52 protein-coding genes and 1 pseudogene (1 of these 53 only partly in view) are annotated in these 57,450 nt (G+C 70.0%); 36 read left to right on the top strand and 17 right to left on the bottom strand.

The genetic code is table 11. The annotated features are described in order from the left end of the window. The 10 genes in view from IEZ27_RS23105 to IEZ27_RS23060 are tightly spaced (at most 46 nt apart) and all read left to right on the top strand, a layout consistent with a single transcriptional unit that may run on beyond the window. Positions 1–1,870: the 3' portion of a hypothetical protein gene (locus IEZ27_RS23105; RefSeq protein WP_229824252.1), read on the top strand. 80 nt of this gene lie to the left of the window's left edge; only the last 1,870 of its 1,950 coding nucleotides appear in the window; its start codon lies beyond the left edge, outside the window; its stop codon occupies positions 1,868–1,870. A 12-nt stretch (positions 1,871–1,882) separates the two neighbouring features. Next, on the top strand, positions 1,883–3,949 hold the full coding sequence (locus IEZ27_RS23100) for a peptidase C14 (protein ID WP_189649145.1): 2,067 nt from the start codon (positions 1,883–1,885) through the stop codon (positions 3,947–3,949). Further along, on the top strand, positions 3,950–5,170 hold the full coding sequence (locus IEZ27_RS23095; protein ID WP_189649144.1) for a Gfo/Idh/MocA family protein: 1,221 nt from the start codon (positions 3,950–3,952) through the stop codon (positions 5,168–5,170). Positions 5,171–5,182: 12 nt separating this feature from the next. Next, positions 5,183–6,406, top strand: a complete 1,224-nt coding sequence (locus IEZ27_RS23090; RefSeq protein WP_125636080.1) for an ABC transporter substrate-binding protein — start codon at positions 5,183–5,185, stop codon at positions 6,404–6,406. After that, a complete protein-coding gene (locus IEZ27_RS23085) occupies positions 6,406–7,260 on the top strand; it encodes a carbohydrate ABC transporter permease (protein WP_125636079.1) in 855 nt (284 codons plus the stop codon). The genes IEZ27_RS23090 and IEZ27_RS23085 overlap by 1 nt, the downstream gene beginning before the upstream one ends. Further along, positions 7,257–8,102: a carbohydrate ABC transporter permease gene (locus tag IEZ27_RS23080; protein ID WP_229824251.1), complete on the top strand. Its 846-nt coding sequence runs from the start codon at positions 7,257–7,259 to the stop codon at positions 8,100–8,102. Before IEZ27_RS23085 ends, IEZ27_RS23080 begins: the two co-directional genes overlap by 4 nt. After that, positions 8,102–9,124: an NAD-dependent epimerase/dehydratase family protein gene (locus IEZ27_RS23075; RefSeq protein ID WP_189649143.1), complete on the top strand. Its 1,023-nt coding sequence runs from the start codon at positions 8,102–8,104 to the stop codon at positions 9,122–9,124. Before IEZ27_RS23080 ends, IEZ27_RS23075 begins: the two co-directional genes overlap by 1 nt. Next, positions 9,124–10,128, top strand: coding sequence for a dihydrodipicolinate synthase family protein (locus IEZ27_RS23070; RefSeq protein ID WP_189649142.1), 1,005 nt, complete (start codon positions 9,124–9,126; stop codon positions 10,126–10,128). The genes IEZ27_RS23075 and IEZ27_RS23070 overlap by 1 nt, the downstream gene beginning before the upstream one ends. After that, complete coding sequence (locus IEZ27_RS23065) at positions 10,112–11,086, top strand: hydroxyacid dehydrogenase (protein ID WP_189649141.1); 975 nt, start codon at positions 10,112–10,114, stop codon at positions 11,084–11,086. The genes IEZ27_RS23070 and IEZ27_RS23065 overlap by 17 nt, the downstream gene beginning before the upstream one ends. 46 nt (positions 11,087–11,132) lie before the next feature. Continuing rightward, on the top strand, positions 11,133–11,990 hold the full coding sequence (locus tag IEZ27_RS23060) for a GNAT family N-acetyltransferase (protein ID WP_189649140.1): 858 nt from the start codon (positions 11,133–11,135) through the stop codon (positions 11,988–11,990). Between the two features lie 8 nt (positions 11,991–11,998). Here IEZ27_RS23060 and IEZ27_RS23055 read toward each other — a convergent pair whose 3' ends face one another. Then, positions 11,999–12,964, bottom strand: a complete 966-nt coding sequence (locus tag IEZ27_RS23055) for an inositol-3-phosphate synthase (protein ID WP_189649139.1) — start codon at positions 12,962–12,964, stop codon at positions 11,999–12,001. Positions 12,965–13,056: 92 nt separating this feature from the next. On the opposite strand from IEZ27_RS23055, the gene IEZ27_RS23050 reads away from it, so the two are divergent. Next, entirely contained in the window at positions 13,057–13,656 is a 600-nt protein-coding gene (locus IEZ27_RS23050; RefSeq protein WP_189649138.1) for a PadR family transcriptional regulator, read from the top strand. Positions 13,657–13,798: 142 nt separating this feature from the next. Continuing rightward, a complete protein-coding gene (locus IEZ27_RS23045; protein WP_189649137.1) occupies positions 13,799–14,677 on the top strand; it encodes an alpha/beta fold hydrolase in 879 nt (292 codons plus the stop codon). A 130-nt stretch (positions 14,678–14,807) separates the two neighbouring features. Here IEZ27_RS23045 and IEZ27_RS23040 read toward each other — a convergent pair whose 3' ends face one another. Continuing rightward, a complete protein-coding gene (locus IEZ27_RS23040; protein ID WP_189649136.1) occupies positions 14,808–15,332 on the bottom strand; it encodes a hypothetical protein in 525 nt (174 codons plus the stop codon). A gap of 136 nt (positions 15,333–15,468) precedes the next feature. On the opposite strand from IEZ27_RS23040, the gene IEZ27_RS23035 reads away from it, so the two are divergent. The 3 genes from IEZ27_RS23035 to IEZ27_RS23025 are packed head-to-tail and all read left to right on the top strand — an operon-like array spanning position 15,469 to position 18,040. Next, positions 15,469–16,143 (top strand): response regulator transcription factor, encoded by a 675-nt coding sequence (locus IEZ27_RS23035; protein ID WP_125636062.1) that lies wholly within the window; start codon positions 15,469–15,471, stop codon positions 16,141–16,143. Then, the gene (locus IEZ27_RS55005) at positions 16,140–17,549 is read left to right on the top strand and encodes a sensor histidine kinase (protein ID WP_189649135.1); all 1,410 of its coding nucleotides are present in this window, start codon (positions 16,140–16,142) and stop codon (positions 17,547–17,549) included. Before IEZ27_RS23035 ends, IEZ27_RS55005 begins: the two co-directional genes overlap by 4 nt. Continuing rightward, positions 17,546–18,040 carry a GerMN domain-containing protein gene (locus tag IEZ27_RS23025; RefSeq protein ID WP_189649134.1) on the top strand — a complete coding sequence of 165 codons (495 nt, stop codon included), beginning with the start codon at positions 17,546–17,548 and terminating at the stop codon, positions 18,038–18,040. Before IEZ27_RS55005 ends, IEZ27_RS23025 begins: the two co-directional genes overlap by 4 nt. Before the next feature lie 5 nt (positions 18,041–18,045). Here the strand turns inward: IEZ27_RS23025 and IEZ27_RS23020 are convergent, their stop codons facing one another. Beyond that, positions 18,046–18,297 (bottom strand): hypothetical protein, encoded by a 252-nt coding sequence (locus IEZ27_RS23020; protein ID WP_189649133.1) that lies wholly within the window; start codon positions 18,295–18,297, stop codon positions 18,046–18,048. Positions 18,298–18,926: 629 nt separating this feature from the next. Here IEZ27_RS23020 and IEZ27_RS23015 point away from each other — a divergent pair. The 12 genes from IEZ27_RS23015 to IEZ27_RS22955 all read left to right on the top strand — a co-directional run bounded on the left by IEZ27_RS23015 (position 18,927) and on the right by IEZ27_RS22955 (position 33,571). Next, positions 18,927–19,316 (top strand): hypothetical protein, encoded by a 390-nt coding sequence (locus IEZ27_RS23015; protein WP_189649132.1) that lies wholly within the window; start codon positions 18,927–18,929, stop codon positions 19,314–19,316. 92 nt (positions 19,317–19,408) lie between these two features. Next, positions 19,409–19,672, top strand: a complete 264-nt coding sequence (locus IEZ27_RS23010; protein WP_189649131.1) for an SAV_915 family protein — start codon at positions 19,409–19,411, stop codon at positions 19,670–19,672. Further along, positions 19,669–21,042, top strand: coding sequence for a diaminopimelate decarboxylase (lysA, locus tag IEZ27_RS23005; protein WP_229824250.1), 1,374 nt, complete (start codon positions 19,669–19,671; stop codon positions 21,040–21,042). Before IEZ27_RS23010 ends, lysA begins: the two co-directional genes overlap by 4 nt. 237 nt (positions 21,043–21,279) lie before the next feature. Next, complete coding sequence (locus IEZ27_RS23000) at positions 21,280–23,190, top strand: APC family permease (RefSeq protein ID WP_189649130.1); 1,911 nt, start codon at positions 21,280–21,282, stop codon at positions 23,188–23,190. A 252-nt stretch (positions 23,191–23,442) separates the two neighbouring features. Continuing rightward, entirely contained in the window at positions 23,443–23,532 is a 90-nt protein-coding gene (gene kdpF / locus IEZ27_RS22990) for a K(+)-transporting ATPase subunit F (protein WP_125636045.1), read from the top strand. After that, positions 23,532–25,193: a potassium-transporting ATPase subunit KdpA gene (gene kdpA / locus IEZ27_RS22985; protein ID WP_189649129.1), complete on the top strand. Its 1,662-nt coding sequence runs from the start codon at positions 23,532–23,534 to the stop codon at positions 25,191–25,193. The genes kdpF and kdpA overlap by 1 nt, the downstream gene beginning before the upstream one ends. Position 25,194: 1 nt before the next feature. Next, positions 25,195–27,297, top strand: a complete 2,103-nt coding sequence (gene kdpB / locus IEZ27_RS22980; protein WP_189649128.1) for a potassium-transporting ATPase subunit KdpB — start codon at positions 25,195–25,197, stop codon at positions 27,295–27,297. After that, entirely contained in the window at positions 27,298–28,122 is an 825-nt protein-coding gene (locus tag IEZ27_RS22975; RefSeq protein ID WP_189649127.1) for a potassium-transporting ATPase subunit C, read from the top strand. Between the two features lies 1 nt (position 28,123). After that, entirely contained in the window at positions 28,124–30,667 is a 2,544-nt protein-coding gene (locus tag IEZ27_RS22970; protein WP_189649126.1) for a DUF4118 domain-containing protein, read from the top strand. Continuing rightward, the gene (locus tag IEZ27_RS22965) at positions 30,664–31,332 is read left to right on the top strand and encodes a response regulator (protein ID WP_189649125.1); all 669 of its coding nucleotides are present in this window, start codon (positions 30,664–30,666) and stop codon (positions 31,330–31,332) included. The genes IEZ27_RS22970 and IEZ27_RS22965 overlap by 4 nt, the downstream gene beginning before the upstream one ends. A gap of 62 nt (positions 31,333–31,394) precedes the next feature. Continuing rightward, positions 31,395–32,819, top strand: coding sequence for a serine hydrolase domain-containing protein (locus tag IEZ27_RS22960; protein ID WP_229824249.1), 1,425 nt, complete (start codon positions 31,395–31,397; stop codon positions 32,817–32,819). A 29-nt stretch (positions 32,820–32,848) separates the two neighbouring features. Beyond that, on the top strand, positions 32,849–33,571 hold the full coding sequence (locus tag IEZ27_RS22955; RefSeq protein WP_125636031.1) for a MerR family transcriptional regulator: 723 nt from the start codon (positions 32,849–32,851) through the stop codon (positions 33,569–33,571). Positions 33,572–33,683: 112 nt separating this feature from the next. Here IEZ27_RS22955 and IEZ27_RS22950 read toward each other — a convergent pair whose 3' ends face one another. From IEZ27_RS22950 to IEZ27_RS22930, 5 genes are all read right to left on the bottom strand, one after another. Then, positions 33,684–34,133, bottom strand: coding sequence for a YbaB/EbfC family nucleoid-associated protein (locus IEZ27_RS22950; RefSeq protein WP_189649123.1), 450 nt, complete (start codon positions 34,131–34,133; stop codon positions 33,684–33,686). 2 nt (positions 34,134–34,135) lie between these two features. Further along, positions 34,136–35,032, bottom strand: a complete 897-nt coding sequence (locus tag IEZ27_RS22945; RefSeq protein ID WP_189649122.1) for a hypothetical protein — start codon at positions 35,030–35,032, stop codon at positions 34,136–34,138. Further along, complete coding sequence (locus tag IEZ27_RS22940; RefSeq protein WP_189649121.1) at positions 35,029–35,370, bottom strand: hypothetical protein; 342 nt, start codon at positions 35,368–35,370, stop codon at positions 35,029–35,031. The genes IEZ27_RS22945 and IEZ27_RS22940 overlap by 4 nt, the downstream gene beginning before the upstream one ends. Positions 35,371–35,550: 180 nt before the next feature. Continuing rightward, complete coding sequence (locus IEZ27_RS22935; RefSeq protein ID WP_189649120.1) at positions 35,551–38,130, bottom strand: CHAP domain-containing protein; 2,580 nt, start codon at positions 38,128–38,130, stop codon at positions 35,551–35,553. 563 nt (positions 38,131–38,693) lie between these two features. Then, positions 38,694–39,515: an SDR family oxidoreductase gene (locus tag IEZ27_RS22930; RefSeq protein WP_189649119.1), complete on the bottom strand. Its 822-nt coding sequence runs from the start codon at positions 39,513–39,515 to the stop codon at positions 38,694–38,696. Positions 39,516–39,648: 133 nt separating this feature from the next. On the opposite strand from IEZ27_RS22930, the gene IEZ27_RS22925 reads away from it, so the two are divergent. Beyond that, complete coding sequence (locus IEZ27_RS22925) at positions 39,649–40,113, top strand: MarR family winged helix-turn-helix transcriptional regulator (protein WP_229824248.1); 465 nt, start codon at positions 39,649–39,651, stop codon at positions 40,111–40,113. A 46-nt stretch (positions 40,114–40,159) separates the two neighbouring features. Here the strand turns inward: IEZ27_RS22925 and IEZ27_RS22920 are convergent, their stop codons facing one another. From IEZ27_RS22920 to IEZ27_RS22905, 4 genes are all read right to left on the bottom strand, one after another. Then, on the bottom strand, positions 40,160–41,329 hold the full coding sequence (locus IEZ27_RS22920; protein ID WP_189649118.1) for an MFS transporter: 1,170 nt from the start codon (positions 41,327–41,329) through the stop codon (positions 40,160–40,162). Beyond that, positions 41,326–41,673 carry an ArsR/SmtB family transcription factor gene (locus IEZ27_RS22915; RefSeq protein WP_229824247.1) on the bottom strand — a complete coding sequence of 116 codons (348 nt, stop codon included), beginning with the start codon at positions 41,671–41,673 and terminating at the stop codon, positions 41,326–41,328. Before IEZ27_RS22915 ends, IEZ27_RS22920 begins: the two co-directional genes overlap by 4 nt. A 483-nt stretch (positions 41,674–42,156) precedes the next feature. Then, the gene (locus IEZ27_RS22910) at positions 42,157–42,450 is read right to left on the bottom strand and encodes a hypothetical protein (protein WP_189649116.1); all 294 of its coding nucleotides are present in this window, start codon (positions 42,448–42,450) and stop codon (positions 42,157–42,159) included. 369 nt (positions 42,451–42,819) lie between these two features. Further along, positions 42,820–43,767, bottom strand: coding sequence for a hypothetical protein (locus IEZ27_RS22905; RefSeq protein ID WP_189649115.1), 948 nt, complete (start codon positions 43,765–43,767; stop codon positions 42,820–42,822). Between the two features lie 526 nt (positions 43,768–44,293). Here IEZ27_RS22905 and IEZ27_RS22900 point away from each other — a divergent pair. After that, entirely contained in the window at positions 44,294–44,485 is a 192-nt protein-coding gene (locus IEZ27_RS22900) for a hypothetical protein (protein ID WP_125636013.1), read from the top strand. A 296-nt stretch (positions 44,486–44,781) separates the two neighbouring features. On the opposite strand, the gene IEZ27_RS22895 is transcribed toward IEZ27_RS22900, so the two are convergent. Together IEZ27_RS22895 and IEZ27_RS22890 are read right to left on the bottom strand one after the other, a co-directional pair. Then, positions 44,782–45,327 carry a hypothetical protein gene (locus tag IEZ27_RS22895; RefSeq protein ID WP_189649114.1) on the bottom strand — a complete coding sequence of 182 codons (546 nt, stop codon included), beginning with the start codon at positions 45,325–45,327 and terminating at the stop codon, positions 44,782–44,784. A gap of 660 nt (positions 45,328–45,987) precedes the next feature. After that, a complete protein-coding gene (locus IEZ27_RS22890; protein WP_189649113.1) occupies positions 45,988–46,482 on the bottom strand; it encodes an NUDIX hydrolase in 495 nt (164 codons plus the stop codon). A gap of 274 nt (positions 46,483–46,756) precedes the next feature. Here IEZ27_RS22890 and IEZ27_RS22885 point away from each other — a divergent pair, with 274 nt between their 5' ends. The 3 genes from IEZ27_RS22885 (at position 46,757) to IEZ27_RS22875 (ending at position 49,787) form a co-directional block, all read left to right on the top strand. Next, entirely contained in the window at positions 46,757–47,671 is a 915-nt protein-coding gene (locus IEZ27_RS22885; protein ID WP_189649112.1) for a carbohydrate binding domain-containing protein, read from the top strand. A gap of 362 nt (positions 47,672–48,033) precedes the next feature. Continuing rightward, positions 48,034–49,197 (top strand): phenylacetate--CoA ligase family protein, encoded by a 1,164-nt coding sequence (locus IEZ27_RS22880; RefSeq protein WP_189649111.1) that lies wholly within the window; start codon positions 48,034–48,036, stop codon positions 49,195–49,197. Then, positions 49,194–49,787 carry a TetR/AcrR family transcriptional regulator gene (locus tag IEZ27_RS22875; RefSeq protein ID WP_229824246.1) on the top strand — a complete coding sequence of 198 codons (594 nt, stop codon included), beginning with the start codon at positions 49,194–49,196 and terminating at the stop codon, positions 49,785–49,787. Before IEZ27_RS22880 ends, IEZ27_RS22875 begins: the two co-directional genes overlap by 4 nt. 83 nt (positions 49,788–49,870) lie before the next feature. Here the strand turns inward: IEZ27_RS22875 and IEZ27_RS22870 are convergent, their stop codons facing one another. Then, positions 49,871–50,236, bottom strand: coding sequence for a hypothetical protein (locus IEZ27_RS22870; protein WP_189649110.1), 366 nt, complete (start codon positions 50,234–50,236; stop codon positions 49,871–49,873). A gap of 607 nt (positions 50,237–50,843) precedes the next feature. Here IEZ27_RS22870 and IEZ27_RS22865 point away from each other — a divergent pair. After that, positions 50,844–51,053: a hypothetical protein gene (locus tag IEZ27_RS22865; RefSeq protein WP_189649109.1), complete on the top strand. Its 210-nt coding sequence runs from the start codon at positions 50,844–50,846 to the stop codon at positions 51,051–51,053. Positions 51,054–51,065: 12 nt separating this feature from the next. On the opposite strand, the gene IEZ27_RS22860 is transcribed toward IEZ27_RS22865, so the two are convergent. Together IEZ27_RS22860 and IEZ27_RS22855 are read right to left on the bottom strand one after the other, a co-directional pair. Next, the gene (locus tag IEZ27_RS22860) at positions 51,066–51,809 is read right to left on the bottom strand and encodes an rRNA methyltransferase (protein ID WP_189649108.1); all 744 of its coding nucleotides are present in this window, start codon (positions 51,807–51,809) and stop codon (positions 51,066–51,068) included. Between the two features lie 339 nt (positions 51,810–52,148). Further along, positions 52,149–52,955 carry a TrmH family RNA methyltransferase gene (locus IEZ27_RS22855; protein ID WP_229824245.1) on the bottom strand — a complete coding sequence of 269 codons (807 nt, stop codon included), beginning with the start codon at positions 52,953–52,955 and terminating at the stop codon, positions 52,149–52,151. 156 nt (positions 52,956–53,111) lie between these two features. On the opposite strand from IEZ27_RS22855, the gene IEZ27_RS22850 reads away from it, so the two are divergent. The 3 genes and pseudogenes from IEZ27_RS22850 to IEZ27_RS22840 form a co-directional block, all read left to right on the top strand. Next, entirely contained in the window at positions 53,112–55,328 is a 2,217-nt protein-coding gene (locus tag IEZ27_RS22850) for a NucA/NucB deoxyribonuclease domain-containing protein (RefSeq protein ID WP_189649106.1), read from the top strand. A gap of 93 nt (positions 55,329–55,421) precedes the next feature. Beyond that, positions 55,422–56,033 carry a hypothetical protein gene (locus IEZ27_RS22845; protein ID WP_189649105.1) on the top strand — a complete coding sequence of 204 codons (612 nt, stop codon included), beginning with the start codon at positions 55,422–55,424 and terminating at the stop codon, positions 56,031–56,033. A 678-nt stretch (positions 56,034–56,711) separates the two neighbouring features. Then, positions 56,712–56,973, top strand: a pseudogene (locus IEZ27_RS22840) (ISKra4 family transposase); the annotation flags it as partial. Positions 56,974–57,450 lie beyond the last annotated feature (477 nt).

The raw sequence follows: 57,450 nt of genomic DNA, 5'->3' as shown, positions 1-57,450 counted from the left end.
GGGTTACCATCGCGCCGGTGACGGCGGCGGCAAGCTCGTCCGCTGGGACGCGGCCTCCACCGCCCCCGCCAACGGCGGCACGGTCCTCGGCTCCGCGCCCAAGGGCCGCTGGATCCAGGTCCACGACGGCTGCCTCGACTTCCGGGCGTTCGGCGTCCTCGACGCCAGGACGCCCGCGGACGCGGCGCTGGAGGCCATGGTCAACGACCCGGCCGTGTCCAGGATCGAGGCCCGCACCGACCTCAACTTCGTCAGGCGCCACACCTTCCGGCGCTCGGACATCGTGCTCGACTTCGGCGGCCACACCATGACCACCGAGGGCATCGAGAAGAACTCCCACGACAACCCGTTCGGCGCGGTCCTGTTCTTCCAGGGCGAGACGACCAAGACCGTCGTCACCGGTACGCTCACGGCCACGGTCCCCGACCTGGCCGACGTCTTCGAGGTCGACTCCCGCGAGTTCCGGGTCGGCCAGTGGTGGGCCGTGGAGGTCGACCGGCTGGCCGGCACGTACGAACGCGAGCTGCAGCGCCTGGTCCAGATCACCCAGATCGTGGACGGCCGGCACGTCCGGGTGAACTACAAGAACGGCTGGGAGCTCGCGGCCGGCCGTACGCTGACCTGGACGCTGACCAGGCCGGTCGAACGCGCCCACGTACGCGACCTGCGCTTCGAGGCCGCCCCCGGCGGCGACGAGTACACCGGCTCGCACCCGATCGCCTACGAGTACGCCGTCCACTGCGACGTCGACGGCGTGCACGCCACCGGCAGCTTCTGGCCGGTGATCATGCGGCGCTGGTGCACCCACTTCCGCACCGAGCGCTGCAGCCTGAAGAACCCCCCGACCGTCATGTACGGCGGCGCCGGCTACCTGACCCAGCAGATCTACTGCCTGTACGGCCACGTCGCCGACTGCACCACGTCCAATGTCCGCCACCTCAACGACTTCACCGCCAGCGCCTACTGCACGGTCGAGAACTGCCACGGCGACGGCGACGACGAGGGCGGCAACCCCTTCACCACCCACGGCCAGTACGAGCACGACCTGGTCTTCACCGGCAACTCCGGCCTCATGGACATCGCCAACAGCGGCGCCCTGTGGGGCACCAGCGCCAAGCGCATCACCGTGCGCAAGCACCTGTGCTCGTGGTTCGTGGCCGGGACGAAGATCACCGACCTGACGCTGGAGGACGTACGGGTGATCCCGCGCTCGACGTTCGACCCGGCGGGAACGCTCCAGGTGAACGCCGACGGGCTGCACATGCGCGGCTGCTCGGCCAGGACGGTCGCGATCGGCCAGCGTTCCAACCGCTCCGGCCGGCCCAACGTCATCGAGGGCTGCTCCTTCGACCTGCCCAAGGACCAGGTGCTGGTGCAGACGCCGGTGAGCAACGCGCTGCACTTCAAGGAGTGCGTCATCACCGGCCTCGACGGCGCCACCCTGCGCGGCTCGGGTCCCCTGCGCTTCACCGGGTGCGTCCTGAGCGGCAAGGGCCAGGTCTCGCTGGGCTCGTCCGACGTCGTGATCAGCGGCGGCCGGCTCGACGGCGTGCGGGTCGAGCTGAGCGCCGTACGCGACCAGCGGCTGCGCCTGGAGGGCGTCACGCTGGAGGGCGGCGCCCTCTCCCGGGCCGCCGGTCCGGGAGTGCTGTCCTGGGAACTCGCGGCCTGTACGGCCTCGGCCACCCGCGTCGAGCTGGCCGCGGGCGACAACCGCTTCCGCGCCACCGGCTCCCGATTCACCGGCGGCGGCCTCGATCTGCGGGCCGCCACCGTCCTGGTGCACACCGGCTGCACCGAGGAGGGCGTCGAGCGCGCCTTCCCGCCGTCCGGTCCCCGCGTCCTCATCGCCGACACCCTCGCACTGTAAGGAACCCCTCCCATGGAACGTCGTGACATCCTGCGCGTCACCGGTTTAGCGGCTGTCGGCACCGTCCTGATGACCAAGCCCGCGCTCGCCGAGCCGGACAAGAAGCCCAAGGACGAGGTGCAGGCCGTCGGCACCGTCGCCGAATTGCTCGCCTTCGAGGCCGCCAAGCTGGCGGACGGCACGCTGGCGCAGGTCGCGGGCTATCTCAAGCCGGGCGACGGCGGCGGCAAGCTCGTCCGCTGGGACGCCGCGTCCACCGCCGCCGCCAACGGCGGCACGGTCCTCGGCTCCGCGCCCAAGGGCCGCTGGATCCAGCTGCACGACGGCTGCCTCGACTTCCGGGCGTTCGGCCTCTTCGACGACAAGACGCCCGCGGACGCGGCGCTGGAGGCCATGGTCAACGACCCGGCCGTGTCCAGGATCGAGGCCCACACCGACCTCAACTTCGTCAAGCGGCACAAGTTCCAGCGCTCCGGCCTGGTGCTCGACTTCGGCGGCCACACGATGCGCACCGTGGGCATCGAGAAGGCCGGTCAGGACGACCCGTTCGCGGCGGTGTTGTTCTTCCGCGGCAAGGTCACCTCCACCACGGTCACCCACAAGCTGAGCGCCGCGGTGCCCGACCTGTCGGACGTCTTCGAGGTCGCCGACTCCGCCGCCTTCAAGGTCGGGCAGTGGTGGAGTGCCGAGGTCAACGCGCTGTCCGGCCGCTGGGAGCGGGAGCTGCAGAAGCTGGTCGAGATCACTCAGATCGTCGACGGCACGCACATCCGCGTCGGGTACAAGAACGGCTGGGAGCTGGCCGCCGGCCGGACGATCACGTGGACCCTCGTCGAGCCGGTCGAGCGCGTGCACGTACGCAACCTGCGCTTCGAGGGCGTCGCGGACGGCGACCAGTACACCGGCTCGCACCCGCTGGCCTACGAGTACGCCGTCCACTGCGACGTCGAGGGCATCCACGGCACGGGCACGTTCTGGCCGCTGATCATGCGGCGCTGGGCCACCCACTTCCGCACCGAGCGCTGCACGCTGAAGAACCCCGCCAGCGTGACGTGGGGCGGGGCGGGCTACCTGACCCAGCAGATCTACTGCCTTTACGGCCACGTCAGCGACTGCCACACGGCCAACGCCCGCCACCTGAACGACTTCACCGCCAGCGCCTACTGCTACGTGGAGAACTGCCACGGCGACGGCGACGACCAGGGCCCGTTCGTCACCCACGGCCAGTACGAGCACGACCTGACCTACACCGGCAACTCCGGCCTGATGACCTTCGCCAACTCCGGCGCGGCCTGGGGCTCGGCGGCCAAGCGGATCACGGTGCGCAAGCACGTCTGCTCGTGGTTCGTGGCCCGGGTGAAGGTCACCGACCTGACGCTGGAGGACCTTCAGGTCATCGGCAAGCCGTCGCTGGACGGCTCGGGCATGATCTGGGTCAACGCCGACGGCGTGCAGATGCGCGGTTGCTCGGCCAGCCACACGCTGATCGTCTCCCAGCAGTCGAAGTTGTCCGGCCGCCCCAACCTGATCGAGGGCTGCGTCTTCAACGTCCCGGCCAAGAGCGAGATCGTCCAGGCGAACGTGACCGCGCCGGTGCACATCAGCCGTACCACGTTCAACGGCCTGAACGGCAACACCTTCAACGGCGCCGACCTGCGCCTGTCCGGCTCCACGCTGAACGGCGCCGAGGGTGCGGCCCCGCTGGTCCTCGCCGGGTCGGTGTCGCTGACCGGCTGCACCGTCAAGAACGTGGGCCTCGCCGCCCTCGGCAAGGCCGACCAGCGCGTCCGCCTCGACGGCGGCACCGAACTGGCCGGGGCCGGGTTGTCGCGGGTGGAGGGCGCCGGGCTCGTCTCCTGGCACCTGGCCGGGATCCGGAGCCAGAACGCCGGCGCCCACGTCCAGCTCGACTCCGGCAAGAACCGCTACACGGCGACCGGCTGCCAGTTCGGCGGCGGCCGCCTGTCGATCAAGTCCTTCGAGGTGGTCCAGCACACGGGCAACGTCGAGGAGGGCGTCACCAGGGAGCTGCCGGCCGACGGCCCGAAGGTCCTCACTTCAGGAAATCTGGTGATCTAGGTGCGCAAAGTCACGCTGGCGGTCGCGGGAGCGGGCAACCGGGGGCAGACGTACGCCTCCTGGATCGCCGCCCACCCCGAACGCGCGGAGCTGGTCGCCGTGGCCGACCCCGACCCCGCCCGCCGGGCCAGGCTCGCCGGGCCCGGGGTGCGCGAGCTCGCCGACTGGCGCGAGCTGCTGCGCGAGCGGGTGGCCGACGCCGTCGTCCTGTCCACCCAGGACCGCCTGCACGTCGAGCCCGCCGTCGCCCTGGCCCGGGCGGGTTACGCGCTGCTGGTGGAGAAGCCCATGGCGCCGACCGAGGAGGAGTGCCGCGAGATCGTCTCGGCCGTCCGCGAGACGGGCGTGCTCTTCGCCGTCTGCCACGTGCTTCGCTACACCCCCTACACCGCGCTGGTGAAGGAGACCGTGGACAGCGGGGTGCTCGGCGAGGTCATGAGCGTCGAGCACCTGGAACCGGTCGGCTGGTGGCACCAGGCGCACTCCTACGTGCGCGGCCCCTGGCGCAGCGAGCGCCTGGCCAGCCCGATGTTGCTGGCCAAGTCCTCCCACGACCTGGACTGGCTGGCCTACGTCACCGGGCTCAGGATCGAGAAGGTCGCCAGCTTCGGCTCGCTCGGCCACTTCAGGCCCGAGCGGCGTCCGGCCGAGGCCGCCGACCGCTGCCTCGACTGCGTCCTGGAGCCCGGCTGCCCGTACTCGGCGCCGCGGCTGTACCTGAACCGCGGCTACGACTGGCCGACCAGCGTCCTCGGCGAGAACGAGCAGCAGGTCATGGACGCCCTGCGCACCGGCCCGTACGGCAGGTGCGTCTACGCCTGCGACAACGACGTGGTCGACCACCAGGTCCTCGCCATGGAGCTGACCGGCGGGGCGACCGCGACCTTCACCATGACCGCCTTCACCGAGCAGACCCACCGCCAGACGAAGATCTTCGGCACCCACGGGCGGCTGATCGGCGACGGCGAGTCGGTCGAGGTGCTCGACTTCCGCGACGGCCGTACCACCCGTCGCGGCGTCGCGGAGACCGGCTCGAACGCCGGCGACGGCCACGGCGGCGGCGACGACGGCGTGATGGACGCCTTCGTCACCGCGCTGGCCACCGGCGACCCCGCACACGTGCGCTCGGGCCCCACCGAGTCGCTCCACAGCCACCTCGCGGTCTTCGCCGCCGAGAAGGCCCGGCACAGCGGCACGGTCCTCACCGTGCCCGCATCCTAGGAAGGAACGAACATGCGACTGCGCGCGCTGGCCGCCGCTGCGGCCGCCCTCGGTACCTTGACCGCCTGCGGCGGCGGTTCCGGAGGCGACGAGAAGCAGACCGTGACCATGTGGGTCTACCCGACCATCGTCGACCAGGCCAAGCACCAGGCGTTCTGGGACGAGCAGACCAAGGCGTTCGAGGCGGCCAACCCGAACATCGACGTCAAGGTCGAGATCTACCCGTGGGCCAAGCGCGACGAGGCGCTGTCCACGGCGATCGCCGGCAACAAGGCGCCCGACGTGGTCTACCTCATCCCCGACCAGCTCCCCAAGTACGCCAAGACGCTGGAGCCGGTCGACGCCTACCTGGCCGACAAGGCCGACTACCGGGACAACGCCCTGAAGTCGGTCACCATCGACGGCAAGGTCATGGGCGCGCCGATCCTCATGTCGGCCAACCCGCTGGTCTGCAACCAGAAGGCCTTCGACGCCGCCGGGGTCACCGAGTTCCCCAAGACCTGGAACGACGTGCTCACCCTGGCCCCGAAGTTCAAGGCCAAGGACGTGGACGTCACCAACTACTGGGCCGACCCCGCCGCCACCCTCAACCAGTCGTTCTACCCGCTGCTGTGGCAGGCGGGCGGCGACGTGTTCAGCGCCGACGGCAAGTCGGCGGGCTTCGCCGGCCCCGAGGGCGTCAAGGCGCTGACGTTCCTGAAGGACCTGGCCGAGGGCGGCTTCGTGGAGAAGGACCTGCTGACCGGGCTGCCCAAGTTCGAGCAGACCAGGACCGCGCAGAACAAGGTGGCCTGCACCTGGCAGCAGCTCCCCGCCGACGTCGAGTCGTTCTGGGGCAAGGAGAACATCAAGGTCATGCCTCCGCTGACCGACACCAAGCAGGTCGCCTACGGCACCGTCGGCTCGCTGACCCTGCTCAAGGCGTCCGACCACAAGGAGGCGGCGGGCAAGTGGATCGGCTTCGCCACCGGCGCCGCCCCGAGCAAGGCGTACGACCTGGCCTCCGGCTACTTCTCCCCGCGCAAGTCCACCGGCGCGCTGTACGCCGACGACCCGGTCCAGTCCGAGGTGGAGAAGACGCTCGACCTGACCACGGCCGGGCCGCTGCACGAGAAGGCACGTGATGTGATGGGCGTCCTGGCTCCCGAGATCCAGGCCGCGCTGATCGGCAAGAAGACGCCCGAGCAGGCGCTCGCCGACGCGGCCAAGGCCGCGAACGCGCTGCTGGGTGGCTGATGGCGGCGCTCGACGTCAGGCGGTGGGAGGCGCGGACCGGACTGCTGTTCGTCCTGCCGTGCCTCCTGCTCTTCCTGCTGTTCCGGTTCGGCCCGTCCGTCGCCGGGGTGTTGCTGGGGTTCTTCGACTCCTCCATCGGCGACAGCCCGACGTGGACCGGCGTGGACAACTACCGGCGGATGGCCACCGACCCCGTCTTCTGGGAATCACTCCGCATCACGCTGATCTACACGATCCTCTACGTGCCGGCGTCGATGGCCGCCTCGGTGGGCATGGCGCTGCTGGTACGCCGCGCCTTCCGCGGGGCAGCCTTCTTCCGCTCGGTCTTCTTCCTGCCCGTCGTGACCAGCCTGGTCCTGGCCGGGACGGTCTTCACCTGGCTGTTCTCCTCCGAGGGGCCGATCACCAAGCTCACCGGGCAGTCCTGGCTGGCCTCGACCACGCTGGTCATCCCGGCCCTGGTGATCGTCTCGGTCTGGTCCAGGTTCGGGTACGGCATGCTGATCGTCCTGGCCCGGCTCCAGGACCTGCCACGGGAGCTGGAGGAGGCCGCGCTCACCGACGGCGCCTCCACCTGGCAGCGGTTCCGCTACATCGTGGCCCCGCAACTGCGCCCCGCGCTGTTCTTCGTCGCCGTCATCGAGACGACGAACTCCTTCCAGGTGTTCGACCTGGTCTACGTGATGACCGGCGGCGGCCCGGCACACGGCAGCTTCACGCTGGTCATGGCCCTGTACGAGCAGGCGTTCAAGAACTTCGACTTCGGCTACGCCAGCGCCATCGGCGTCGCGCTGTTCGTCATGACCCTCGTGGTCGCGCTGATCCAGCGCCTGATCATCGGGAGGTCGAAGTGACGAAGTATCGCTCGTACAAGGCGCTGGAGCCGACCCGGGCCGGGAAGGTCGTCAGGTTCGTCCTGCTGGCCGTGGCCACGCCGGTCACGTTGTTCCCCTTCTACGCGATGGTCGTGTTGTCGCTGAAGCCGGGCACGGCCGTGACGTTCCCGGAGAGCATGCTGCCCTGGCCGGTCGACTTCGGCGCCTACGGCGAGGTGCTGGGCGGGCGCGACCTGGTCACCTGGACGGTCAACACGCTGATCTACTCCGTCATCAGCGTGGTGGCCGTGCTGCTGCTGGCCTCGCTGGCCGGATACGCCTTCGCCAAGAAACGTTTCCCCGGCCGCGAGCCCATGTTCTGGTCGTTCCTGGCCATGGTCATGGTGCCGTACCACGTGACGCTCATCCCGACGTTCATGCTCATCGCCGAGCTGGGCGGGGTGGACACCTACTGGGGGCTGATCCTGCCGACGCTGGCCAACGCGCAGGCGGTGTTCCTGATGCGGCAGTTCATCATGGGCCTGCCGGACGAGCTGTTCGAGGCGGCCCGGCTCGACGGCGCCTCAGAATGGCGGATCTTCAGCAGGATCGTCCTGCCGCTGTGCAAGCCGATCCTGGCCACGCTGGGCGTCTTCGTCTTCCTGTGGCACTGGAACGACCTGCTCTGGCCGCTCATCATCGGCGGCGGCGCCGACATGCGTACCCTGACCGTGGGCATCGCCTCCCTCCAGACGGAGAACGTCCCGCTCAGCGTCGTGCTGGCCGGGGCCACGGTCGCGTTCGTACCGATCTTCGCCGCCTATCTGGTCGGCCAGCGATATTTCACCGAAGGAGTCACGATGTCGGGGATCAAGGGCTGATGTTCACCTCCGTCGACGATCTGGAAGAGCACCTCACCCGTCCCTCCGAGTCGCTCGTCGCCGACCTCGCCGCCGGCTCCGGCGACCTGGTCGTGCTGGGCGCCGGGGGCAAGATGGGGCCCACGCTGTGCCGCCTGGCCCGGCGCGGCCTGGACGCCGCCGGGCGCGGCGCCGACCGCGTCTTCGCCGTCTCCCGCTGGTCCGACCGTACGGCCGCCGCCGCCCTCGCCGGGCACGGCGTGGACGTCGTCCCCTTCGACCTGCTCGACGGCGACCTGGGCACGCTGCCCGACGCCTCGGACGTGGTCTTCATGGTCGGGGCGAAGTTCGGCACGTCCGCCGCGCCGTACCTCGCCTGGGTCGTCAACGCGGCACTGCCCGCCCGCGTCGCCGAACGGTACGGCGGGGCACGCGTGGCCGCGCTGTCCACGGGCAACGTCTACCCGCTGGTGCCCCTCTCGTCGGGCGGGAGCGCCGAGGGCGACCCGGTGGGGCCGGTGGGCGAGTACGCGATGAGCTGCCTCGGACGCGAACGCATCTTCGAGCACGCGTCCGCCACCCGCGGCACGGCCGTGACGCTCATCCGCCTCAACTACGCCGTCGACCTGCGGTACGGCGTGCTCGCCGACATCGGGCAGCGGGTGTTGTCCGGCACTGCGGTGGACGTGACGACCGGGCACGTCAACGTGGTCTGGCAGGGCTACGCCAACGAGGTCGTGCTGCGTTCGCTCGGCCACGCGACGGCCGGCACGCCTTTCACGCTGAACCTGACCGGCCCCGAGACCGCCTCGGTCCGCAGGGTGGCCGCCGACTTCGGCGCGCGCCTCGGCACACCGGTGTCCTTCGACGGATCGGAGGCCGAGACGGCGCTGCTGAACGACGCCACGCTCTGCCACCGGCTCTTCGGCTACCCGCAGGTGCCGCTGGGCACGCTCATCGACTGGCAGGCCGCCTGGTTGTCCGCCGGGCTGCCGACGTCGGGCAAACCCACCAAGTTCGCCGTTCGAGACGGGAGATTCTGATGCCCACCCCGCCCTCCGCGCTGTCCCGCCTGCGGGCCGGGACCGTCATCCCCGCCCACCCGCTGGCGCTGACCGCGGACCGGGTGTTCGACGAGCGCCGCCAGGCCGCGCTGACCCGGTACTACCTGGCCGCGGGCGCCGGTGGGCTGGCGGTGGGCGTGCACACGACCCAGTTCGAGATCCGCCGGGCCGGGCTGCTGAAGCCGGTCCTGCGCCTGGCCGCCGACGTGGCCGCGGAATCGGCCGGTGAACGGCCGGTGCTCGTCGCCGGGGCGTGCGGGCCGACCGCGCAGGCGGTGGCCGAGGCCGAACTGGCCGCCTCGCTCGGGTACGACGCCGTACTGCTCTCGCCGGTCGTGCCGGGCGCCTCCGAGGACGACCTGCTGGCGCGGGCCGCGGCCGTGGGCGAGGTGCTGCCGGTCATCGGCTTCTACCTGCAAGCGGCCATCGGCGGGCCGGTGTTGTCGCGCGGCTTCTGGCGGGCGCTGGCCGACCAGCCCTCCACGGTCGCGGTCAAGGTGGCGGCGTTCGACCGCTATCGATCCCTGGACGTGGCGCACGGCGTGGCCGCCTCCGACCGGGCCGACCAGGTCACGCTGTACACCGGCAACGACGACCACATCATCGGCGACCTGCTGGCCGAGTTGCCCGGCGGGTTGCGCTTCACCGGCGGGCTGCTCGGCCAGTGGGCGGTGTGGACCCGGGCGGCGGTGGAGATGTTCGACGGCCTGCGGAACGACCCGGCGTCGTGGTGGGGCCGGGCCACGGCGCTCACCGACGCCAACGCCGCCGTCTTCGACGCCGCCAACGCCTTCGCCGGCTGCATCGCCGGGGTGCACGAGGTGCTGCGCAGGCAGGGCCTGCTGGACGGGACCTGGTGCCTCGACCCCGGCGAGGGCCTCTCCCCCGGCCAGGCCGAGGAACTGACCCGCGTCAGCGCCGCCTACCCGTGGCTGACCGACGACGACTTCGTGGCGGAGCACCGCGATGCCTGGCTGCGCTGACTCCCCCGTGCGCGTCCTGGTCAGCGTCTCGCCGCGGTTGCGCGAGCAGTTCTTCCCCGACCCCGCGGCCCTGCTGGCCTTGGGGGACGTACGGCTGGTCGACGACCACCGGGCGCTCCCCGAGTCGCTGCCCGGCACCGACGTGCTGGTGACCTCCTGGGGAACGCCGCCGCTCACCGCCGCGCTGCTCGACCGGGCGCCCGGACTGCGGCTGGTCGCGCACACCGGGGCGACGGTCAAGCCGTTCGTCACCGGGGAGTTGTGGGCGCGCGGCATCCGGGTCACCCAGGCGGGTGCGGCCATGGCGCGGTCGGTGGCGGAGGTGGCGCTGACCTTCACCCTGGCGCTGCTGCACCAGGTGCACCGCTTCGACCACGCCCTGCGCAGCGGCCTGCCGTGGGAGACGGCCGAGCGGGCGCCGGCCAGGCGCGAGATCCTCGGCTGCCCGATCGGCGTCATCGGCGCCTCCCGGACCGGCCAGGCATACCTGGACCTCGTCCGCGCCCTCGGCGCCGAGGTCAGCGTCGCCGACCCGTACCACGACGGGGCCGTGGAGCTCGACGAGTTGCTGTCCACCAGCCGGATCGTCGCCGTGCACGCCCCGGCGCTGCCGGAGACGCGCCACCTGCTCGGGGCACGGGAGCTGGCGCTGATGCCGGACGGCGCCGGGCTGGTCAACACCGCCAGGTCGTGGCTCGTCGACGAGGCCGCGCTGCTGGCGGAGCTGCGTACAGGACGGCTGGACGCGGCGATCGACGTCTTCGACGAGGAGCCGCTGCCTGTCGGGCACCCGTTCCGCGGACTGCCGAACGCGCTGCTCACCCCGCACCAGGCGGCCGGCACCGATTCGGGCCGGGCCCGCCAGGGCCGGCTGGTGGTCGAGGAGATCGCCCGGTACGCCGGCGGCGTCCCGCTGGAGCACGAGGTGACCCCGGACCTCCTGGAGAGAATGGGATGACGACGGACCTTCCGGGGATGCCGACGCGCTTTTTGAGGAGGACGCGATGACGACGTTGCGCACCGCGCGACCCGGCGACCGCGAGGCGCTGTACACCCTGTGGGCCACCTGCTTCGACGCCCCGCACGTGGTCCCCCTGTACGAGACCGACCCCGGCCGGTACGACCGGACGTTCGTGACCGACGACGTGTCGGCCTGCGTGTACTACCTCCCGCGCCGGGTCCACGACGGCCTGGGCGGCGAGGTGCTGGTGGGCGGGGTGGCCAACGTCGCCGCCCACCCGTCGGTCCGGGGCCGCGGGCACGTCCGGCGGCTGCTGGCGCTGGCGGCCGAGGCGATGACGGCCGACGGTTGCGCGTGGTCACTGCTGTTCACCGGCACGCCCGGCGTCTACAAGGAGTGGACCACCTTCGAACTCCAGACCGTCTCCGGCCCTCTGCGCCCCGCCACCCCTTCCGGGCCGGGCCTGCGCAGGGTCGCCGCGCGCGACGCGGCCGTCCTGCGGGACCTGCACGAACGGCACAACGCACGGCGTCCCCTGACCGCCGTACGGGACGCGGCGCACTGGCGCGAGCGGGTGCCGGTCTGGTACGGCGAGCCGGTCGAACTGCTGGCCGGTGACGCCGGGTACGCGGCCGTACGCTGGGACGGCGGCGTGCTCGACGTGCTTGAGGTCGCCGGTGACCTGCCCCAGGTGCTCGCCGCCCTGGCCGCCGAGGCGGGCGCCAGGCGCGTCCGTTCCGGGAGGGCCCGGCTGACCTGGCACGATCCGGCCCTGCCGTCCCTGTTCTCGGCCGTCACGCCGGAGCGGGACCGTACGGGGATGGCCCGTACGCTCCTGGCCGACCCGGCGCCCGTGGTCGGGGCCGCGAACGCCGCACACTGGCCGGCGGACTACTTCTGACCCGGAGTTCAGACGGCGGTGCCGGGAGGGGACTTCAGCAGCGACGCGGCCTCGTCGAGGTGACCGCCACGGTGTTGCCGCGACGCGCCGGCCGCCATGCGGATGAGGTCGATGTTGACTCCGGCGGCGCCGCTGGGGTCGTGCACCTTCAGCTTCACGTCGAGGGACACCGTGGTCTCGCCCCACGCCTGGGCCTCGATGTTGATGTGCGCCACCTTGTGCGACTTCAGGTGCGGAAGGTATCCCAGCGGGGCGACCTCCACCAGGTCGGGCGCCTCCCCTAGCGAGGTGAGGGCGTTGAGCTTGGACCGCATCTTGCCCTCGCCGTGCTCGACCAGGTTGCGGAAGTCCTCGGTTCCTCCCAGGTTGACCTGGTAGGAGCTGGTGAGGGTGAGCCCGCGCTCCTCCAGCAGCCGCAGCAGCGCGTGATGGACGATCGAGGTGCCGAACTGGCTGGTCAGGTCGTCGCCGAGCAGCGGCAGCCCGGCCGCGGCGAAGCGGTCCAGCACCTGCGGATCGCGGGCCACCGGGTCGGAGGTGGTGTTGACGAACGCCGCCCCGGCCCGCAGCGCCGCCTCCGCGTAGGCGAGCGCCGTCTCCGGCCGGCCGCTGGGAGCGGCATAGAGCACGACCTCCGCACCGGCCAGCTCCGCGGCCACCCGGTCCACCTCGGCGCCGTCGGCGGCGTCGGTGATGCCCCGGCACACCGTGACGCCCGAGAGCGGCAGCTCGCCGATGATCCGCGGATAGTTGTTGGGCGGCAGGAAGATCACCTCGGACAGGTCCCGCCCGACCTTCTCCGGCGAGGTGGCGAACGCCGCCACGAAGTCGACGTCGCCCACCCCCAGCCCCTCCAGCACCGGCCGGCGGATCCCGGCCACACTCCCTGACGCCCGGTACAGCGCTATCCCCTGCACCAGCGCGGACACGTTGTTGCCGACGCCGACCACCGCGACCCTCACCCGTTCGATCATGACCGCAAGGCTACGGCCGCATCTTGCGGTCTGATGCTCGCGTACGTATATTCGTCTACGAGTAATCGTGTGCGAGTGAGGAGGTGACGAGGATGGCCGAGCGGCGACCGGTGGGGAATCTGCTGGCGCTGGCCGTGCTCACCATCGCCGTACAGCGGCCGATGCATCCCTACGAGATGGCCTCCGTACTGCGGTCCCGTGGCAAGGACCAGGACATGCCCATCAAGTGGGGCTCGCTCTACACCGTCGTACGGAACCTCGCCAAACACGGACTGCTGGAAGCGGTGGAGAGCGGCCGGCAGGGCGCCCGCCCCGAACGGACCGTCTACCGCGTCACCGAAGCCGGACGCCGCGAGGCCGAGGACTGGACCCGCGAACTGCTGTCCACCCCGCAGCGGGAGCCGTCGTCGTTCGAGGCCGGGTTGTCGGTGATGGGCGGCCTGCGCCCCGACGAGGTCGCGACGCTGCTACGGCAGCGTTCGCACCTGCTGGCGGAACGCATCGAGGACGCCCGCCGGGCCCTGGCGGAGGAGCAGGGCGAAGTGCCCAGGCTCTTCCTCATCGAGTCGGAGTACGCGCTGGCGATGCTGGAGGCGCAGGCCGCCTGGGTGCGCTCGCTGCTGACGGAACTGTCCGAGGGCACGTTCCCCGACCTGGACGCCTGGCGCGCCTTCCACCTGACCCAAGAGTGAAAGATCCCGGCGGCGGTGCTGGAACACCACCGCCGGGAGACCTCGGGAACCGAAGAAACCGCGAAGCGGAGCCCCGGCCACGAGATACCGCGAACAACGATAGCCGGGCTCCCTTCCCGTACCGCAACGAAGGGAAGCCATCATGACCACGACCACCATCGGCTCGGTGACGTCGGCCGACGGCACCACGATCGGCTACCGCGAGATCGGGCACGGCCCCGGCCTGGTGATCCTGCACGGCGCCATGCAGACGGGAGACAGCCAGCTCGAACTGGCCGAGGCCCTGTCGCAGGACTTCACCTGCTACCTGCCCGACCGTCGCGGCCGGGGCCGCAGCGGCCCCGTCGGCCCCGGCTACGGCCTGCACCGCGAGGTGGAGGACCTGGCGGCGCTGATCGACGCCACCGGCGCACGCCACGTCGCGGGCGTGAGCTCGGGCGCGATCATCACGCTGCGCACCCTGCTCGTCCGCCCCGACCTGGACAGCGCCGTCGTCTTCGAGCCGCCGCTCTTCACCGACGGCTCGGCCCCGGCCGCCGGCCTGTCGCGCCTCGACCGGGAACTCGCCGCGGGCCGGACCGCGGCGGCGCTCGTCACCGGCATGAAGGCCGCCCAGCTCGGGCCGCCGATCTTCCAGGTCATGCCGCGCCGGGTGCTCGAACTGCTGACCGGCCTGATGCTGAAGGGCGGGGGCAAGGACGCCGCGCCCGGCGGGGCGCCGACGTTCGAAGAGCTCGCCCCGACACTGCGCCAGGACATCCAGCTGGCCGCGGAAGCGTCGGGCGACCTGACCGAGTACAGGACGGTACGGCCCGAGGTGCTGCTGCTCGCCGGCAGCAAGAGCCCCGCCTACCTGCGTGCCGCCCTGGAGCGGCTGGAACGGATCCTGCCGCACGCCCGGCGTACGCTCCTGGAAGGGCTCGACCACAGCGCCACGTCGAACGCCGCCCAGCGCGGGCGCCCCGAGCGCGTGGCCGCGGTGATCCACCGCTTCCTCGGCCCCGGACGCGCCGGTTCATGAACCGCCGCCCGTCCGGCCCGGCCCCCGTGTCGCCGGGCCGGACCCGCGTTCCCGCCAACCCTCCCCCCGGACGTCGAGGGGAGGGCATGGCCAGGCGGGAACGCGGGCGGCCGGTTCTCGTACGGGGCGGCTAGTTCTCCTCGTACGGCGCGGGCGGGCGCAGGGAGTCGCAGCCCTCGAAGACCTGCTTCTCGGCGGCCGAACCGGGCTTGACCCCCTTGAACCCGGCGGGCCTCGTCTCGTCCTTGCCGATGGGCTGCCAGACGCCGCCCTTGCGCAGGCACTGGGCCCACGCCGCGAACTTGGCCTCGTCCTCGGGCGAGGACGGTTCGGAGCCGCCGAGGATCGCCGAGTCCCACTCCTTGCACGCCTTCATGGCGGCGTCGAGCTTGGCCTGGGTGACCTTGGTGACGGCGCTGGTGTCGAGGTCCTGGCCCTTGACCGGGTCCGGGATGTCGATCCCGTTCTCGCGCATGCAGCCGGCGAACTTCACGGCGGTCTCGTGCCAGCTCGGCTTGGCGGCGGCGGCGGTGGCGGTGGCGGCGCTCGGGACGGAGCTCGACGTGCTGGCGAAACTCTGGGCGCCGCACGCGGCGCTCAGCGCGAGGGCGGGAACGGCGGCCAGGACGGCGAGGCGCCGCTTGGTGATGAACACATGTCCTCCTACAGGTCCGTGATCGGCCCTCACCATGGCGTCTCTCTGTAAGCAGGCCATCTGCCACATGTCATGAACCTGTAATAGCTTTCAAAGCCGGACAAATCGCACGTCGGAGCCGTCGATACTGGACCGCATGGCTCGCGTGCTCCTGATCGAAGACGACCCGAACGTCAGGGAGGCCCTGACGCTCGCCCTCAAGGGCCGGGACCACGAGGTCGCGTCGGCGGCGTCCGGCGAGGAGGGGCTGCAACGGCTCGCCCGCTTCGCCGCCGACGTGGTCGTGCTCGACCTCATGTTGCCGGGCATCGACGGGTTCGAGGTCTGCCGGCGCATCCGCGCGACCACCTCCACCTCGATCGTGATGCTGAGCGCGCGGGGCGACGACTTCGACGTGGTCGGCGGCCTGGAGGCCGGGGCGGACGACTACGTGGTCAAACCGGTGCGCCCGCAGGTGCTGGAGGCCCGGATCAGGGCGGTACTGCGGCGTACCGACAGCGTGCCCTCGCCGGTGGAGACGTACGGCGCGCTGCGCGTGGACCGCGCCTCCCTGACCGTGAGCAGGGACGGACGGCAGGTCGCGCTGCCGCCGATGGAGTTGCGGCTGCTGTTGTACCTGTCGGCGGCGCCCGGACAGGTCTTCAACCGGCAGCAACTCCTGGAGTCGGTGTGGGAGCACGACTACCTGGGCGACTCGCGGCTGGTGGACGCGTGCGTGCAGCGACTGCGCGCCAAGATCGAGGACGTGCCGGCCGAGCCGAGATACGTGCAGACCGTGCGCGGATTCGGTTACCGCTTCGGGCCGGTATGACCTGGTTGCGGGGGTTGCGGGCCCGGCTGGTGATCACGTTCGTGCTGGTGGGCGGGCTGAGCGCGGTGGGGGCCGCCGGGCTGACCTACTACGTGGCCCGGCACAACCTGCTGTCCGGAGTGCAGGACCGGTTGCTCGACGACTTCAGGTACCGGGTGCTGCTGCTGTCGCGCGACGTCGCGGTACCGGCCACCGACGAGGAGCTCGCGCTGCTGGCCGAGGACCTTGAGGTGGGCGACCGCAAGGTGTACGTCGTCCGGGACGGCGCCGTGCCCAGCGACGCCCGCGTCACCGCCGAACTGCGCGCGGACGTGCTGCGCCGGCCGGCGCTGGCCTGGCAGCGCGTGACCCGCGACGGGGTGCCGTACCTGGTGGCCGGCAGCCGGGTCATGCTCATCGCGGGCGGCACGCCGTCGGGGATCACCGTCTATCTCGTCGAGTCGCTGGCGCAGGCCGCGTCCGACGAGACGGCCGTGTTGCGCGCCGCGCAGGCCGCCGCCGTCCCCGTCGTGCTGGTGGCGGTGCTGGCCGGGCTGCTGGCCGCGCGCGGCGTGCTGCGTCCGGTCGCCGACCTGGACCACGCGGCCCGGCGGCTGGGCGAGGGGCGCCTGGAGACCCGCCTGCCCGTACGCGGCGGCGACGAGCTGGCCCGGCTGGCCGGACGGTTCAACGAGACCGCCGCGGCGCTCGAACGTTCGGTGGGCGAGCTGCGCGAGCTGGAGGCCAGGTCACGGCGGTTCGTCGCCGACGTCTCCCACGAGCTGCGCACCCCGCTGGCCACCGCCACCGCCGTCACCGACGTGCTCGAAGCCGGCGCCGACCGGCTGGACGCCGACGCCGGCGCGGCGGCCCGGCTGGTCACCGCCGAGATCACCAGGCTCACCAGGCTCGTCGACGACCTGATGGAGATCTCCCGCTTCGACGCCGGAGCCGCCGTGCTCAACCTCGACGACGTGGACCTCGGCGCCGCCGTCGCCGCGTGCCTGCGCTCACGCGGCTGGAGCTCCGCCGTCAGCGCGGACCTGCCGCCGGACGTCATCGTCCCCCTCGACCCGCGCCGCCTGGACGTCATCGTCGCCAACCTCGTCGGCAACGCGCTGCGGCACGGCACGCCGCCCGTCACGGTACGGGTGCGCGCCACCGGCGAGACCGTCGCCGTCGAGGTCGCCGACCACGGGCCGGGCCTGCCCGCCGACGTGCTCCCGTACGTCTTCGAGCGCTTCTACAAGGCGGACGCCGCCCGTACGCGGTCCGAGGGGAGCGGGCTGGGCCTGGCCATCGCCCGCGAGAACGCCCTCCTGCACGGAGGCGACCTGACCGTCGCCCCGGGCCCCGGCGCCGTCTTCACCCTCACCCTCCGAAGAACCGGCCCACCCGCCACCCGCCCCTCGGAGAAGCACCCATGAGAGCCCGGCCCCCGGCCCTGCTTCCACCCCTGCCTCCGGTCCTGACCCTGGTCCTGCTTCTGGTCGGCTGCACGGCCTGCGGGGTCGGTCCCACCGCTGTGATCGGCGCCGGGGAGCCCGCCCGCGGCTTCATCGAGGGCACCCGCCTGTACTTCGTGCAGGACGACCGCCTCGTCTCCGTCGGCCGCCCCGAAGGCCCGCTGGAAGCCGCCGAAGCCGTCGAACTGCTCACCGGCGGCCCCACCTCGAAAGAACGCGAACGCTCCATCGACACCACCCTGCCCAAGAACCTGGCCGTCAGGGTGACCGACGACGGGTTCACCCTGACCAAGGGGGCCTCGACACCGGTCTCCCGCCTGTCGCGGACGGCGACCGGTCAGATCGTATGCACGATCGCCGCCGCCACCGCCGCCAAGCGCGGCATCGAGGTGGACGACGTACGGGTGACCGTCCCGACCGGCGGACAGACCCGCTGCGAGGACTTCACCTGAGAGCGTCAGTCCACGTACGCCCACAGATCGTAGGTGTAGGACCCCGGGTAGCTCTGCGGATAGTGCGTGCTGCACCACCAGGTCTGCCAGCGTCCGTTCTCCTGGCCCGACCGGCCGAAGGAGACGCAGATGTCATAGGGCAGGTTGGTGTAGACGACCTGGAGCGTGGATGTGGCGTGTGCCGGCGTACTCGTGGCCAGGACAGGCGCCAGGGCGGTGACCGCGACGAGCGCCAAGGCGGTGATTCTGCGACGCACCAGCTCTCCCCTCATGAAGGGTCGGATTGTGTGAGAAGCGACCACCGTGAATTGCACGCCGGAGCCCCTGACGACCGCAAGATCGCCCTGCTCAAGCCTCCGGCGACCAGCACGAACGTCACACAGACAGTGAAACGTTCATCCGGTGGCCCGCCGGGGGCTCGCTACTTGTTCATCGCGCCGAACAGGGTTCCGTCGGTACGGACCCGCTGAAGCCACTGCACCATCCCCATCACCTCGTCGCCGTCGACCTCGCCCAGCCGGCCGCCGTGCGGAGCGAGTCCCGTGCAAGGTCCGCCCCGGGCACGGTGCGCCCTCGTCGTACAACCGCACCGAGCGGCCGTGATCGACCGGCCATCGGTCCCAGCTGAGCCCAGGGAACCCGCCGTCGTGGTCGTCGTCGCCGGTCGGCTCGCCGCGCGCGACCGCGCCCAGGTCGATCGCCCCGCCGAAGAGGTCCTCGTGCAGGGAGTCACTGTCGCGGAACGACACGATGCCCGGCCGGAACGCCGGCATCAATATCGCGTAAGCGCGTGTACCGAAGCCGTAGTGATGTCATATCGAAAAGTTCCCCGCCGCCGATGAATGCGTTTTGCTGTATGAGCATTTCCATCTGGAACGGAGGGATCATGCGGACGAGTCGGCCGCTGGAATTTCTGATCGTGGGCGGGTTCGTGTTGTCTGTTTCGGCCTGCGCCGCAGTGTCCCTGGTGCTGCCCGGCGACGCGGTCACGCTCCGGGTCGTCGTGATGGGCGCGGTCGTCCCGATCTACTCGTTCTGGTCCCGCAGCGCGGTCGCCGGGCCGGCCACCGCGGTCATGAGCTGGTTCTTCGCCACGGGTTTCCTGGTCAACGGCGCCGGGGAGCTGACCTTCGCGAGCGCCGACGTGGTGCGGGCGCTCGTGTTCCTCGCTCTCGGGTTCGCCGGAGGTCTGCCGGTGTTGTCGCGTTCGCGGGCAGGCAGCCTGTTCGGGCCCGTCCGTACGGGGACGGCGTCAATGTCACGTCAGAATTCCTGAGGTCCGCGTCTGAATCGCGTAGTGATCGCAGAGTATCGCTGGAGACGGTTCTAGCGTCTTTCCTGTTCGGCTTTTTCGCTGGAAGGAAACAGATGCCAGAACCTCGATTCTTCGTCCCCGTCAGGGCGGGCGCGTACGCCATGGGCCTGCGGCTGTTCCGTACCGCGTCGGGCGAGCGGACGGCGGTGGCCTTCTCCTCGCCGCTCAAGCTGGCCAAGGTGCTCGGGCCGCAGGAACGGTGGGTGGTGCTCACGGTTCCGGCGTTGCGGAGCATGATCGCCGGCCTGGACGTCACCGGCGTCGTCGTCGATCCCGCGGGCACGATGAACGGCCCCGCGGCGAAGCAGGTGGCATGATGTGCCTCCTCCAGCAGGACCAGGCGGGAGTCCTCCAGCAGGACCAGGCGGGAGTCCTCCAGCAGGACCGGGCGGGGCAGGAGACGGCGGAGCCCTGGTCGTCCACCACCCGCCTCCGGCCGGTCGCCCGCACCGGGGACGTGCCCCTCATGGACATCGTGCAACGCCACGGCACCCCCGCGTACGTCATGGACGAGACCGACGTACGCGAACGCTGCCGCGCCTTCCGCGCCGCGCTGCCGGACGCCGACATCCTCTACGCCGCCAAGGCGTTCCTGTGCCGCGCGATGGCCACCTGGATCCGCCAGGAGGGGCTGGGACTCGACGTGTGCTCCGGCGGCGAGCTGGCCGTCGCCCGCTCGGCCGGCTTCCCGGCCGAGCGAATCGTCTTCCATGGCAACGCCAAGACCCCTCGGGAACTGCTGGAGGCGGTCGAGTACGGCGTGGGTCGCATCGTCGTCGACAACCTCGCCGAGATCACCCGGCTCGCCGCGCTGATCCCGCCGGGCCGGCGTCAGCAGGTCCTGCTGCGCGTCGTCCCGGACGTCGAGGCAGGCGCCCATACGGCGATCCGTACGGGCGGCGAGGACCAGAAGTTCGGCCTGTCCATCGCCTCGGGGGACGCGGCCGAGGCCGTGTCCAGAGTGCTGGCCCGGCCGGAGCTGCGTCTGGTCGGCCTCCACTGCCACCTGGGTTCCCAGATCCGCGCGGCCGAGCCGTACGAGCGGGCGGCCCGGGTCATGGTGGAGCAGCTCGCCCACGTACGGGACACGTACGGGATCGTCCTCCCCCAGCTCGACCTGGGCGGCGGCTTGGGGATCGCGTACCTGGAGGACGAGCGCGGCCTGACCCCCGAGGCGTTCGCCGGGACGGTGCTCAAGGCGACGCGGGACCGCTGCGCGGCCCTGGACCTCCCCATGCCCCTGCTGGTCATCGAGCCGGGACGGTCGATCAGCGGCCCGGCGGGGCTCACCCTGTACCGGGTGATCGCGGTCAAGCACACCCTCACCCGCACCTTCGTCGCGGTGGACGGCGGGATGAGCGACAACCCGCGCCCCTCCCTGTACGGCGCGCGCTACACCGCCCGCCTGGTCGGCCGCCGGTCGGCCGCGCCCGCCCGGCAGGTCACCCTGGCCGGGCACCACTGCGAGGCGGGCGGCGTGATCGCCGAGAGCGTCGCGCTGCCCGCGGACGTCCGGCCGGGCGACGTCGTCGCGGTGCCGGCCACCGGCGCCCACCACCACTCGATGGCCTCCACCTACAACCTGACCGGCCGCCCGCCGGTCATCGCGGTGGCGGACGGCGCGGCACGGGTCGTGGTACGCCGCGAGGACATCGACGACCTCCTGCGCCGGGACGTGGGCCTGTGACCCGGACCCGGCCCGAGGCGGTGGGACCGTGACGCGGATCCGGCCCGAGGCGGTGGTGCTGCTCGCCCTGATCGCCCTCGTGGCGTTGATCACCCTCACCTGACCCCGGGTGCCGCCGTCCCACGCACACATACGCATCCATACGTTTTCTTGACGCCTCAACCCAGCCAAACCGCCCCAAACCGTCAGTAGGGTGCGATGCGTATTTACGCCGCCTTGACGGAGGGACAACCGGAAATGGTGCTGGCGAAACGGCCGGCGGCTACGGAAGGAACACTGCGTTCCTGGCTCCTCCAGGGCCTGCAGACCGACCGCAGGCAGATCGAGCACGGCCCCCACGTCAAGCACCCGTGGTGGCGGGTGATGTGCCTGACCGGCGTCGACTACTTCTCCACCCTGGGCTACCAGCCGGGCATCGCCGCCCTGGCCGCCGGGTTCCTGTCGCCCCTGGCCACGCTCTTCCTGGTGGCGCTCACCCTGCTGGGCGCGCTGCCGGTCTACCGCCGGGTCGCGGCCGAGAGCCCGTACGGCCAGGGCTCGATCGCGATGCTGGAGAAGCTCGCCCCGCAGTGGTGGGGCAAGTTCTTCGTGCTGGCGCTGCTCGGGTTCGCGGCGACCGACTTCGTCATCACCATGACGTTGTCGGCGGCCGACGCCACGGCGCACATCCTGGAGAACCCCTTCGTGCCCGACTTCCTGGCCGGCCGGCGGGTGATCGTCACGCTGGTGCTGCTGGCCGGGCTCGGCGGGGTGTTCCTGATGGGCTTCAGCGAGGCGATCGGCATCGCGGTGCTGCTCGTCCTCGTCTATCTCGGCCTGAACGCGGTCGTCGTCGCCACCGCCGTCGTACGGGTCGTCCAGGCGCCGCAGGTGGTCGTGGACTGGCAGCGTGCCCTGAGCCTCGACTTCAGCAGCCCGCTCACCATGATCGGGTTGTCGCTGCTCGTGATGCCCAAGCTGGCGCTGGGCCTGTCGGGGTTCGAGACCGGCGTGGCGGTGATGCCGGTGGTCAAGGGCGAGGTCGGGCAGCGGGTCAAGGGCACCAAGCGGATGCTCACGGTCGCGGCGTTGATCATGAGCGTGTTCCTGATCTTCTCCAGTTTCGTCACCACCGTGCTGATCCCGCACGAGGAGTTCGAGGAGGGCGGCAGGGCCGGCGGCCGGGCCCTGGCCTATCTGGCGCACGGCTACCTGGGCGACTGGTTCGGCACCGTCTACGACGTCTCCACCATCACGATCCTGTGGTTCGCCGGGGCGTCGGCCATGGCGGGCCTGATCAACCTGGTTCCGCGCTACCTGCCCCGCTACGGCATGGCGCCGGAGTGGACCGGCGCGGTCCGGCCGCTGGTGCTGGTGTTCTCCGTGATCGCGTTCGCGATCACGATCATCTTCGACGCCGACGTGGATGCCCAGGGAGGCGCGTACGCCACCGGCGTGCTGGTGCTCATGTTGTCGGCGGCCGTCGCGGTCACCCTGTCGGCGCGCAAGAAGCGGCAACACCGGGCCACGGCCGGCTTCGCCGTGATCACGGCGGTGCTGGTCTACACGCTGGTCGACAACGTGATCGAGCGGCCCGACGGCGTGAAGATCGCCTCGTTCTTCATCGCGGCCATCGTCGTCACCTCGCTGATCTCGCGCGCCACCCGTTCCACCGAGTTGCGCGTGACCGAGGTGCGCCTGGACCCGCTGGCCGAGCAGTACGTCAACGACGCCTGCGGAGACCTCCACCTGATCGCGAACGAGCCCCACCAGCGCGACCAGGACGAGTACCACGACAAACTCCGCGAGACCTGGCTCAACCACCGCCTGCGCAGCTCGGAGCCGGTCCTGTTCGTGGAGGTCTCGGTCCCGGACGCCTCCGAGTTCGAGACCGAACTGCACGTCAAGGGCGAGGAACGCTACGGCCACCGCATCCTCACCATCGAGAGCTCGGCCGTGCCCAACTCGCTCGCGGCGCTCCTGCTCCACCTGCGCGACCGGACCGGCTCGGTGCCGCACATCTATTTCCACTGGACCGAGGGCAATCCGGTCGTGGCGATGCTGCGCTACCTGGTCTTCGGCGGCGGGGACGTACCGCCGCTGACCAGGGAGGTGCTGCGCCAGGCGGAGCCGGACCTGGAACGCCGGCCGCACGTCCACGTGGGCTGAGCCGGGCCGAATCGGGCTGTCCCGACGTGGCGCGTATGGATCGCGTCAAGAATCAGGACCCCGCCGTAGGGATGCCGTCAAGAAAGGCTAAACGGGGCTTTTTCCGGGTTTTCCTTGGTCTGGAACCGCTCATTCCGGGCGGTAAGGAATGTTCCAGAGCTGAGGAGTGGGGATGGCAGACGTCATCTTCGTCGCCCTGACGATCGCGGTGTTCGCGATCTTCGGGCTCGTGGTGAAGGCGGTGGAGCGCCTGTGAGCGCGATCAACGCCACCGGTCTCGTGGTGGTCGCGGCGCTGGTGATCTTCATGGTCGCCGCCCTGCTGTTCCCGGAGCGGTTCTGATGAGCACGACCGTCGCAGGTTTGATCTTCATCGCCTCCCTGATCGCCGCGCTGGCGCTGGTGCACAAGCCGTTCGGCGACTACATGTTCCGCGTCTACTCCACGACGAGGCACAACGCGGCCGAGCGCGGGATCTACCGGCTGCTCGGGGTGCGCGCCGACGCCGAGCAGAGCTGGCCGGTCTACGCACGCAGCCTGCTGGCGTTCTCGGCCGTCTCCGTCCTGGTCGTGTACGGCCTCCAGCGCCTCCAGGACAAGCTGCCGCTCAGCCTGGGCATGGCGCCGGTCACCGACCACATCGCCTGGAACACCGCGATCAGCTTCGTGACCAACACCAACTGGCAGGCGTACTCGGGCGAGACCACGATGGGCCATCTGACCCAGATGGCCGCCCTGGCCGTGCAGAACTTCGTCTCGGCGGCCGTCGGCATGGCGGTCGCGGTGGCGCTCGTACGCGGATTCGCCCGCCGTAAGTCCGGCACGATCGGCAACTTCTGGGTGGACCTGGTCCGCGGCGCGCTGCGCGTTCTGCTGCCGATCGCCTTCGTGGGCGCGCTGGTGCTGGTGGCCGGCGGCCTGGTGCAGAACTTCTCCGGCGTGCACGAGGTGACCACGCTGACCGGCGGCACGCAGGGCATCACCGGCGGCCCGGTGGCCTCCCAGGAGGTCATCAAGGAGCTGGGCACCAACGGCGGCGGCTTCTACAACGCCAACTCCGCCCACCCGTTCGAGAACGCCACGAGCTGGACGAACTGGTTCGAGATCCTCCTGATCCTGGTGATCCCGTTCTCGCTCACCCGTACCTTCGGCCGGCTGGTCGGCCAGGTCCGGCAGGGGTACGCGATCCTCGCCGTGATGGGCGTCATCGCGCTGACCAGCGTGATCCTGACCAACGTCTTCGAACTGTCCGGCAACGCCACGGTCCCGCAGGCCGTCGGCGCCGCTATGGAGGGCAAGGAACTGCGGTTCGGGGTGTCCAACTCCGCGACGTTCGGCGCGGCGACCACGCTCACCTCGACCGGAGCGGTGAACTCCTTCCACGACTCCTACACGCCGTTCGGCGGCATGATGACGATGTTCAACATGATGCTCGGTGAGGTCGCGCCCGGCGGCGTCGGCGCGGGCCTGTACGGCATGCTGATCCTCGCCGTGATCACGGTGTTCGTGGCGGGCCTGATGGTCGGCCGTACCCCCGAGTACCTGGGCAAGCGCATCGGGGCGCGTGAGATCAAGCTCGCCTCCCTGTACTTCCTGGTCACCCCGGCCCTGGTGCTCATCGGCACCGCCGCCGCGATGGGCTCGCCCGAGCAGCGCGCGAGCATGCTGAACGGCGGCCCGCACGGCCTGTCGGAGGTCCTCTACGCCTTCACCAGCGCCTCCAACAACAACGGCTCGGCCTTCGGCGGCCTGACCGTCAACACCCCGTGGTACGACGTGGCGCTCGGCCTGTGCATGGTCTTCGGCCGGTTCCTGCCGATCATCCTGGTGCTGGCCCTGGCCGGGTCGCTGGCGGCGCAGTCGCCCGTCCCGGCGGGCGCCGGCACGCTGCCCACGCACCGGCCGCAGTTCGTCGGCATGGTCGTCGGCGTGACGGTGATCCTCGTCGCCCTCACCTTCCTCCCGGCGCTCGCGCTCGGCCCGATCGCAGAAGGACTGTCCTGACATGTCAACCCCCGTACTGGACAAACCCGCCGCGCGGCGGGACGGCCGCGTGGGCGGCGGACTGCTGGACCCCCGGCAACTGGTCAGGGCGTTCCCCGACGCCGTCAGGAAGCTGAACCCGGCCACGTTGTGGCGCAACCCCGTCATGCTGATCGTCGAGGTCGGCGCGGTGTTCACCACCGTCCTGGCGATCGTCGAGCCGTCGTTCTTCGCCTGGGCGACCGTCGTGTGGCTGTGGCTGACCGTGGTCTTCGCCAACCTGGCCGAGGCCGTCGCCGAAGGGCGCGGCAAGGCGCAGGCGGCGACGCTGCGCAAGGCCAAGACCGACACCCAGGCCCGCCGCCTGCGCGACGGGAGCACGGGTGAGTGGGACGCGGTCGGCGCGCCCGACCTGCGGCAGGGCGACCTGGTGGTCGTCGAGGCGGGCGAGGTCATCCCCGGCGACGGCGACGTGGTCGAGGGCATCGCCTCGGTGGACGAGTCGGCCATCACCGGCGAGTCCGCGCCCGTCATCCGCGAGTCCGGCGGCGACCGGTCCGCGGTGACCGGCGGCACGAAGGTGCTCTCCGACCGGATCGTCGTCAAGATCACCCAGAAACCCGGCGAGAGCTTCATCGACCGGATGATCGCCCTGGTCGAGGGCGCCAACCGGCAGAAGACGCCGAACGAGATCGCGCTCAACATCCTGCTGGCCGCCCTGACGATCATCTTCCTGGTCGCCACCGTGACCATGCAGCCGCTGGCCATCTACTCCAAGCAGATCAACCCCGGCGTCCCCGACTCGATCGCGCTGGACGCGAACGGCGTCACCGGCATCGTCCTGGTGTCGCTGCTGGTCTGCCTGATCCCGACGACCATCGGGGCACTGCTGTCGGCCATCGGCATCGCCGGCATGGACCGCCTGGTGCAGCGCAACGTCCTGGCCATGTCGGGCCGGGCCGTGGAGGCGGCCGGGGACGTGTCCACGCTGCTGCTGGACAAGACCGGCACGATCACGCTGGGCAACCGGCAGGCGGCCGAGTTCGTCCCCGTGGACGGGATCACCGAGGCCGAGCTCGCCGAGGCCGCCCAGCTTTCCAGCCTCGCCGACGAGACCCCCGAGGGCCGCTCGGTCGTGGTGTTCGCCAAGGAGCACTACGGCCTGCGCGAACGCGAGATCCACGGCGCCGAATGGGTGCAGTTCACCGCGCAGACCCGCATGTCCGGCGTGAACCTGGACGGCCGCGAGGTCCGCAAGGGCGCGGCCACCGCGGTCATGAAGTGGGTACGCGACAACGGCGGCCACCCCACCGACGACGTCGGCCACATCGTGGACGGCATCTCCGCCTCCGGCGGCACCCCGCTGGTCGTGGCCGAACGGGGCCGCGTGCTCGGCGTCATCCACCTCAAGGACGTCGTCAAGCAGGGCATGCGCGAACGATTCGACGAGATGCGCCGCATGGGCATCCGCACCGTCATGATCACCGGCGACAACCCGCTGACCGCCAAGGCCATCGCCGACGAGGCCGGCGTGGACGACTTCCTGGCCGAGGCCACCCCCGAGGACAAGCTCGCGCTGATCAAGAAGGAGCAGGAGGGCGGCCGGCTGGTCGCGATGACCGGCGACGGCACCAACGACGCCCCCGCCCTGGCCCAGTCGGACGTCGGCGTCGCCATGAACACCGGCACCTCGGCCGCCAAGGAGGCCGGGAACATGGTGGACCTGGACTCCAACCCGACCAAGCTCATCGAGATCGTCGAGATCGGCAAACAACTGCTGATCACCCGGGGCGCGCTGACCACGTTCTCGATCGCCAACGACATCGCCAAGTACTTCGCGATCATCCCGGCCATGTTCGCGGCCGTCTACCCCGGCCTGGACGCGCTCAACGTCATGCGCCTGGCCAGCCCCCAGTCGGCGATCCTCTCTGCGGTGATCTTCAACGCGATCATCATCGTCGCCCTCATCCCGCTGGCCCTGCGCGGGGTGCGCTACCGGCCCTCCAGCGCCTCCAAACTGCTCTCCCGCAACCTGTACGTCTACGGCCTGGGCGGCATCGTCGCCCCCTTCGTCGGCATCAAAATCATCGACCTGCTGATCCAGTTCCTTCCGGGGATGTCTTAAATGGAACGCCTGCCAAGCTGGGTCCGCCAGCATCTCGCCGCGTTGCGCGCGGTCGCCGTCCTGACCGTGCTGCTCGGCATCGTCTACCCACTGGTCACCACCGGCGTCGCCCAGGCGCTGTTCAACGGCCGGGCCAACGGCTCGATCGTCGAAGGCGGTCATGGCAGTGCCCTGATCGGCCAGTCCTTCACCGACAAGGACGGCAATCCGGTCAGGACGTACTTCCAGTCCCGCCCGTCGGCCGCCGGCGACGGCTACGACCCGACCGCGTCCGGGGCCAGCAACCTCGGCCCCGAGGACGTCGTGGACGTGCTGCCGGGCGCGGGCGAGGAGGGCAGGCAGTCGCTGCTCACCCGGGTCTGCGCCCGTTCCAAGGCGGCCGGCGAGCTGGAGGGCGTCAGCGGCGCCCGCCCGTACTGCACGGCCGACGGGGTCGGCGCGGTGCTGAAGGTCTTCCCCGGGCGGGTCGTCAGCGTCAACCAGGCGTGCCCGGCCGTCCCGTTCGTCGCCACGTACCAGGGTGTCAAGGTCGAGTGCGGCAGGCCGGGCGAGGACTACGCCGCCGGGCGCACGGTCCCCGTCCGGGGGAACACGACGGCGGTCGTCCCCGCCGACGCGGTGACCGCCAGCGGCTCCGGCCTCGACCCGCACATCTCGGTCGCGTACGCCGAGCTCCAGGCGCCCCGCGTGGCCCGCGAGCGCGGCCTCGACCGGGCCGCCGTGGAGCGGCTCATCAAGGAGCACACCACCGGCCGCGTCCTCGGATTCATGGGCGAGCCCGCGGTCAACGTGCTCGAACTCAACCTCGCGCTCGACAAGGCATGAGGTGAGGGGCCGGCTGCGGGTCTACCTCGGGGCGGCGCCCGGGGTCGGCAAGACGTACGCGATGCTCGGCGAGGGCCGCAGGGCCCGCGAGCGCGGCCGGGACGTGGTCGTGGGGTTCGTCGAGACCCACGGCCGGCCCCGCACCGCCGCCCTGCTGGAGGGCATGGAGGTCATCCCCCGCAAGACCCTCCGGTACCGCGGCACCACGTTCACCGAGCTCGACACCGAGGCCGTGATCGCCCGCAGGCCGAAGGTGGCGCTGATCGACGAGCTGGCCCACACCAACGTGCCCGGCTCCGCGAACGTCAAGCGCTGGCAGGACATCGACGAGATCCTGGACGCCGGCATCGACGTGATCTCCACGGTGAACATCCAGCACCTGGAGTCGGTCAACGACGTCGTCCAGGAGATCACCGGCGTGCCGCAGCGCGAGACCGTGCCCGACGAGGTCGTACGCCGGGCCGACCAGATCGAGCTGGTGGACATGTCGCCCGAGGCGCTGCGCAGGCGGATGGCCCACGGCAACGTGTACGCCCCCGAGAAGGTCAGCGCGGCCCTGGCGAACTACTTCCGCGTCGGCAACCTCACCGCCCTGCGCGAACTGGCGCTGCTGTGGGTGGCCGGCAAGGTGGACGACCAGCTCGACCGCTACCGCGCCGACCACGGCATCGCCACCACATGGGAGACCCGCGAACGTGTCGTCGTCGCCCTGACCGGCGGCCGCGAGGGCGACACGCTCGTCCGGCGGGCCGCCCGCATCGCCGCCCGTACCAAGGGTGCCGACCTGCTGGCCGTGCACGTGACCAGCGCCGACGGGCTGGCCGGGGCCGATCCGGCCAGCCTGGCCCGCCAGCGCACGCTGGTGGAGGACATGGGCGGCACCTATCACCAGGTCGTCGGCGACGACGTCCCGCGGGCGCTGCTCGACTTCGCCCGCGGCGTCAACGCCACCCAGCTCGTGCTCGGGGCGTCGCGCAGGGGGCGGTTCGCGCAGATCTTCTCCCGGGGCGTCGGGGTGGAGACGACCGCGCGGTCCGGCTCGATCGACGTCCACATGATCACGCACGAGGAGGTCAAGAAGGGCCGGCGGCCGGCCCGGTCGCGGGCCGCGCTCACCCGTGCCCGGCGCACGACCGGCTGGGTGCTGGCGGTGGCCGGGATGCCGCTGCTGACGGCCGCGCTGTGGCCGTTCCGGGACCTGCTGTCGTTGCCCAGCGAGATCCTGTTCTTCCTGTGCCTGACCGTCGGGGTGGCGCTCGCGGGCGGCATGTGGCCGGCCATCACCGCGGCCGTCGGCGGGTCGCTGCTGCTCAACTGGTTCTTCACGCCGCCGGTCGGCGAGTTCACCATCGCCGCGCCGGAGAACCTGTTCGCGCTGGTCGTGTTCGTGCTGGTGGCGGCCGCGGTGAGCACGATCGTGGACATCGCCGCCCGCCGTACGAGGGAGGCGGCGCGGGCCGGCGCGGACGCCGAGCTGCTGTCCACCATGGCCGGCCACGTGCTGCGCGGCGAGGCCGCGGTGCCGTCGCTGCTGGAGCGCATGCGCGAGACGTTCGGACTGACCTCCGTCACCCTGCTGGAGCGGCAGCCCGAGGCCGCGCGCATCCCCGACCACCAGTCCGACCCGGACGCCTGGCGGATCGTGGCCACCTCCGGCGGCGCCCCCGCCACCTGTCCGGGACGCTCCGACACCGACGTGGTCATCGACGAGGAGCTGGTCCTGGCCGCCAAGGGCGCGCCGCTGGAGGCCGCCGACCGTACGGTGCTGGAGGCGTTCGCCGCCGAGGCCGCCGTCGCGCTGCGCCAGGAACGCCTGCAACAGGAGGCCGAACGCGCCCGCCCGCTGGCCGAGGCCGACCGCATGCGCACCGCGCTGCTGGCCGCCGTCAGCCACGACCTGCGTACGCCGCTCGCCTCCGCCAAGGCCGCCGTCGAGAGCCTGGGCAGCACCGAGATCGCCTGGTCGGAACGGGACCGGTCCGAGCTGCTCGCCACCGCGGAGGAGTCGCTGGACAAGCTGGACCGGCTGGTGGCGAACCTGCTGGACATGAGCCGGCTGCAGGCGGGCGTGCTCGGCGTGAGCGCGCAGCCGCTGGCGCTGGAAGAGGTCGTGCCGAGGGCCGTCGACGATCTCGGACCGCTGCAGGCTCGCATCGAAGGCGACATCTCCGTCGAGCTGCCGGACGTCCTGGCCGATCCCGCGCTGCTCGAACGGGTCCTGGTCAACCTCATGTCCAACGCCGTGCGCTACAGCCCGCCCGACCGGGCCGTACTGATCACCGCGAGCGGGCACGGCGACCACGTCGAGATCCGGGTGATGGACCGCGGGCCCGGCATCCCGGTGGAGGCGCACGACCGGGTCTTCCAGCCGTTCCAGCGGCTCGGCGACCGCGACAACCACTCCGGCGTCGGGCTCGGGCTCGCCCTGTCGCGCGGGCTGGCCGAGGCCATGGGCGGCACGCTCGTACCCGAGGAGACGCCTGGCGGCGGTCTCACCATGATCCTCACCCTGCCCATCGCCACCTCCCGGAGGGTGACCCCGTGACCCACATCCTCGTCGTGGACGACGAGCCGCAGATCCTGCGCGCCCTGCGCATCAACCTGGCCGCCCGCCACTACGACGTCACCGTCGCCGCCGACGGCGCCGCCGCGCTCAGGGCCGCCGCCGACGCCGCCCCGGACCTGGTCATCCTCGACCTCGGCCTGCCGGACCTGGACGGCGTGGAGGTGATCCACGGCCTTCGCGGCTGGAGCAGCATCCCGATCATCGTGCTGTCCGGCCGGGCCGGGAACCAGGACAAGATCGAGGCCCTGGACGCCGGCGCCGACGACTACGTCACGAAACCGTTCGGCATCGACGAGCTGCTGGCCCGCGTACGGGCGGTGACCCGGCGCACCGCCATCCAGGAGGCCGAGCTGGCGAGCATCCGGCTCGGCGACCACGTCATCGACCTCACGAACAAGACGATCTCCAGCAACGTACGGCTGACGCCGACGGAGTGGCACATCCTCGACCTGCTGCTGCGCCATCCCGGCAAGCTGATCAGCCAGCGCCAGGTCCTCACCGAGGTGTGGGGCGCCAGGTTCGTCAAGGAGACCCACTACCTGCGCCAGTACATGGCCCAGATCCGCCGCAAGCTCGAACGCGACCCGGCCCGCCCGGTCCATCTGATCACCGAACCCGGGATGGGCTACCGCTTCAGACCGTGATCCGGCTCCTCGCCGTTCAGGGCTTGACCTTGCCCCAGGGGCAGGGTCGGACGATGGCCGTCATGAGCAACAACGCACTGCGCGCAGTCGCAGCCCGGATCAGCGAGCAGGCCGCCGCCCACTGCGAGGCCGGCGACATCCCCGGCTTCGTGGCCGGCGTCCACCACGCCGGCGAGCAGATCGTCGTCGCCCACGGCGTCGCGAACGTCGCCACCGGCGCGCCGATGCTCCAGGACACCGGCTTCCTGCTCGGCTCCGTCACCAAGGTCCTGACCACCACGCTGGTCCTCCAGCAGGTCGAACGCGGAGTCCTGGACCTCGGCGCGCCCGTGGTGAGGTACCTCCCCGAGCTGGCCCTGACCGTGCCGGGCGCGGCGGACAAGATCCTGGTCCGGCACCTGATCTCGCACACCAACGGCATCGACGCGGACCTGTTCTTCCCCGACGCCAAGGGCCGCTACGCCCTGAAGACCTACGTCGAGGGTCTGGCGAGCGGTTGCGGCACCCTGTTCGAACCCGGCGAGCAGCTCAGCTACTCCAACGGCGGCATGATCGTGGCGGGCCGCCTGCTGGAGGTGGTGACCGGCCTGTCCTTCTCCGACCTGCTCGAACGCGACATCTACCGGCCCGTCGGCATGACCGGCTCCAGCACCTCGGCCGAGCAGGCCATCCTGCGCAGCACCGCCGTCGGCCACTTCCTCGACCCGGACACCATGGCGGCCAGGCCCACGGGCATGTTCACGCTGCCCGACACCTGGGGCCCGGCCGGAGGCACCCCCATCGGCACCGTCGCCGACCTGCTCGCCTTCGGACGCACCCACCTGGCGGGCGGGGTGTCCCCCACCGGGGCGCGCGTCCTGTCGGCCGGCTCGACCGCGCTGATGCAGGAGGTCTCGTACGACATGGACACCCCGAACGTCCCGCCCATGGGCCTGGGCTGGGTGCGCTACCCGTTCGGGGACACGACCGTCCTCGCGATGTCGGGCGCCTCGCCCGGCGGCGTGTCCATCCTGTGCGTCATGCCCGAGCACGACCTGGTCTTCGCCGCCTTCGGCAACACCCCGGGCGCGATCATGTTGCAGGACGAGCTCCTGCGGTGGCTCCTGACCGAACATCTCGGCGTCCGGATCCCCGCCCTGATCAGCGAGCCCGAACAGGACGTCGACCTCACCCCCTACGTGGGCACCTACCGCTCCGACCAGCTCCGCATCGACGTCAGCATCGTCGACGGCCGGCTTGAGGAGCGGGTGACCTACGAACCGGCGGACGCCTCGCAGGAGCACATCTTCACCGAGTTCGCCGGCGGCGCGACGTCCGCCCCGCCGCAGCGATACGTACCGATCCGGCCTGGTCTGTTCGCGCCCGCCGGATACCCGCCGGAGACGTTCGACGGCTACCTGCGGTTGCTGCTCGTCTCCTACCATGACCTCCGCGACGGCCAGGCGCGTTTCCGCAACGGCGGCGGCCGCCTGACCCGGCGCGCCTGACCCGACCGGCGACTGGAAGGATGTCCAGAATGATCACAATCGGGCGGCTCGCGGACTACGCCGGAGTGACCGTCAAGGCCGTCCGCCACTACCACCAGCGCGGCCTGATCGCCGAGCCCGACCGCGATTCCTCCGGCTACCGGCGCTACACCGCGCAGGACGCCGTCGACCTCATCAAGATCAGGACGCTGGCCGGCGCCGGCGTGCCGCTGGCCCGCGTCAAGGAGCTCCTCGACGCCGACCAGGACACGTTCGCGTCGGCCGTCGCCGAGATCGACCGCGACCTCCAGGAACGCATCGCGCAACTGCGGCGCACCCGCGACCAGCTCGCCCAGTTGCGCGACGGCGACCAGCTCTTCGTCTCTCCCGAAGTCGCCGGCTACCTCGACGACCTGCGCGAACTCGGCGCCGGCGAACGCCACATCCGCCTGGAACGCGACGGCTGGATCCTCATGCAGACCGCCTCCCCCGAGGACGCCGCCGTGTGGATCAGCGAGAAGCGGGAACTCATGGCCGATCCCGAGTTCCGTGCCCTCTGCCTCGAACACGACGCGGCCTACGACTGGTCGCCGGACGACCCCCGCCTCCTCCCCCTCGCGGACCGCACCATGAGGTGGTTCGCCGGCCGCGACAGCCGATCGGAGTCCCGTCCGGTCGACGACCCCGCCCTCGCCCAGCTGCTCGCGCAGTCCCTGCCCGGCGTCTCCTCCCCGGCCTGGGACCGCCTCTCGCGGCTCATGAAAGGCGAATGAGCACGGCCGGACGAGCGACACGATCGACGCGGATCAGGGCCGCGCACCGTGTCCGGGTCGTCCGGGTCGTCCGGGTCGTCCGGGTCGTCCGGGTGGTCCGGGTCGTCCGGGATTACGGGCGGGTCCGGGGCCGGTCGGAGTGGAGCAGGGCGCGTACCCGGTCGATGGTCGCGCCGGCGCGTTCCAGGTTCTCCTGGAGTGTGCCGGTCGCGGCGCGCAGTTGGTCGGCGACGAGCCGGCGGTCGGTCAGGAGGGTGTTGCCTGCGCCGAGAAGAGCCTCGGCCCTGGCGCGTTCCTCGTTCTCGGCCTGCTCGCGCGCCTGCTGGATCAGGCCGAGGATGGTCTCGGCGAGCCGGCCTGAGTCCATGCGCATGGCCCGCGGGTCGAGGCGCAGATCCCGTACGCCGGACGCGCAGCTGTACTCGACGCGCACCCAGCCGTCCTTCGACTCGGCGTGTGCCGTCGCGACGCCGCCGGTCGCACGGCCCAGCCGGCTGAAGAAGCCGTCGGCGTCGGCCGCGAGCCGCTCGGGGTCGAACCCGAGCACGTCCTTGAAGTCCATGATCACTCCCAGGGGAACGAGTACGAGCCGTCGGCGTTCTGCTCCGGCGTGAACCGGCCGGTGACCGTCTGGCCGCCGGTCATCAGGTCGTTGACCGCCTTGCCGCCCGCCACCTGCGACAGGCCGGGCGGCAGTGGCGAGCCCCCGCGCGCGCTCGACCAGGGGCCGGAGGACGGGAACCGGCCGCTGAGGCCATGAGCGGTCAGGTCGCGTTCGACGCGGTTGGCCGTGCCCCAGACCAGCATGGGCCCTTGGGCGAAGGTCGCCGCGGCGAGGTCGTTCAGGCCGCCGCGATCGCCGCGGACGGTCTCGGCGGCCACGTCGACCACCACCGCCGCGCCCAGGGTGGCGGCGCAGCCGTGCAGCAGCGCGTCGAGCATCGACTCCACCGCCTGGTAACCCTCGAAGAGCTTGATCAGGCACTGCATGGCCAGGAGCCGGGCCGAGGCCAGGCTGAGCGGCGTGACGGCCGCGGTCAGCACCCAGAGCGCCACCGCCGCCATGGCCGCCGCGACCAGGAACTGGAACAACAACATCGCCGCCAGCGCCGCCCCCGCCGTGTACAACACGATCGCGGTGACCACGGCGCGGATCTCGACCCCGCGCAGGTCGGCCAGGTAGGCGTCCATGCGGCGCTGGAAGGCCCGGCCGTCCTCGCTGCGCCAGTCCGTCACGGCCACTCCGGCGACGAGGGCCTCGACGTCCAGCCGGGTGGCGACCACGTCGTCGTGCGCCGACAACCAGGTGGTGGCCGCGTCGAAGAACGCCTGCGGATCGTACTGGTGGACGTACATCTTGCCGACGAACGGCCACGCCGCCGGAACGCCCAGAGCCGACAGCGTCACCGCCGCGCCCGTGCCCGTCATCAGGCCGTCCCGGCCCAGGGTCGTGAGGTTCACCGCCGGACCACCGCGCTGGCGCGTTCGGCGTTCTCCCAGGTCGTGATGGACGTGGTCATGCCGTCCTGGATGCGTACGACGTCCTCCACCCGGTGGCGCACCTCCACCATGGTGAACGCCTCGACCTCGCCGTAGGCCAGGGCCAGCGAGTACGTGAAGGAGGTGAAGGCGGACTCCGTCACCGTGAGCCCGGCCAGGCTCGGGAGCACGCCGTCGAGCGGCCGGGCGGCGTCGGGGAGACGGGACCTGAGCTCCCTGAGCCTCGCTCGTTCGATCTCCACGTCGTACGGGCCGGGAGGCTCGTCGGAGGGCAGCCATGGCGCTGGATTGGTAGGCATGTGTCGCTTTCGTCCGCATTGTTGATCTCCCCAGCCTCACCCTCAAGGGCCGCGACCGGGTGCGTTTTGACGCCATCCCTATACGAACTCAGCGCACCGCTTCACGATCTTGACGCCGCGGCGACGACGGGCCGGGAGAACCCGGACCGGTCGCCCGTGGCGGCCGGTCCGGGTGAGCGGTCAGAGGTCTTCGCGTGGCATGACGAAGTGCCGCAGGTCAGGGGCGATGATGGAGCCGGCCTGCCCGGCGGTCATCACCTCGTTGACGGTCATGAAGTGGAACCTCCCCGTCTGCGGGTCCCAGACCCGGAAGCGGGTGGTACCTCCCTGGGTGGCATATCCGTGGATGGGCAGCCAGTGCCGAAGAAGGCTGTTGACGTTGCCGACCCATGGCAGGTTCGCCGACTTGGCCAGCAGCAGCGTCGGCTGGCCGCGATCGATGAACCGCCTGATGCGGGCCATCGTACGGTCGATGAGACCCGCGTCGTTGTCGTTGATGTTCACCAGCTCGTTGTTGTTGTACTGGTAGCCCACGATCTTGACCGGGTAGTCGGCCATCTTGTTGGGCAGCGTGCCGTACACGCTGGTGCCGAGCACGCCGTCGAGCTCGCCCTGGCTCGGGACGGGGTCCGCGCCCGTGCTCGCGAGCACGGCCTGAAGCGCGGAGGGGCCGCAGTAGGTCGCGTACGACTGCGCCCATCCGCGGAAGGGCAGGTCGCCCAGGTTGCGTACGACGGTGGCGCCGTTGAAGTTGTAGACCACCTCGGCGGTGGTGCCGCCGATGCCGCGCTGCTGCCAGGGCGTCACGCACTTGCGGTACGTGGACAGGGTCAGCGCCGACTCGCATCTGTACCGGTAGGTGGTGGTTCGGCCGTTGGGCAGGTCGGGTGTTCGCAGGGTGATGTCGGCCCGGTTGACGCCGCCCACCGACCTGATCATGGCCACGACCCGCACCCACGGACCGGGCGACCAGGACGGGGTGTCGGGATTGCGGTTGTTCTCCAGGCAGGTCTTGAACTCGGGGAGCAGGCCGCTGCTCCACTCCGTCTGCGTGCAGATCATCGCGTTCGCGTCCTCGGGGAAGCCGTCCGAGGGGGCCCAGGCCGTGGAGGAGTCGGCGATCGGCGAGACGACGCCGTAGATCGGGTAGTTGTGGCCGCCCGGCTTGCTGCCGTACGGCGAGAACGGGCCGACGAGGCGGACCTCGTCGTGGAAGTTGCCCTCGATCGTGGTGATCCGGCCGTCGGGATAGACGTCGACGACCACCCCCACGTGCTCGCTGGCCGAGGCGCCGTACCCGAACAGGACGACGTCGCCGGGCCGGGCGTCGGAGAGGGCGCGCACGGTGCCCCGGTTGCGGCCCCAGGAGTAGAACGTGCCGCTGTACGGGAGGAAGACGTCGATGCCCGCCTGCCGCCACGTCCAGCTCGCGAACATGCTGCACCACGCCCAGCCGCACTTGACCGTGCCGCCCGCGCCGTACGGGTTGCAGTTGTCGCCCCACTCGGACACGCCGAGCTGACTGTAGGCGGCCTGGACGATCTTGTACCGCATGTCGCCCTGCCCGACCGACCCCGCGCCGGGCGGCAACGGTGTCGCCGGGTTGCCGTTGCCGCCTCCCGCGGGCTTGGGATCGTTGTCGCAGCGGTTCATGATGATGTCGCTGGAGCCGGTACGCACGTAGTAGTCGGCCACCCACAGGTCGTCCGAGGTGAGGTCCCAGACCGCCGATCCGCCGTAGTTGAACTGGCCATAGGCCTGGCACTTGATCGTGACGTAGGTGCCGCCGCCGTACCGGTCCTCCTCCCTGGCGGCGCTGAGGCTCTTGCCGTGATAACCGTTGAGGGTCGTGCGCACCAGGAAGCGGTTGCCGCCGCCGGAGCCGGGGCCGTCGCCGTCGCAGCGGTTCATGACGATGCCGGTCGAGCCGGTACGCACGTAGTAGTCGGCCACCCACAGGTCGTCGGTCGTGAGGTCCCAGATGCTGGAGCCGCCGTAGTTGGCCTCGCCGTACGCCTGGCACTTGATCGTGATGTACGACCCGTCCGCGTATCTGTCCTCTTCCCTGGCGGCCGACAGGCTCTTGGCGCGGTAGCCGTTGAGGGTCGTCCGTACCAGGAACTGGCGTCCGCCCGCGGTGTTGGTGCCGCCGGTCGCGATGCCCAGGGAGGAACAGGAGGGCATGCCCGAGATCCAGCCGTCCGTGCCCGTGGTGACGTAGGCGTCCGGGATCCACAAGCCCTCGCCGGTGTAGTCCCACAGGGTGCTGCCGCCCGCGGCCAGGCCGTACTCCTGGCATTTGATGAACACCTGGCTCTCGCCCAGGTAGGCGTCGGTGCGCACGCGGTCGTCGGGGTTGGGGCTGCCGCGGCCGTCCACGTCGATCTTGACCTTGTAGGGGCCGTGGGGCGAGCCCTTGGCCGCGTTCCCGTCGATGCCGATCGACAGGCAGCGGGGCACGCCGGACAGGAAGCCGGTGGTGCCGGTACGGACGTAGACGTCGGGGACCCACAGCAGGTCGGAGGTGTAGTCCCAGATGGTGCTGCCACCCACGGAGGGGCCGGTGTCCTGGCAGCGGATCATGATGTCGGCTTCGGCGAGGTAGGCGTCGGTGCGGATCCTGTCGTTCGGATCCATGCTCCCGCGACCGTCGATGGCGGTCTTGGCTTTGTAGGGGCCGACGTCGGCGAGCGCGGCTGTGCCACCGACGGCGACCATGGCTAAGCAGAGCAGGACAGCGAGAAGGAGCTTGAGTCGCACGACTGACTCCGAGAGGGGGGGTGTGAGTAGGACTCGTGATCGTAAATCGCCACCGCACGGATGGCAATGACAACCCCCCGCCGAGCAGGACGATCAGGCTTGATCGTCGCGTCACACCTGCCCGGCGTACCCGTCTGAAGAGCCGCGACTCCCGCCTCGCCCGAACCGAGGCCGCTCACCTCAACCACCCGTGGAGACGAGAACCGCCCGAGACCAGGAGCCAGAACCTCCCCTTTTGGGATCACGAACACCGACCGGCGATGATCCCCCTACGCGGAAGCGGTGCCATGGCCAACCTCCTGCGCGACGGCGACCCACCCCGAATGGGCCCCGGCCGGTCTCCTGCACACGTGGTGGGCCCTTCGGCTGGTCACCTTCCTGGCCTGGCCTCTCCTCTGGGTCGAGTGGACGACACTCCTCACGACACCTGGCCCTGCACGTGTCGGTCGTGCCGACGGCGGTCGTCACCGGTCTGTTCGTCCGGCGGCTGAGCACCATGCAGGCGTCCGGAGTCAACAGCTGACCACCGAGCACCCGTACGCCCCAGGCGGGCACCGTGCACGTCAGCCGAGGAACGCCGCCCGGTTCTCCTCGGCCCAGGAGGCGAACGTCCGCGCGGGTGTCCCGGTCAGTTCCTCCACGACCGAGGTGAGCTCGACCGGACGGCCGTCGCAGCCCTGCCAGTAGTCCAGCAGGGCGTCGGCGAAGGTCCCGTCCATGTACTGCGCCACTTCGGCCTTCCACTCCTGCCTGGTGACGGGCCTGATCGCGATGTCCCGCCCGGTGACGCGCGAGAGGGTCCCGATCTGGTCGGTGAACGTGAGCGACTGCGGCCCGGTCAGTGTGTACGCCCTGCCGCCGAGCGCGGGATCGGCCAGGACGGCGGCCGCCACCGCCGCGACGTCCGCCTCGTGGATGGCGTCGACGTGCGCGTACGGGTAGGGCAGGCTGATGGGCGTCCCCGACCTGATCGGCCACGACCACGCCATCGCGTTGCCGCAGAAGGTGCCGGGCCGCAGAACGGTGCTCGGCACGGGCGAGGCGGCCAGGGCGCGTTCCGGGACGAGATGCGAGGTGGCCAGGGGGCTGCCGTCGGGGTCGGGCGTGAGCACGGCGGCGGAGGACAGCAGCACGATGTGCTCGACCCCGGCCGTCGCGGCCGCCGAGGCGAACTCCTGCGCGTGGGACGGTTCGGCGTACAGGAACACCGAGGTCACGCCCGCCAGGGCAGGGGCGAAGGTGGCCGGGTCGCCCAGGTCGCACCTGACGACGGACGGGTCGGCGGGAGCCTTGGAAGCCGGCCGTACAGGCAGGCCCTGCTCGCGCAGGAGGCCGATGAGCGCGGTCGCGACAGCGCCGCGAGCGCCCGTGACAAGAATGGTCATGTCAGTACAGATCCCTTCACCGAGGTGCTCCGCGACCTGAGCGCGGCACCTGTCGATAGAATAGAAGCGTGACACAGACATTGCGTCACGCAAATATTGTGTGACGAACATTATGGGGAGTATGGAGCCGCACGTGTCAAACCGAGCCGAGATGCTCAAGCGCATCACCGACGAGAGTCAGCGCCACTACGCGGCCTACACCCTGTTCAACCAGGCCATGGCCGACCAGCTCGGCATCCACCCCACCGACCTGCAATGCGTGGCCCTGCTCGACCTGGAGTCGGGCCCGATCAGCACCGGCGAGATCGCCCGCCTGGCCGGCCTCACCCCGGGATCGGCCACCCGCCTGGTCGACCGCCTGGACAAGGCGGGCCTCGTCGTACGGCACGCCGACCCGGCCGACCGCAGGCGCGCCCTGGTCGCCCTCACCCCCGAGGCCCGCGCCCGGATCGGTGCGGCCTGGGACGCGCCCGGCAGGGCGTTCGTCGAGATGCTCGACCGCTACGACGACGACGCACTGGCCCTGATCGCCGACTACCTCCACCAGGCCGCCACCGTGGGCCGCGCGCAGGCGCAACGCCTCACGACCTCCGGCTAGCCGCGACGGCGATCGTCCCCACCAGCGTGTCGTACGGGTCGCCCGCTCAGTCTGCGGCCTCGCACGCGAGGCGGGCGGCGGGGTGACGGGCGTGCCCGATACTGAGCCGGCAGGTGAGCAGCAACGCCAGGGCTGCGGGGATCAGCGCCCATGCGGACAGATCGCCCGGATCGACGCCGTCGGCGAGCAGGCCGCTGCCCGCGGCGGCTCCCGCGGCGGACCCGAGATACATCGCCGCCATCTGGAACGCGACGATCGGCATCGCCCGCTCGGGCCAGGCTCCGGTCAGGGCTTGTTGCAGGGTGGGAACGCTCGCCCACCCCGCCGCACCCCACAACGCCGCCGCGACGAGCCAGGCCGCCGGGGCGGCGGAGAGCCAGAAGACGGCGAAGCCCCCCAGGAGCACGGCGGGCAGGACGATGAGCAGCGTACGAGGCCCGAAGGCGTCCAGCGGCCTGCCGACCAGGGCGGAGCCGGCGACTCCACCGATGCCCCAGGCCCACACCAGCGCGAACCCCCAGCCCTGGAGCCCTCGCGCCTCGGCCATGGGCAGCAGGTAGGTGTAGAGCCCGAGACTGGCCACACCGAGGAGGAACGCTGCAGCGATCCCGACGAGCGTCCTCGCCGAACGCAGCACCGCGAAGGCGGGACCACGCGAAGCGGGCAACGACGGGATCGTACGTGCCTTGACGGCCAGGGCCACCATGCTGAGCAGGCCGACGGCGACGACCAGGGCCATGGTCCATCGCCAGCTCAGCCGGTCGCCGATGAGCATCCCGACCGGCACTCCGGCGACCGTCCCGGTGGACAGGCCGAAGGTCACCATGGCCATGGCGCGACCCCGTTCATGGTCGGCGACCATGGCCGCCGCGGCTGCGGTCGCCACAGCGGTGAGCACGCCGGCGCCGGCGCCCGCGATCACCCGCGAGGCGAGGAACACCTCGGTCCCCGGCGAGACCACGGTGACGAGGTTGCCGAGATTGAACACACCCAGCGCGATCAGCAGCGCCCTCGCGGTGCTCCCGCGGATCAGCGATCCGGACAACAACGGTCCCGCCAGGGCGTACGCCGCGGTGAAGGCCGTCACGCCCAGGCCGACCGCCGCGACCGTCGTGGCGAGCGAATCGGCGATCGAGGGCAGCACCCCGGCGAGAACGTACGCGTCGATCCCCAGTGCGATCGCGGCGGCGACAAGCGGCCAGACGCGGCGGATCACGCGTCCTCCTGCGCTGGAGCGGCTTCCTGGTAGCCGTTGAGCACGGTGTCGATCAATCCGGGGAACCGCGCCTCCAGGTCGTCGTGGCGAAGCTGGATCAGGCACTTGCGCCCTTCGGCACGGACGAACACCACTCCGGACTCGCGCAGGAGGCTGGTGTGATGTGTGAGCGTCGAGCGCGGCAGGTCCGGGCCCAGCTCGATGCTGTCCACCTCGCCGCGTTCCGCGAGCATCCGCACCATCGACAACCGCAGCGGCTCACTCAACGCGAACAGCACGCGCGGGATCGCGATCTCATCAACCTCGGGATGCTGGTACACCCGTGACGGCGCCAACAGAACCACCTTCAATCGTTCGACAATTTTCGCACGATGATAGTGCGAGAATTCCCGAACGATCAAATCGGCCCGCAGGCGGTGCGACAGCTCCGAAGCAGGCCAGGTCGCACGAAGGGCCGGTTCGACAAGGCGCCCGACAGCCGCCTGGCCGGCCCGCCCTCATGGATCCTCTGCCGCCATCGCCCACGGTCACCCGCCAACCGCCCCGTTCGGGGGCGATCAGGCTGGCACTCTCCTCAGCCCTCTGACCGCCGTGGACGACAGCGGGGAAATCAGAATCTCCATCTGCGGCGAGGGCGAGCTGCCCTTCCGGCGGAGGCGCCCGTGCGGATGGTCACGGTCGATGAAGTCCCCAGCTCGCAGTGCGGGGCAGCGGGGAGTGACCGACTCTCCGCCACGTCAGACGGCCCATCGTGCCTCGGCGATCAGCGCCCGGAACTCGGATGATCACCCAGGCGTTGCGGCCGGCATGCCCGGTGCGCCTGCTGATCAGGGGATGTACACCTCGTAGTAGAAGCCCGGCAGATAGGGGCCACCCCCGCGGAACCAATGACAGTAGACGAGCCCGGTGTATTGACCGTTCTGCGCAGCGTCCTCAAAGGCGACATCGCAGGCGGCCAGGGTCTGGTACGGGCCCTGCAGATACCAGTCCGGTGTGGGCCAGCCCGCACCGGCCACGGACGCGCTGGTCTGGGTGGCGGCGAAGGCAGGTGCGACACCAGCCAGAACACTGGCGCTCAGAGCCGCGGCGAGGAGAACGGCATGTAATCGGCGGATCTTCATCGCAGGTGACTCCTCACATTTGGGAAGGAGAACACATTCAGGTGAGCACCGGCCACGAGCCATCGTCAAGACCTGGAATCAACACAGCCTCCCGCCGCCGATCGCGCCCACGAGAACCCCGAACGAGCATCCACCACGCAGGTCCCCTTCCTACGCTCCCGCGCCGCCCCCCTCAGCGCCGGAGCCGGTCGGCGCGGCCTGCCGTGGCCGACCACGGCAGGCCGCGGCGGAGCACCTGGTTCTCGTGACACACCAGTAGCTCACCTGCATCGGAACAGATCAGAGCAGACCGGCATCACCACGAGGCCGCAAAAGCACCGAGCCAACCGATGGACCAGCGACGACAACACCTCGCGACGGTGGTCGGGGTTACCAAGTCACCGCAAGTTCGCCCGCGAGGAACTTTCGCGCGTTCTTGATCTGCGCCTGGTTGATGACCTTTATACGGTCCAACCGAGCCTGATTCTTCGCGATGATTCTTTGCTGGCTGTCGCGGTAGGCCGCCTGTCGTGCGCCTGAGTAGTTCGTCGCCATTCTGCACGCCGCGTCGGCGCTCGCCGTCGCAATCTCCGTCGGCGTCCGGGGTTTGGGAAGCTGATCAGTCGCCGCGTTGTAGGCCCATCTCGGATCTCCCCTGGCGGCCAGGGTGTCCGGGTAGTCGAAGCCCGCATCCTTCATGCAGTCGCTCCATACCCGCTCGGCCTCGCGGATGCGAGCGTCCTTGTACGCGCCATCCGCTGCGTCGTCGGCCAGCACGAACAGGTCCTGCTCCACGCGCACTCCGGCGGCCTTGCCGCCGAGGAGTTCCGGGGCCCCTTGATCAAGGAGCGCTTCCGTCCTGCCCATGCATCCGCCGGCAGGTACGGTCTTACCGTTGAACTTCCGCCTCTTGCCCTCGATGAGGATTGCCTGCTCATCGGTCACGGAATACCGCGTGAAGTTCTCGACGAGTCGTGCGGGCGGACCGGCGTAGCCGTACTTCTCCACTTGCAGGTCGCCCAGCCAGGCGAGGTAATCGGCGTTCCCGTGCCGCTCGGTCCGGCCGGGGGACGGCGGAGGAGGCTTCAACTCCACACCGAACGTCCGGGTGCAGTCGGCGAGCATCATGAACCGGGCCCTGTCAACGATCTTGCGATCGGCCGCGGACAGATCGTAGGCGTCCAGCGGGAGCGTGAAGTCGGCGGCAATGCGCGGAGTTGGAATCGCGCTCGCGGCGCCTTCTTCCCCGGCTGTCGCGCAACTCGTTGCGCCGATGACCACGAGAAGGCCCACCAGCAGACGGCCCGCATTGGTCGCAGCGATCACGGCGAAACCCATCCGCTAGATGAAGGCATTCCGCAGATGTTGCCACTCGGAGCCGCCGCGGGGAGTCCTATTGATCGTTATGTGATGAGTGGGCACCGGACCGCTGACCCGTTGAATCAGGTCAGGCGAGGGGACGACCCGGCTTACCGCCCGAAGACCGATCGGCAGCCTCCAACGAGGCTGCTCCGGCTTCGGATGATCATGAGGACGCGCTCGGCCGCCATCAGAACGCCGTGGCGCCCCTGCGGGGGCTGGACCGTGGCCGCCGTGCACTGGCCGATCCGCGGCTCGACCACATCCCGAACAATGCCATTGGCGCCCGGCCGGGTTTCGCGACCGGCTCACCATTCGACTGTGCCTTTGGCGCCCCCCTGCGTCGGGAATGCTGACGGCCTTGTTGTCCTGCCCAGTCTTCCCGGATCCCACCTCACGCCCCGGTCGGCCCGTCACCTCCCGTGTCGGCCAATCTACGGGCATGGATTACGCAAGCCGCGCTGTCGCCACAGATGTCCTGACCAGGCCGACCTACGCTTCCCGCATGGCTTTTGTTATCCCAGAGATCAAGGTCGGCCTGGCCGAACTCGGTGGCGGCCCTGACTCCTGGTGCTCAAGGTGCGGCAAGCGTGCGACCCTGTACTTCGTTGATCCGGCAACCGGAAGACCCACGTACGTCTGCACGGCCGACGCCGGCGCCGAGGTGGAGGCAATGCTCCTGCGCTCCCCCGACTAGGCGAACCACCACCGCGGTGTCAGCCCTTCGCGCCAGGCGTCCCACGCCGTCCGAACGTCACTCCGGATCACACCACCGACGCGAACCGTCGCGCGACGGCCGGGAGCCGGGCGACCTGGCGGTGGAGCACAGCCGGCTGATGCCGCGGCGCACGCGGCATCCGTCCGCCTGGTGATACCGGTCGAGGCCGGTCGCAGTGGGAGGTGCGGATGCCGGTGCCGCCGTCGTTCTGATCGGCCACCTCGAAGCTCTGCGGGCGCCGGCCCTTCAGGGAGCTTCAGGTGTTACGGGTGAGGTCAGCCGACGGTGAGGTCGCCGCGGTAGCCGATGCTCTTGGCGCCGCCGAAGGGGCCGCCGACGGTGCACTTGAGGCTGCCGCGGAACAGGTCGGCGCTGAGGTGGGCGGAGAACTTCTCACCGTCGAGGGGGCCGCCGACGACCTGGCCGGACAGGGTCACCTCGCTGGCGATGTTGCTTTCGAAGTTCAGGTCGAGGTCGCTGCTGGCCTTCCTGCCGTCGTCCAGGGTCCAGTCCAGGGTGCCGGTGCCGTGGCCGGTGCCGCCGCCGCCGAGTTCGCAGGTGAGCCAGACGCCGCTGAAGTTCGCGGTGAGCCTGGCCTCGTCGATGCCGAGGCCGGTGGAGTCGCGGCAGGAGCCGTTGGCGCCGCGGATCTCGATGTCCTGTTTGAGGGGGACGATCTGTACTCCGGGCTTGAAGTACATGGTGCCGGAGGTGTCACAGGTGACGCTTCCGGCGGCGTAGGCGGGCGTGGTGAGGGAGGTGAGGCCGGCGGTGGCGATCACCGTGGCCAGCAGGGCGGCGACGCGAGGGAACTGTGACAAGGGAACTCCTCTGGGGGTGCTGACCGGGCGCCTGTGTCATCGCTTTGAAAGCACCCGGGCGGTCCCTCCCACCATTGCGACTACTTACAGTAGTTGCAAGACCGCAAACAGTTACTCTCAGTAAGGCGACTATCGCCGTGACGCGAGCCCGACGGCTCCTGCCACCCGCGCCACCGCCGATCGCCGCCGCCTGATCACCGCAGGACCGGGCCGTCCGGGCAATCTCCTGTTGACCGGCGACGCCGCGTACTGCTTCGACCCCCTCTACGCCCAGGGCATGACCACCGCGGCGTTCGGCGCGGTCCTCCTCAGCGACTGCCTGAAGGGCGGCCATGAACCCGCTGACCTGGCCCGGCGCTACCATCATCGGCTCGCAAGAGCGAACCGTACCTTCTGGCACATGGCCCCCCGGCGGCACCTCCGGGGCCTCGCCCGCGCGGGGCTTCGCGGCCCGATACCTGAGCCGCCTGTGGGCGGCAGGCACCCGAGACCCTGAGGTCCACCTGGCCTTCCTCCAGGTCTTCACCGCCCTGCGAACCCCGCTCAGTCTGTACGCGCCCTCGACGTTCCTGCGTGTACTCATGCCACGGCCACCTCGCCGAGACTCCCGCCAGACCTGAAGCCGCGGCCCGGCGTCCTGGGGGTTCCAGTGGGTGTTCGTCACTCAGCCGAGCGGCCAAGGTATCGGCGCAGGGCTTCTCGCCCACCTGGAACGAAGGGCCCTCGGTCGACCACGGTTCGCAGCTCGGGCTCCGTGAGCCAGGCATGCCAGGCGATCTCGGACGGATCCGGAGACAATGGCTCGGCGATCAAGGCCTCGTGCACCCCGAACCAGACAGGGCCGAGCCCGTCCCGGCACAGGAACTTGAACAAGAAGCGGACCGGGACGCCGGCACCCAGTTCCTCGACCAGTTCGCGGGCCGCCGCGTCCTCGTACGACTCGCCCACGCCCACGGCGCCGCCGACCAGCACGTCATAGTGGCCGGGAAAACGAACATGCACCTCGGCTCGGCGCAGCACGAGGATTCGCCCCGTCGGATCGCGGCAGATCGTCGTCGCGATCCGATGGATCCACCGCCGACGCACCGCCTCCGCGCGCTCCACGACGTGCAGCACGCGGTCCTGTTCATCCACCCGCTCGATCAGCTCACCCACGCAGCACACGGTCGCAGACGCCACCGACAACCCGGCCTGGGATCACCCCACTACGCCGAGCGGCCGCGATGACGCTCACCGCCGGTGCTCGACCAGGGCGTCCATGCCCAACGGCATGCGGCCTGATCATCTACGTCCGGGCCGGTGACGCAGCCGTTGACGGCACCCCGGGATGGCCACCCGCAGCGGGGTTGGCCCAACCGCACGACTACGAATTGGCTCTGTCCTGCTGGTGACGTCCTTCCTAAGATCATTTTTCATGAATTCTCTTTCGATGCGTCTCATCGCCGTCGGCGCCTTCGTGGCAATGGCCGCGGCGGCGACTCCCGCGTACGCCGCCGCGCCCGCCGGCGACGTCGTGGTGAACGGCTCGCTGGACAGCGGGGTCAAGGGTTGGTGGGCCTCCAAGAACACGCCGATCAAGGTGACGGGCGGGCGGTTGTGCGCCCAGGTCCCCGCAGGTGGTGACAACGTGTGGGCCGCGATGGTCGGGCAGAGCGGCATCGCGGTCCGGGCCGGACAGACCTACCAGTTGAGCTTCGAGGCGACCGCTACGAAGACGACGAGGATCAGGTCGGTGGTCCAGGGCAGCGGCGAGACGCACGCCGCGATCGTGGACGGCTACCCCGAGGTCGGCGACAGCCCGAAGAAGTTCACCTATGCGGCCACGGCCAAGGTGTCGGACTCGGAGGCCCAGGTGTTGTTCCAGGTGGGCGGCGCGGACACGCCGTACACGTTGTGCCTGGACAATGTCTCCCTCGTGCCCGTGCACCAGAGTGTGGTGAACGGCTCGCTGGACAACGGGGTCAAGGGTTGGTGGGCCTCCAAGAACACCCCGATCAAGGTGACGGGCGGGCGGTTGTGCGCCCAGGTTCCCGCGGGTGGTGACAACGTGTGGGCCGCGATGGTCGGGCAGAGCGGCATCGCCGTGGAGGCCGGGAAGACGTACCGGCTGAGCTTCAAGGCGTCGGCGACGCGGACGGCGAAGATCAGGTCGGTGGTCCAGGGCAGCGGTGAGACGCACGCCGCGATCGTGGACGGCTACCCCGAGGTCGGCACCGGATCCAGGACCTACGCCTACCAGAACACCGCCAAGGTGTCGGACCAGGAGGCCCAGGTGTTGTTCCAGGTGGGCGGCGCGGACGCGCCGTACACGTTGTGCCTGGACGACATCCTGCTCACCGATTAGTACGCCGGGCGCAGCGGTCCGGCCGTCCGGGCGGACCGCTGCGCCCCGCCCGATTCTGTGGGTGACGGCGTGGCATCCCAGCCATGGCAGCGTCCGCTCTGCAGAGCCGTCCGCAATCTGGCGATGGATCTGGGGGACCGCCACTACAACGGGCACCGACCGCACCACCGGGGCTGGAACGGTCGAGCTTTCGGCGCCGACGAAGTGCCGGACGCGGGAGATCGCCAGGAACAGAATTCACTCCGCACTAGATCGTCGAGCACGCCCGCACCGGTTCGCCCTACTACCGCGACCTCTACAGCGGCCTGCCTCCCGGCGTCGACGACTCCTCATCCCTGCCCGTCACCGGCAAGAAGGCGCTGATGGCGCACTACGACGACTGGGCCACCGACCGCGAGGTGACGCTGGCACGGGCGCGCGCCTTCGCCACCGATCCGCAACTGGTAGGTGGACGGTTCCTCGGCCGATACCTGCTGGTCACCACCTCAGGCACCACAGGAAACCCCGCGATCTTCGTCAAGGACGATCGGGACATCGCCGTCAACTACGCCCTCAGCATGCGGATGATGGGGTCCTGGCTGAACCTCGCCGACATCACCCGGATCGTGGCAGGCGGCGGACGGATGGCCATCGTGGCCGCGACGAACGGCCATTTCCTGGTCTCGGCCGGCGCCGCCCGCATGCGCGCACACCGGCTGCAGCGCAAGTCCATCCGCCTCTTCTCCGTGCACACCCCTCTCCGCGAACTGGTCGAGGCGCTCAACCAGTTCCGCCCCGCCCTCCTGCTCGGGTACGGCAGCGTCCTCAACATGCTCGCCGCCGAGCAGGAGTCGGGACGGCTGCACATCGCGCCGGTAGTGGTCGAACCCGCCGGCGAGACGCTGACCAGCGGCGACTACGCGCGGATGGCCCGCGCCTTCGAAGCCAAGGTACGCGACACCTACGGCGCCAGCGAGTGTCCCTTCCTCACCGAGGGCTGCGCGTACGGCTGGTACCACGTCAACAGCGACTGGGCCTTGGTCGAACCGGTCGAAGCGGACTACTCCCCCACCCCGCCGGGCAGGCCGTCCCACACCGTTCTGGTGACCGATCTGGCCAACCGCGTACAGCCGATCCTGCGCTACGACCTCGGCGACAGCGTGCTGCAGCGGCCTGACCCGTGCCCGTGCGGCAACCCCCTGCCGGCCATACAGGTACAGGGACGCGTGGCCAACCTGCTCACGTTCGCCACCGCACGGGGCGAGGTCGTCATCGCGCCGCTGATGCTCAACACCCTGGTGGACCGCACGCCTGGAGTACAGCTCTACCAGATCGTCCAAACCGGTCCGGCGAGCTTGCGCATACGGATGCTGCCCGTGCCCGGGGCGGATCCGGAAACCGTGTGGAGCACGGTGCGTGACGGGATCGGCGGCCTGCTCGCCGACCACAAGCTGGACCATGTCATCCTGGAACGCGCTGAGGAGCCGCCGCAGCAAGCCCCCGGCGGAAAGTACCGGACGGTCATCCCGCTGAAGGATTTCGCATGATGTCAGATTCCGAGCAGCCCGGCCTGCGGGAGCGCAAGAAGGCCGGCACTCGCGCCGCCATTCAGCGACATGCGCTGCGCCTGTTCCGCGAGCAGGGTTACGACGCCACCAGCGTCGAGCAGATCGCCCAGGCGGCCGACGTCTCGCACCGGACGGTGTTCCGCTACTTCCCGACCAAGGAAGCGCTGGTCACCCTCGATGACTACGACACCCTCATCGCCGAGGCGTACGCGGCCCAGCCGCCGGAACTCGGTCCGGTGTCGGCGCTGCGCAACGCCTTCCGGGCCGTGTTCACCGACCTGACCGACACAGAGGTCGCCGCGAAGCGGGAGCGCCAGGCGCTGGTGCTCAGCGTCCCCTCGCTGTGGGCGGCCAGCCTCGCCAACATCACCAGGACCAAGCAGACACTCACCGAACTGGTCGCAGCCAGGCTCGACCGTCCGCGACACGACGACCAGGTGCGGGCCGTCGCGGGCGCGGTGTTCGGCATCCTGCTGTCGGTCTGGCTGGACTGGGCGCAGGACCCGGAAATGGACGCCCCGGCGCTGCTGGACAGCGCGCTCGCCCATCTGGAGAGCTCTGTGAACTAGAGCTGTCACGACGATGCTGCGTGTCTGCGCCACATGCATCGACGGTCGGCGGCAAGCGGAGGGACACCCAAGAGCGTCAGCGATCATGTGCATGCCCTTCCGGACCGGTCGCAACGGGTGCCGCTCGCGCGCCACGAGCGGTCCCCCGGGAGGCGCCGCGTCAGACGAGCTTGCGGTGGATCCAGGACGGGATCGCCTGGGCAGGTCTGCCGGTCGAAGATCAGCTCAGACCGGGTGCCGTCGCCCTCGTCCATGGCGACGGCCAGGCCAGGGCGGCCGGCGGCGTCCACGGCGTCGTCGATGAGCACGATGCCGTCCAGCTCAGCGGCGACCTGGTACAGCGCGGCGCCCAGACTCGGACGTACCACGGACTCGCGGACCAGGCTCTGGAGGGAGCTCCAGATGCGCAACGGCTCCTCGCCCGTCTCGGCCACGATCTTCGCGCGCACCTGGGCGGGGTCCGTCGGCCAGGCGGCCAGCCGAGCGTAGGCCGGCCGGCTGGGGCAGCCCGACGACGCCGAGAGGATGCCCTCGACGCCGTGGTCCCAGAAACGCCGGGGCGCCGGTCTGCGGCTGACAGGCCCTGTGTACGGCTGGCTGCGCTGGACCAGCGTCTTGGTGTGGACGTACTGAGCTCACCGAGCGGAGGGGGTCGTACAGCTCAGAAGAGAGCACCAGACTGAAGGACACCCCGGTACCGCGCGGGCTTCGGCGCGGCTCTGTCCCGCTTCGAAGTCGTCGCAGGACGCTTTACCTGTGGGTCTTCGGCCGGCTGGTTCGGCTGAGCGGAAGTGAGAAGGCCAGGAACAACCGAGCTCGTGGTGCTTCGGCACGAGGTGGCAGTACTGCGGCGCCAGGTCGCCCGGCCGAAGCCGGACCGGGCCGATCAGGCGGCCCTGGCCGCGCTGAGCCCGACTCCTGCCGCCCGAGCCATGGGCTCACGCGCTGGTCACGCCAGGCCCCTCCTCACGTGGCATCGCCGCCGGCCTGATCCGTGGTCGGGACGCCAAGTCCACCGCCGTCTTTGATGAGGTCTTCACCGGCGAGGGTGTCACGGTGACGAAGACCCCGCCGCGGACGCCCCGAGCCAACTGTCACGCCGAGAGCCGGGTGCGCACCGTCCGAACCGAACGCACCGACCGGATGCTGACCTACGACGAACGCCACCCTCGAACGGCCCTGGAGGAGTACGCCAAGGTGCTCAGCGGAGCGCTGAAAGATTACGGGACCGATTTCCAAAAAGGCAGGATCACCAGTCGGGAGTAGTGAATCTCCGGGTCAGGTGGAAAACTGCGCGACTTTCAGCAACGCGACCGACCGGGTGCCGATGCGGAACTCTTTCCTGGGCCGGGGGCCTGTGCCCAGCGGCACCTTCCGCCCGCGCGCCGTCACCGCGAGCACCGCCTCGCCGGGCAACACCGACGCCACGTTGCCGAGCATCTCCGGCACGCCGGCCTCGCCGTGCCCACCCAGCCAGCTCGTCTGCTCCCCGTAGGGGACATCCGTGATCACGATGTCCGGGGTGGTCGCGGCGGTCACCGCCGCCAGCTCGTCGCGGTCGAAGACGTCAGCCCGCCGGACCAAGGACGGAAGGGAGCCGCCCGCCGCCGCGAGCCCGCCGCCGAGCCTGCGTGCCGCTCCGGCGGCCTCCAGATAGGAGGGCTTGTCAAAACGTTCCGCGCGTTCCTCCAGAACCCGTGCCCGAGCTTCCAAGGCGTCGGGATCGAGCAGGAGCAGATTCTCGGCGGCGAGATCGAGCGCGTTCGCAGAGATGTCGCTGGCGACCAGCGAGGCGATCAGCCGTCGATGCAGCAGCCCGATCACCGAGAGCAGATGGCCGCTGCCGCAGCACGGATCCCAGACGACCGCCGGAGCGTCGCCGCCGCGCAGCGTCAGAGCGCGCAGGAAGATCTCCGAAGCCAGGCGGACCGGGAAGGCTGGGAATCCGGGCGCGGAACGCAGGACGGAACCACTGGCGAGGTCCGAGTAGTCGCCCTTGGTCAGGACGTGGCGGTAGCTCACCCGGCTTCCTTCCCGATCAGACTCTCCCCGATCCGATCTTAGACGCCTCCCGTCCCAGGCCAAGCCGTATGGCCCGCTCCACGGGCGCGCAGAGCCCGTCCGGCCGGTCGCCGTGGCCGGCGGACGGCCCTCTCCAGCGTTGTCGGTGTGTGTGCGAGCACCGACGAGCTGAGCGTAGGCGGCGTGCAAACGTGCGGTGTCGGCGCTGCGGACGAAGGGCTCCTCGTCACAGAAGCCGAGGCGGACCGCTTCCTTGTCCCGGCTTGCGGCATCGTCGTGGTCCATGTGGAGCTGCTTCCACAGCGAAGCCGTAAGGCACCGTCGAGTCGTACGAATCCGTCACGTCGGGAACCCCCGCTGCCGGACGACCTCATAGAGCATGAGCGTGCCCGCCGAGGCGGCGTTGAGCGAGCTGGCCGCGCCTCCAATGGGGATGCGCACGATCTCGTCGCACAGCTCGCGCCAGCGGGAGCTCATGCCGGCGGTTTCGTTGCCGACCACCAGGAGGACAGGCCCTGTGAGGTCGCATTCGGTGACCAGGACGTCACCGCGTTCGTCCGTACCGACGATCTTGATGGGCAGGCCCCGCTCGCGCTGTGCCGTCACCCAGTCCAGTACCTCCGTCGGGGAGGACGTGCGGACCGCGGGAAGCCGAAACAGTGAGCCCGTGCTGGCCCGTACGGACTTGGGGTCGTAGACGTCGGCGGCGTGGCCGGTGACGATCAGGCACGAGGCGCCGAAAGCGTCGGCGGAACGGAGCAGCGTGCCGATGTTGCCCGGGTTCGTCGGCCTGTCGAAGGCAAGCCCGAGGAAGTCGTCGCCCGCAGTCAACCGGCCGAGGTCGTCGGGCCGTAGGGCACCAACGGCGATCAGTTCCGGAGCCCCGGACTCTCGTTCACCGAGCTCTCGCAGGAGTTCCGGTTCCACCCCGACCGACTGGACGCCACTCTCGCTCAGGAGGTCCTCGGCCCAGGAGGACAATTTCTGCCCGAGCGGATAGAGGAGCCGGCGCAACGGCCAGTCGTACTCGACGGCCAGAGAGATCGGCCGGACCCCGTGGATGAGGAACTCCCCAAGGCGCTGGCGCTTGGTACGGTTGGTCAGCAGCGCCTGCCACTCCTGGAACTGGGCGTTCCGGCTGAGCACCTGATCTCGCACACTGGCCCGTGAGCGCGCGTCGTCCGCCCCACCCCTGTGGCCGCCGCCTTTACGGCGCGACGAAGCGAAGCCCCCACTGTTCGGCATGCGGCAATTTTAGGGGGGCACAGACAGGATCCAGGACCGCCCCCCAAGGTGCGAGCCGTGACGATGACCGAATCCACCGTGGCGACTTTCACCCCGTCGGCGCCGTTGTCCACAGGCGCCACCTACACGGTCACCGCCGGCGGAGGGGCCGACGCCGCTGGAAACGTCCAAGCTCCTCATGTCTGGTCGTTCAGCACGATCGCCGCACCCGCGGCCGAACCGGTCAATCCCAACCCGTACTTCGAATCCACCATTGAGCCGTGGGAACCCTGGGTCAACTCGCCCACCGTGACGAGGTCCACCGGCAGGGCGCACCAGGGTGTGGCGTCGGCCAAGTTCGTCCCGGAGAGCGATTTCTGGGGCTTCGCGGCAGAGCTGTTCGAAGTCCCGGCCAGCGGGGATTACCAGCTGTCCGGCTGGTTCCAGCCGGCCACCACGGACCCGATGGAATACGGGTTCGACTTCGGCGTCGAGTGGTACGACGCCGACTTCGAGCAGGTGGGCGCGGACAACTTCGTGGGTGACCCCACCGTCGGCCAGTGGCAGGCGGTGTCAGGGACGGTGACCGCCCCCGACGACGCCGCGTGGGCGGTGCTCTACACGGGCGGCGCGGCCACGATGTACTTCGACGAGATCATGCTCGTTCCGGGCGCCGGACTCTCCTCGGCGAAGGCCGGCGCGGTCGTCCGTAAGCCGCGGCAGCACGGCCCTGCGAAGCTGCTCACCACCAAGGGGGCGAAGCCGAAGAAGAGCGCGACCCGGCGGACCGACGGCGATGCCGCCACGGCCACCGCCGCCACGGCCACGACCCCGTTCAGCTACGACCACATCTCGATGGAGCAGTGCCTGGAAGCGGCGCGGCAAGCGGGCCTCGACCCGGGGATGGGGCGCGGGAATCTGGCCCAGCTGGTCGTCAGGCCGTACAGCGCCTGCTGGAGCCGCTACTTCAACGCCATCGACTACGTGTACGCCGCCAAGGTACGCAAATGGCTTCCGAAGAAGGCGAAGAAGGGCCTTCAGTGGTCGTCGGTTCGTCTGCAGTTCCAGGCAACCTGGGTCATGCACACCTACCTGGGCGACGCCACGGGCGGTGGAGTCGAGAACGGCGGCACTTCCGGCGTCAAGCCTCAGCAGATCAAGATGTGGACCAAGATCAGCAACATCAAGGCCTACGATCCGGTGGGCAATGTCACCGACGTGGACGACGATGAGTTCCTACGGCTGGAGGTCAAGCCGACGGGCGATGCCGGCTCCCGGTGCACGATGACCTCCGGATCCAATCGCGAGACGACGGTGGGCGGCTGGAAGTCGGACGGGGACGACGAGTTCGTCTTCACGATGCAGGACACCGACGGCGACAAGGCGGACAAGTGCACCTTGCGCCCCACCATGATCGATGTCGATGACGAGTGGACCTACAGGCCGATGGACCTGTGGAGCCAGGTCGTCTACGACGAGCAGGGGCAGGTGATCGGCAAGCGCACCGGCGGAGGCGACCCCTCCGGGAACGACCCTTACGAGAAGCCCTATACGCCGCACGTACGGTGTGACTGGTTCCGCACCGCAGGCGGTGACGCCGAAGGCGAGTCCCTGACTCGCACGGCGACGGCCAGCGCGACGAGCGGCGTGCACGTCGGCGCGTGCATCTTCCCTCTCGCCAAGCGGATCTTCGTGATGTCCAAGAGCAAGGACGCCAGCTTCCTGCAGGTCATCCAGCACATCGAAGCCGCGTTGAAGCTCACGGGCACCAGCGACAACAGGTACACGGTGCCGCCGCTGCGCGACAACGAGACGCAGGACCCACCGGTCAAGGGCGTTTTCGGTACCGAGAAGCCCAAGATTATTCCGGGCAACTGGGCGGCCCCCAAGGGCACCGACCCGAACCAGGTGGAGCCGGGCGACCCCCTCACCAAGGACAAGTCCGGCAACCAGCCGAAGAACCGGAACGTCTTCTCCCGGTCGTTCAAGGTGGGCACCACCAGCTACACCAGCTACTGCCAGTACTACTTCCCTGAGAACTACAAGGAGCCGCTGCTGTCGATGCTCGATCCGGTGTACAAGAGGGCCGAGTGCGACGAATACCCCTTCGCCTCGACCAAGGACGGAGCCGGCTATGCGGCGGACAGGGGCATGAAGAACCATTACTCTCTCCGTGCGGTCGGGAAGAGCCACAACAGCACCGCTCGCGGTAGCCACGGGAAGGTCCTGAAGAGCTTCTACGACCGCAACCGCGTTCTGCCCGACGACAAGTTCTGGGTTTGGATCGTCAACTGATCCCAGAATCGCCCTGATCTGTGGACGCCGTGTCCGGAGCGCCGCCTCGGCGGCACTCCGGACACGGTCGCCCGACCACATGGAGAAGACGAGATGACCGACATTCGAACCGCGCTGCCGGAGTGCGACCAATATGAACTGCTTGCGGCGCACGGGTTCGACACCACCTTTTTCGGGCTCTGGATGGAACGGGACGACCTCGACGAGCTCGCCGAGCTGATGCGCCTCGACCCGCGATCCCGGCGCGATGTGCGGCTGATTCAAGAAGCGGCCACGATGACGGACCCGTCCGTCCCGATCGACGAGAAAGACAGGCTCTGGATCGGCCCCCACAGTCCCGGCTGGTCCGTGGTGATCGGCGTCAGCGGTCCGGAAACAGGTGGATGGTGGCTCAGTTCGGGAAACCGTGCGATGTTCATGGTCGACTGGGACCGGGAAATCGACGGCCTCTCCGACCTCGCCTATTACCGGGACGGAAACGTGGTCGCCGAGATCCCGGCTTTTCCCTCCGGCGAATTCATGCCCGGGCCGGAATTCGAGCCCTATGCCCACGGTCTCCCCCGAGGCGAAGACCTGAACGCGGGCGAGGAGAAGCTGGCGCACGCCTTTCTCACCGTCGTGGGACGGATGACGGGCCGCTTCCTCGACGAGGACTGGTTCCATACTGTGGGCCGCGCCTATGGCGTCCCGTCCCCTTCGGCCTGAGTTGTTCTGCCCGAGCTGGTTAACGCTTGTCCACCGGTTGGCAAGGTGCCTGTTCGGCCTGCTGGCAGTGCTGGTCCGCTCTGACCTGTCCAAGGACGCTGAGCTGCTGGTGCTCCGTCACGAGATGCCAGTGGGCGGCGGTCTTCCCGGTCACGGGCCTTCCCTCTTGCACGTGGACACCTTGGAGACTGGATCTTGAGGTCCAGGGGAAGAGATGTCCCTGATGGTGATGAAGAACTACCCGCCCGAGTTCAAGGCCGACGCGGTGGCGCTGGTTCCGTCGAGGCCGGACCGGACGATCACGTCGACCGCGCGGAATCTGGGGGCAGCCGCGAGACGCTGCGGGTGTGGGTCCGCGCCGCGCAGGCTCGGGGTGAAGGCGGGCATCCAGCGGCCGGCGTGGTCAGGTCCGGCAAGGACACGTCGGCCGGGCACCTACCCTCGGACGACGTCCCGGAAGAGGAGAACAGGCAGCTCAGGGCGCGGATCCGGGAGCTGGAGCAAGAGCGGGACATCCTGCGTAAGACGGCCAAGCTTTTCGCGAACGAGACAAGCTCCGGCCCTGCTGGCCGGGCACACCGGCCACTTCGTCACCGCGTTGTCCAGACCGCCACCACGGCCGCCCACCACCGCGACGGCATCGGCGCGTGCATCCGCTACCTCACCAACAACCTTGAGTATCTGTGCTACGACCGGGCGCTGGAGGCGGGATGTCCCGATCGCGACCGGCGTGATCGAAGGCGCCTGCCGCCATCAGATCGCCGACAGATTCGACCTTGCCGGGGCACGCTGGGGCCTGGCCGGAGCCGAAGCCGTCCTGAAACTCCGCGCCCGGATCGACAACGGTGATCTCGACGAATGCTGGCGTTTTCACCTCGCCCGGCAACACGAACGGGTCCACCGGAACGACTACCAGGACGGATACTCCCTCACGCCTTGATCGCTCCAGTCACTGAGAAAGAGCTACCCCCTTCCGCGATGGCCCGCTCAAGCCGCATGCCATGGCTTACTTGTGGCACCCTCCGCTCGTCTCGTATGCCAGGGCTTCAGACGATCAAGCGCGGGGGAAGTCCCCGGCATCGCCTTGCTCGAAGAGGTCCACGATCAGGCACACGACAACCCGGGCCAACTGGTCCTTCAGTAGGAGCCACACCGATCCCCTTCAACCCTCCTACGGGCTGATAGTTATTTCAGCCCCAAACTGGCGAATTTTCTCTGACACATCTCGGGCAACGATGAAACTCTTACTGCGTGTCGTTCAGGTGGATATAATCATGGACCTCTGATATTGAGGGGAATTCTGAGCAGATCACTGAGGTGATCTCAGAGAAATAATTCGGACGATTGCGGATTTCCGGGACGTCGGCGGTGGCGTTTCCGGGCCTTTCGGGAGAAGTCGTCGAAGGCCGGAGGCAGA

Origin of the sequence: Nonomuraea spiralis, from assembly GCF_014648435.1 — a bacterium.
GTDB lineage: Bacteria > Actinomycetota > Actinomycetes > Streptosporangiales > Streptosporangiaceae > Nonomuraea > Nonomuraea spiralis.
The sequence above is the reverse complement of the archived record's forward strand: the minus strand, read 5'-3'. Positions and strand labels throughout refer to the sequence as shown.

Coding starts and splice junctions, on each gene's coding strand:
- IEZ27_RS23100 (WP_189649145.1), top strand. CDS start 1,883: ATGGAACGTCGTGACATCCTGCGCGTCACCGGTTTAGCGGCTGTCGGC.
- IEZ27_RS23090 (WP_125636080.1), top strand. CDS start 5,183: ATGCGACTGCGCGCGCTGGCCGCCGCTGCGGCCGCCCTCGGTACCTTG.
- IEZ27_RS23085 (WP_125636079.1), top strand. CDS start 6,406: ATGGCGGCGCTCGACGTCAGGCGGTGGGAGGCGCGGACCGGACTGCTG.
- IEZ27_RS23075 (WP_189649143.1), top strand. CDS start 8,102: ATGTTCACCTCCGTCGACGATCTGGAAGAGCACCTCACCCGTCCCTCC.
- IEZ27_RS23070 (WP_189649142.1), top strand. CDS start 9,124: ATGCCCACCCCGCCCTCCGCGCTGTCCCGCCTGCGGGCCGGGACCGTC.
- IEZ27_RS23065 (WP_189649141.1), top strand. CDS start 10,112: ATGCCTGGCTGCGCTGACTCCCCCGTGCGCGTCCTGGTCAGCGTCTCG.
- IEZ27_RS23060 (WP_189649140.1), top strand. CDS start 11,133: ATGACGACGTTGCGCACCGCGCGACCCGGCGACCGCGAGGCGCTGTAC.
- IEZ27_RS23055 (WP_189649139.1), bottom strand. CDS start 12,964: ATGATCGAACGGGTGAGGGTCGCGGTGGTCGGCGTCGGCAACAACGTG.
- IEZ27_RS23050 (WP_189649138.1), top strand. CDS start 13,057: ATGGCCGAGCGGCGACCGGTGGGGAATCTGCTGGCGCTGGCCGTGCTC.
- IEZ27_RS23045 (WP_189649137.1), top strand. CDS start 13,799: ATGACCACGACCACCATCGGCTCGGTGACGTCGGCCGACGGCACCACG.
- IEZ27_RS23035 (WP_125636062.1), top strand. CDS start 15,469: ATGGCTCGCGTGCTCCTGATCGAAGACGACCCGAACGTCAGGGAGGCC.
- IEZ27_RS55005 (WP_189649135.1), top strand. CDS start 16,140: ATGACCTGGTTGCGGGGGTTGCGGGCCCGGCTGGTGATCACGTTCGTG.
- IEZ27_RS23025 (WP_189649134.1), top strand. CDS start 17,546: ATGAGAGCCCGGCCCCCGGCCCTGCTTCCACCCCTGCCTCCGGTCCTG.
- IEZ27_RS23015 (WP_189649132.1), top strand. CDS start 18,927: ATGCGGACGAGTCGGCCGCTGGAATTTCTGATCGTGGGCGGGTTCGTG.
- IEZ27_RS23010 (WP_189649131.1), top strand. CDS start 19,409: ATGCCAGAACCTCGATTCTTCGTCCCCGTCAGGGCGGGCGCGTACGCC.
- lysA (WP_229824250.1), top strand. CDS start 19,669: ATGATGTGCCTCCTCCAGCAGGACCAGGCGGGAGTCCTCCAGCAGGAC.
- IEZ27_RS23000 (WP_189649130.1), top strand. CDS start 21,280: ATGGTGCTGGCGAAACGGCCGGCGGCTACGGAAGGAACACTGCGTTCC.
- kdpA (WP_189649129.1), top strand. CDS start 23,532: ATGAGCACGACCGTCGCAGGTTTGATCTTCATCGCCTCCCTGATCGCC.
- kdpB (WP_189649128.1), top strand. CDS start 25,195: ATGTCAACCCCCGTACTGGACAAACCCGCCGCGCGGCGGGACGGCCGC.
- IEZ27_RS22975 (WP_189649127.1), top strand. CDS start 27,298: ATGGAACGCCTGCCAAGCTGGGTCCGCCAGCATCTCGCCGCGTTGCGC.
- IEZ27_RS22960 (WP_229824249.1), top strand. CDS start 31,395: ATGAGCAACAACGCACTGCGCGCAGTCGCAGCCCGGATCAGCGAGCAG.
- IEZ27_RS22955 (WP_125636031.1), top strand. CDS start 32,849: ATGATCACAATCGGGCGGCTCGCGGACTACGCCGGAGTGACCGTCAAG.
- IEZ27_RS22950 (WP_189649123.1), bottom strand. CDS start 34,133: ATGGACTTCAAGGACGTGCTCGGGTTCGACCCCGAGCGGCTCGCGGCC.
- IEZ27_RS22940 (WP_189649121.1), bottom strand. CDS start 35,370: ATGCCTACCAATCCAGCGCCATGGCTGCCCTCCGACGAGCCTCCCGGC.
- IEZ27_RS22930 (WP_189649119.1), bottom strand. CDS start 39,515: ATGACCATTCTTGTCACGGGCGCTCGCGGCGCTGTCGCGACCGCGCTC.
- IEZ27_RS22910 (WP_189649116.1), bottom strand. CDS start 42,450: ATGAAGATCCGCCGATTACATGCCGTTCTCCTCGCCGCGGCTCTGAGC.
- IEZ27_RS22905 (WP_189649115.1), bottom strand. CDS start 43,767: ATGGGTTTCGCCGTGATCGCTGCGACCAATGCGGGCCGTCTGCTGGTG.
- IEZ27_RS22900 (WP_125636013.1), top strand. CDS start 44,294: ATGGCTTTTGTTATCCCAGAGATCAAGGTCGGCCTGGCCGAACTCGGT.
- IEZ27_RS22885 (WP_189649112.1), top strand. CDS start 46,757: ATGCGTCTCATCGCCGTCGGCGCCTTCGTGGCAATGGCCGCGGCGGCG.
- IEZ27_RS22880 (WP_189649111.1), top strand. CDS start 48,034: ATGGCGCACTACGACGACTGGGCCACCGACCGCGAGGTGACGCTGGCA.
- IEZ27_RS22875 (WP_229824246.1), top strand. CDS start 49,194: ATGATGTCAGATTCCGAGCAGCCCGGCCTGCGGGAGCGCAAGAAGGCC.
- IEZ27_RS22845 (WP_189649105.1), top strand. CDS start 55,422: ATGACCGACATTCGAACCGCGCTGCCGGAGTGCGACCAATATGAACTG.